General features: G+C 68.4%; 59 protein-coding genes, 8 tRNA genes and 1 riboswitch (2 of these 68 running past the window's edge). Of the genes, 18 read left to right on the top strand and 49 right to left on the bottom strand.

Going from position 1 to position 53494, the window contains the following annotated elements; all coding sequences use genetic code 11:
* From Q9R17_RS15960 to Q9R17_RS15945, 4 genes are all read right to left on the bottom strand, one after another.
* Window positions 1-229, bottom strand: partial view of a pyridoxamine 5'-phosphate oxidase family protein gene (locus Q9R17_RS15960; protein ID WP_308155568.1) — the start only. Its footprint begins 269 nt before the window's first position; 229 of the gene's 498 nt are visible here — the first part of the coding sequence; its start codon is at window positions 227-229; its stop codon lies off the left edge, out of view.
* Between the two features lie 69 nt (window positions 230-298).
* Window positions 299-1294 (bottom strand): LLM class flavin-dependent oxidoreductase, encoded by a 996-nt coding sequence (locus Q9R17_RS15955; protein WP_308155567.1) that lies wholly within the window; start codon window positions 1292-1294, stop codon window positions 299-301.
* 126 nt (window positions 1295-1420) lie between these two features.
* Window positions 1421-2188 (bottom strand): sulfurtransferase, encoded by a 768-nt coding sequence (locus tag Q9R17_RS15950; protein WP_308155566.1) that lies wholly within the window; start codon window positions 2186-2188, stop codon window positions 1421-1423.
* 44 nt (window positions 2189-2232) lie between these two features.
* A complete protein-coding gene (locus tag Q9R17_RS15945; RefSeq protein ID WP_308155565.1) occupies window positions 2233-2598 on the bottom strand; it encodes a DUF6164 family protein in 366 nt (121 codons plus the stop codon).
* 69 nt (window positions 2599-2667) lie between these two features.
* Between Q9R17_RS15945 and Q9R17_RS15940 the strand changes: the two genes are divergently transcribed.
* Window positions 2668-3102 carry an FKBP-type peptidyl-prolyl cis-trans isomerase gene (locus Q9R17_RS15940; protein WP_308155564.1) on the top strand — a complete coding sequence of 145 codons (435 nt, stop codon included), beginning with the start codon at window positions 2668-2670 and terminating at the stop codon, window positions 3100-3102.
* On the top strand, window positions 3089-4336 hold the full coding sequence (locus Q9R17_RS15935; protein WP_308155563.1) for a TIGR03862 family flavoprotein: 1248 nt from the start codon (window positions 3089-3091) through the stop codon (window positions 4334-4336). Before Q9R17_RS15940 ends, Q9R17_RS15935 begins: the two co-directional genes overlap by 14 nt.
* Before the next feature lie 6 nt (window positions 4337-4342).
* Here the strand turns inward: Q9R17_RS15935 and Q9R17_RS15930 are convergent, their stop codons facing one another.
* From Q9R17_RS15930 to Q9R17_RS15915, 4 genes are all read right to left on the bottom strand, one after another.
* Window positions 4343-4807 (bottom strand): GNAT family N-acetyltransferase, encoded by a 465-nt coding sequence (locus tag Q9R17_RS15930; protein ID WP_308155562.1) that lies wholly within the window; start codon window positions 4805-4807, stop codon window positions 4343-4345.
* 41 nt (window positions 4808-4848) lie between these two features.
* Window positions 4849-6471: an FMN-binding glutamate synthase family protein gene (locus tag Q9R17_RS15925; protein ID WP_308155561.1), complete on the bottom strand. Its 1623-nt coding sequence runs from the start codon at window positions 6469-6471 to the stop codon at window positions 4849-4851.
* Window positions 6472-6522: 51 nt separating this feature from the next.
* Window positions 6523-7809: a nucleotide sugar dehydrogenase gene (locus Q9R17_RS15920; RefSeq protein WP_308155560.1), complete on the bottom strand. Its 1287-nt coding sequence runs from the start codon at window positions 7807-7809 to the stop codon at window positions 6523-6525.
* A gap of 108 nt (window positions 7810-7917) precedes the next feature.
* Window positions 7918-8364: a BLUF domain-containing protein gene (locus Q9R17_RS15915; protein ID WP_308155559.1), complete on the bottom strand. Its 447-nt coding sequence runs from the start codon at window positions 8362-8364 to the stop codon at window positions 7918-7920.
* 144 nt (window positions 8365-8508) lie between these two features.
* Between Q9R17_RS15915 and Q9R17_RS15910 the strand changes: the two genes are divergently transcribed.
* Window positions 8509-8595 (top strand) — tRNA-Leu (locus tag Q9R17_RS15910).
* Between the two features lie 41 nt (window positions 8596-8636).
* On the opposite strand, the gene Q9R17_RS15905 is transcribed toward Q9R17_RS15910, so the two are convergent.
* Together Q9R17_RS15905 and Q9R17_RS15900 are read right to left on the bottom strand one after the other, a co-directional pair.
* Window positions 8637-9011, bottom strand: coding sequence for a VOC family protein (locus Q9R17_RS15905; RefSeq protein WP_308155558.1), 375 nt, complete (start codon window positions 9009-9011; stop codon window positions 8637-8639).
* A 33-nt stretch (window positions 9012-9044) separates the two neighbouring features.
* The gene (locus Q9R17_RS15900) at window positions 9045-9764 is read right to left on the bottom strand and encodes a YafY family protein (RefSeq protein ID WP_308155557.1); all 720 of its coding nucleotides are present in this window, start codon (window positions 9762-9764) and stop codon (window positions 9045-9047) included.
* 126 nt (window positions 9765-9890) lie between these two features.
* Between Q9R17_RS15900 and Q9R17_RS15895 the strand changes: the two genes are divergently transcribed.
* Complete coding sequence (locus tag Q9R17_RS15895; protein ID WP_308155556.1) at window positions 9891-10355, top strand: hypothetical protein; 465 nt, start codon at window positions 9891-9893, stop codon at window positions 10353-10355.
* 12 nt (window positions 10356-10367) lie between these two features.
* Here the strand turns inward: Q9R17_RS15895 and hemN are convergent, their stop codons facing one another.
* On the bottom strand, window positions 10368-11777 hold the full coding sequence (gene hemN, locus Q9R17_RS15890; protein WP_308155555.1) for an oxygen-independent coproporphyrinogen III oxidase: 1410 nt from the start codon (window positions 11775-11777) through the stop codon (window positions 10368-10370).
* A gap of 45 nt (window positions 11778-11822) precedes the next feature.
* On the bottom strand, window positions 11823-12263 hold the full coding sequence (locus Q9R17_RS15885; RefSeq protein ID WP_308155554.1) for a group III truncated hemoglobin: 441 nt from the start codon (window positions 12261-12263) through the stop codon (window positions 11823-11825).
* Window positions 12264-12445: 182 nt separating this feature from the next.
* On the opposite strand from Q9R17_RS15885, the gene Q9R17_RS15880 reads away from it, so the two are divergent.
* Together Q9R17_RS15880 and Q9R17_RS15875 are read left to right on the top strand one after the other, a co-directional pair.
* Complete coding sequence (locus Q9R17_RS15880; protein WP_308155553.1) at window positions 12446-12736, top strand: hypothetical protein; 291 nt, start codon at window positions 12446-12448, stop codon at window positions 12734-12736.
* A 32-nt stretch (window positions 12737-12768) separates the two neighbouring features.
* On the top strand, window positions 12769-13800 hold the full coding sequence (locus tag Q9R17_RS15875) for a 4Fe-4S dicluster domain-containing protein (protein ID WP_308155552.1): 1032 nt from the start codon (window positions 12769-12771) through the stop codon (window positions 13798-13800).
* Window position 13801: 1 nt separating this feature from the next.
* Here the strand turns inward: Q9R17_RS15875 and Q9R17_RS15870 are convergent, their stop codons facing one another.
* Both Q9R17_RS15870 and Q9R17_RS15865 read right to left on the bottom strand, forming a co-directional pair.
* The gene (locus Q9R17_RS15870) at window positions 13802-14041 is read right to left on the bottom strand and encodes a hypothetical protein (protein WP_308155551.1); all 240 of its coding nucleotides are present in this window, start codon (window positions 14039-14041) and stop codon (window positions 13802-13804) included.
* Window positions 14042-14426: 385 nt separating this feature from the next.
* Entirely contained in the window at window positions 14427-14693 is a 267-nt protein-coding gene (locus Q9R17_RS15865; RefSeq protein WP_308155550.1) for a Cro/CI family transcriptional regulator, read from the bottom strand.
* Window positions 14694-14806: 113 nt separating this feature from the next.
* Between Q9R17_RS15865 and Q9R17_RS15860 the strand changes: the two genes are divergently transcribed.
* Together Q9R17_RS15860 and crcB are read left to right on the top strand one after the other, a co-directional pair.
* Window positions 14807-15205 (top strand): transcriptional regulator, encoded by a 399-nt coding sequence (locus Q9R17_RS15860; protein ID WP_343238730.1) that lies wholly within the window; start codon window positions 14807-14809, stop codon window positions 15203-15205.
* 32 nt (window positions 15206-15237) lie between these two features.
* Window positions 15238-15298, top strand: a riboswitch (Fluoride riboswitch).
* Window positions 15299-15373: 75 nt separating this feature from the next.
* Window positions 15374-15757 carry a fluoride efflux transporter CrcB gene (gene crcB / locus Q9R17_RS15855; protein WP_308155548.1) on the top strand — a complete coding sequence of 128 codons (384 nt, stop codon included), beginning with the start codon at window positions 15374-15376 and terminating at the stop codon, window positions 15755-15757.
* Between the two features lie 3 nt (window positions 15758-15760).
* Here crcB and Q9R17_RS15850 read toward each other — a convergent pair whose 3' ends face one another.
* Window positions 15761-16591 (bottom strand): AraC family transcriptional regulator, encoded by an 831-nt coding sequence (locus Q9R17_RS15850; RefSeq protein WP_308155547.1) that lies wholly within the window; start codon window positions 16589-16591, stop codon window positions 15761-15763.
* Between the two features lie 363 nt (window positions 16592-16954).
* Here Q9R17_RS15850 and Q9R17_RS15845 point away from each other — a divergent pair, with 363 nt between their 5' ends.
* Window positions 16955-17734, top strand: coding sequence for an alpha/beta hydrolase (locus tag Q9R17_RS15845; protein WP_308155546.1), 780 nt, complete (start codon window positions 16955-16957; stop codon window positions 17732-17734).
* A gap of 56 nt (window positions 17735-17790) precedes the next feature.
* On the opposite strand, the gene Q9R17_RS15840 is transcribed toward Q9R17_RS15845, so the two are convergent.
* Both Q9R17_RS15840 and Q9R17_RS15835 read right to left on the bottom strand, forming a co-directional pair.
* Window positions 17791-19281 (bottom strand): porin, encoded by a 1491-nt coding sequence (locus Q9R17_RS15840; protein ID WP_308155545.1) that lies wholly within the window; start codon window positions 19279-19281, stop codon window positions 17791-17793.
* Window positions 19282-19315: 34 nt separating this feature from the next.
* Window positions 19316-20347, bottom strand: a complete 1032-nt coding sequence (locus Q9R17_RS15835) for an alpha/beta hydrolase (RefSeq protein ID WP_308155544.1) — start codon at window positions 20345-20347, stop codon at window positions 19316-19318.
* A gap of 330 nt (window positions 20348-20677) precedes the next feature.
* On the opposite strand from Q9R17_RS15835, the gene Q9R17_RS15830 reads away from it, so the two are divergent.
* On the top strand, window positions 20678-22063 hold the full coding sequence (locus Q9R17_RS15830) for a gluconate:H+ symporter (RefSeq protein ID WP_308155543.1): 1386 nt from the start codon (window positions 20678-20680) through the stop codon (window positions 22061-22063).
* A gap of 69 nt (window positions 22064-22132) precedes the next feature.
* Here the strand turns inward: Q9R17_RS15830 and Q9R17_RS15825 are convergent, their stop codons facing one another.
* From Q9R17_RS15825 to Q9R17_RS15815, 3 genes are all read right to left on the bottom strand, one after another.
* Window positions 22133-23077 carry a CsgG/HfaB family protein gene (locus Q9R17_RS15825; RefSeq protein ID WP_308158362.1) on the bottom strand — a complete coding sequence of 315 codons (945 nt, stop codon included), beginning with the start codon at window positions 23075-23077 and terminating at the stop codon, window positions 22133-22135.
* A gap of 199 nt (window positions 23078-23276) precedes the next feature.
* Window positions 23277-24056, bottom strand: coding sequence for an SDR family oxidoreductase (locus Q9R17_RS15820; RefSeq protein ID WP_308155542.1), 780 nt, complete (start codon window positions 24054-24056; stop codon window positions 23277-23279).
* Entirely contained in the window at window positions 24056-24382 is a 327-nt protein-coding gene (locus Q9R17_RS15815; RefSeq protein WP_308155541.1) for a nuclear transport factor 2 family protein, read from the bottom strand. Before Q9R17_RS15815 ends, Q9R17_RS15820 begins: the two co-directional genes overlap by 1 nt.
* Before the next feature lie 84 nt (window positions 24383-24466).
* On the opposite strand from Q9R17_RS15815, the gene Q9R17_RS15810 reads away from it, so the two are divergent.
* Complete coding sequence (locus Q9R17_RS15810; RefSeq protein ID WP_308155540.1) at window positions 24467-24805, top strand: winged helix-turn-helix transcriptional regulator; 339 nt, start codon at window positions 24467-24469, stop codon at window positions 24803-24805.
* An 84-nt stretch (window positions 24806-24889) separates the two neighbouring features.
* On the opposite strand, the gene Q9R17_RS15805 is transcribed toward Q9R17_RS15810, so the two are convergent.
* The 11 genes from Q9R17_RS15805 to Q9R17_RS15755 all read right to left on the bottom strand — a co-directional run bounded on the left by Q9R17_RS15805 (window position 24890) and on the right by Q9R17_RS15755 (window position 32712).
* A complete protein-coding gene (locus tag Q9R17_RS15805; RefSeq protein WP_308155539.1) occupies window positions 24890-25129 on the bottom strand; it encodes a hypothetical protein in 240 nt (79 codons plus the stop codon).
* A gap of 103 nt (window positions 25130-25232) precedes the next feature.
* A tRNA-Cys gene (locus Q9R17_RS15800) sits at window positions 25233-25306 on the bottom strand.
* A gap of 65 nt (window positions 25307-25371) precedes the next feature.
* Window positions 25372-25447: transfer RNA gene (locus tag Q9R17_RS15795), tRNA-Gly, on the bottom strand.
* 155 nt (window positions 25448-25602) lie between these two features.
* Window positions 25603-25678: transfer RNA gene (locus Q9R17_RS15790), tRNA-Gly, on the bottom strand.
* Between the two features lie 148 nt (window positions 25679-25826).
* Window positions 25827-26750, bottom strand: a complete 924-nt coding sequence (locus tag Q9R17_RS15785; protein WP_308155538.1) for an HlyD family efflux transporter periplasmic adaptor subunit — start codon at window positions 26748-26750, stop codon at window positions 25827-25829.
* Between the two features lie 19 nt (window positions 26751-26769).
* The gene (locus Q9R17_RS15780) at window positions 26770-27486 is read right to left on the bottom strand and encodes an ABC transporter ATP-binding protein (protein WP_308158361.1); all 717 of its coding nucleotides are present in this window, start codon (window positions 27484-27486) and stop codon (window positions 26770-26772) included.
* Between the two features lie 32 nt (window positions 27487-27518).
* Window positions 27519-28658 (bottom strand): ABC transporter permease, encoded by a 1140-nt coding sequence (locus Q9R17_RS15775; protein WP_308155537.1) that lies wholly within the window; start codon window positions 28656-28658, stop codon window positions 27519-27521.
* Window positions 28655-30019, bottom strand: coding sequence for a TolC family protein (locus tag Q9R17_RS15770; RefSeq protein WP_308158360.1), 1365 nt, complete (start codon window positions 30017-30019; stop codon window positions 28655-28657). Before Q9R17_RS15770 ends, Q9R17_RS15775 begins: the two co-directional genes overlap by 4 nt.
* 256 nt (window positions 30020-30275) lie before the next feature.
* Window positions 30276-30351: transfer RNA gene (locus Q9R17_RS15765), tRNA-Gly, on the bottom strand.
* A gap of 94 nt (window positions 30352-30445) precedes the next feature.
* Entirely contained in the window at window positions 30446-31477 is a 1032-nt protein-coding gene (locus Q9R17_RS15760) for a hypothetical protein (RefSeq protein WP_308155536.1), read from the bottom strand.
* Window positions 31478-31500: 23 nt separating this feature from the next.
* Complete coding sequence (locus tag Q9R17_RS15755) at window positions 31501-32712, bottom strand: NAD(P)/FAD-dependent oxidoreductase (protein WP_308155535.1); 1212 nt, start codon at window positions 32710-32712, stop codon at window positions 31501-31503.
* A 279-nt stretch (window positions 32713-32991) separates the two neighbouring features.
* Here Q9R17_RS15755 and Q9R17_RS15750 point away from each other — a divergent pair, with 279 nt between their 5' ends.
* Window positions 32992-33552 carry an Rrf2 family transcriptional regulator gene (locus Q9R17_RS15750; protein WP_308155534.1) on the top strand — a complete coding sequence of 187 codons (561 nt, stop codon included), beginning with the start codon at window positions 32992-32994 and terminating at the stop codon, window positions 33550-33552.
* Window positions 33553-33612: 60 nt separating this feature from the next.
* On the opposite strand, the gene Q9R17_RS15745 is transcribed toward Q9R17_RS15750, so the two are convergent.
* The 13 genes from Q9R17_RS15745 to Q9R17_RS15685 all read right to left on the bottom strand — a co-directional run bounded on the left by Q9R17_RS15745 (window position 33613) and on the right by Q9R17_RS15685 (window position 47363).
* Window positions 33613-33688, bottom strand: a tRNA-Gly gene (locus Q9R17_RS15745).
* Window positions 33689-33787: 99 nt separating this feature from the next.
* Entirely contained in the window at window positions 33788-34417 is a 630-nt protein-coding gene (gene pgsA, locus Q9R17_RS15740; protein WP_308155533.1) for a CDP-diacylglycerol--glycerol-3-phosphate 3-phosphatidyltransferase, read from the bottom strand.
* Window positions 34418-34435: 18 nt separating this feature from the next.
* Window positions 34436-36280, bottom strand: a complete 1845-nt coding sequence (gene uvrC / locus Q9R17_RS15735) for an excinuclease ABC subunit UvrC (RefSeq protein WP_308155532.1) — start codon at window positions 36278-36280, stop codon at window positions 34436-34438.
* Window positions 36277-37689, bottom strand: coding sequence for a hypothetical protein (locus Q9R17_RS15730; RefSeq protein WP_308155531.1), 1413 nt, complete (start codon window positions 37687-37689; stop codon window positions 36277-36279). Before Q9R17_RS15730 ends, uvrC begins: the two co-directional genes overlap by 4 nt.
* Window positions 37686-38174, bottom strand: coding sequence for a low molecular weight protein-tyrosine-phosphatase (locus Q9R17_RS15725; RefSeq protein WP_308155530.1), 489 nt, complete (start codon window positions 38172-38174; stop codon window positions 37686-37688). Before Q9R17_RS15725 ends, Q9R17_RS15730 begins: the two co-directional genes overlap by 4 nt.
* Window positions 38171-38944: a 3-deoxy-manno-octulosonate cytidylyltransferase gene (kdsB, locus tag Q9R17_RS15720; RefSeq protein ID WP_308155529.1), complete on the bottom strand. Its 774-nt coding sequence runs from the start codon at window positions 38942-38944 to the stop codon at window positions 38171-38173. The genes Q9R17_RS15725 and kdsB overlap by 4 nt, the downstream gene beginning before the upstream one ends.
* 72 nt (window positions 38945-39016) lie before the next feature.
* Window positions 39017-40036, bottom strand: a complete 1020-nt coding sequence (gene lpxK / locus Q9R17_RS15715) for a tetraacyldisaccharide 4'-kinase (RefSeq protein ID WP_308155528.1) — start codon at window positions 40034-40036, stop codon at window positions 39017-39019.
* A complete protein-coding gene (gene msbA, locus Q9R17_RS15710; RefSeq protein WP_308155527.1) occupies window positions 40036-41784 on the bottom strand; it encodes a lipid A export permease/ATP-binding protein MsbA in 1749 nt (582 codons plus the stop codon). The genes lpxK and msbA overlap by 1 nt, the downstream gene beginning before the upstream one ends.
* Entirely contained in the window at window positions 41781-42203 is a 423-nt protein-coding gene (locus Q9R17_RS15705; RefSeq protein WP_308155526.1) for a biopolymer transporter ExbD, read from the bottom strand. Before Q9R17_RS15705 ends, msbA begins: the two co-directional genes overlap by 4 nt.
* A 3-nt stretch (window positions 42204-42206) precedes the next feature.
* A complete protein-coding gene (locus tag Q9R17_RS15700) occupies window positions 42207-42866 on the bottom strand; it encodes a MotA/TolQ/ExbB proton channel family protein (protein ID WP_308155525.1) in 660 nt (219 codons plus the stop codon).
* A gap of 3 nt (window positions 42867-42869) precedes the next feature.
* On the bottom strand, window positions 42870-45278 hold the full coding sequence (locus tag Q9R17_RS15695) for a DNA internalization-related competence protein ComEC/Rec2 (RefSeq protein ID WP_308155524.1): 2409 nt from the start codon (window positions 45276-45278) through the stop codon (window positions 42870-42872).
* A 68-nt stretch (window positions 45279-45346) separates the two neighbouring features.
* Window positions 45347-46690, bottom strand: coding sequence for a HAMP domain-containing sensor histidine kinase (locus Q9R17_RS15690; protein ID WP_308155523.1), 1344 nt, complete (start codon window positions 46688-46690; stop codon window positions 45347-45349).
* Between the two features lies 1 nt (window position 46691).
* Window positions 46692-47363 (bottom strand): response regulator transcription factor, encoded by a 672-nt coding sequence (locus Q9R17_RS15685; RefSeq protein ID WP_308155522.1) that lies wholly within the window; start codon window positions 47361-47363, stop codon window positions 46692-46694.
* 120 nt (window positions 47364-47483) lie between these two features.
* On the opposite strand from Q9R17_RS15685, the gene Q9R17_RS15680 reads away from it, so the two are divergent.
* Both Q9R17_RS15680 and Q9R17_RS15675 read left to right on the top strand, forming a co-directional pair.
* Window positions 47484-48263: a MipA/OmpV family protein gene (locus tag Q9R17_RS15680; RefSeq protein ID WP_308155521.1), complete on the top strand. Its 780-nt coding sequence runs from the start codon at window positions 47484-47486 to the stop codon at window positions 48261-48263.
* Window positions 48264-48291: 28 nt separating this feature from the next.
* On the top strand, window positions 48292-48579 hold the full coding sequence (locus Q9R17_RS15675) for a hypothetical protein (protein ID WP_308155520.1): 288 nt from the start codon (window positions 48292-48294) through the stop codon (window positions 48577-48579).
* A gap of 9 nt (window positions 48580-48588) precedes the next feature.
* Here Q9R17_RS15675 and Q9R17_RS15670 read toward each other — a convergent pair whose 3' ends face one another.
* Window positions 48589-49035, bottom strand: coding sequence for a GNAT family N-acetyltransferase (locus Q9R17_RS15670; protein WP_308155519.1), 447 nt, complete (start codon window positions 49033-49035; stop codon window positions 48589-48591).
* Entirely contained in the window at window positions 49002-49142 is a 141-nt protein-coding gene (locus tag Q9R17_RS15665; protein WP_308155518.1) for a hypothetical protein, read from the bottom strand. The genes Q9R17_RS15670 and Q9R17_RS15665 overlap by 34 nt, the downstream gene beginning before the upstream one ends.
* A gap of 189 nt (window positions 49143-49331) precedes the next feature.
* On the opposite strand from Q9R17_RS15665, the gene Q9R17_RS15660 reads away from it, so the two are divergent.
* The 4 genes from Q9R17_RS15660 (at window position 49332) to Q9R17_RS15645 (ending at window position 51413) form a co-directional block, all read left to right on the top strand.
* Window positions 49332-49901, top strand: a complete 570-nt coding sequence (locus Q9R17_RS15660; RefSeq protein ID WP_308155517.1) for a TlpA disulfide reductase family protein — start codon at window positions 49332-49334, stop codon at window positions 49899-49901.
* 286 nt (window positions 49902-50187) lie between these two features.
* The gene (locus Q9R17_RS15655; protein WP_308155516.1) at window positions 50188-50382 is read left to right on the top strand and encodes a hypothetical protein; all 195 of its coding nucleotides are present in this window, start codon (window positions 50188-50190) and stop codon (window positions 50380-50382) included.
* A gap of 286 nt (window positions 50383-50668) precedes the next feature.
* Window positions 50669-51154 (top strand): nuclear transport factor 2 family protein, encoded by a 486-nt coding sequence (locus tag Q9R17_RS15650; protein ID WP_308155515.1) that lies wholly within the window; start codon window positions 50669-50671, stop codon window positions 51152-51154.
* Between the two features lie 67 nt (window positions 51155-51221).
* On the top strand, window positions 51222-51413 hold the full coding sequence (locus Q9R17_RS15645; RefSeq protein ID WP_308155514.1) for a hypothetical protein: 192 nt from the start codon (window positions 51222-51224) through the stop codon (window positions 51411-51413).
* Window positions 51414-51520: 107 nt separating this feature from the next.
* Here Q9R17_RS15645 and Q9R17_RS15640 read toward each other — a convergent pair.
* From Q9R17_RS15640 to uvrB, 3 genes are all read right to left on the bottom strand, one after another.
* Window positions 51521-51595, bottom strand: a tRNA-Val gene (locus tag Q9R17_RS15640).
* An 83-nt stretch (window positions 51596-51678) separates the two neighbouring features.
* A tRNA-Val gene (locus Q9R17_RS15635) sits at window positions 51679-51753 on the bottom strand.
* Between the two features lie 103 nt (window positions 51754-51856).
* Window positions 51857-53494, bottom strand: the 3' portion of a protein-coding gene (gene uvrB / locus Q9R17_RS15630; protein WP_308155513.1) for an excinuclease ABC subunit UvrB. Its footprint extends 387 nt past the window's final position; 1638 of the gene's 2025 nt are visible here — the last part of the coding sequence; its start codon lies off the right edge, out of view; the stop codon is at window positions 51857-51859.

The raw sequence follows: 53494 nt of genomic DNA, 5'->3' as shown, positions 1-53494 counted from the left end.
AGGACGAGGCATAGGCCACGTTCACCCGTGGGTTGAGCGCGATCTCGGCCACCTTCGGGCTGTCGGCAGCGGTGGCGAACCACAGATCACCCTCGAAGGCGACCTGCTGGGTGCCCAACGGCCGGCTGTACAGGCGTCCATCAACGCCGACGGTGGTGAACATCGCCACCTCCACGTCCTTGATCAGTTCGGCCAGCTGGGCAATGTGTTCTGCACGGGTGTCGGCCATGGTGGGGGCTCCTGGTGATTGAGCCCCCATCAGACCCGGCGCCGCTGCAATGCGCCGTGATGCGGATGTTCAGCCCGCGTGGCGGGCGTGCCAGGCCTGCATGGCCAGTTCGAACGAGCGCAGGCGCGCGCGATGGTCGTACAGGTTGGCAGTAAGCATCAGCTCGTCGGGCTTGTGGCGTTCAACAAAAGCGGCAATGCCTGCGGCCACCTGCTGCGGATCGCCCAGCACGGTGCAGGCCAGCGCGCGCTCCACGCCCAGTTTTTCATGGGGTTCCCAGAAGCCCTCGATGTCCTCGATCGGCGCCGGAATCTTGCCGGGACGGCCACGGCGCAGGTTGACGAAGCTCTGCTGCTGGCTGGTGAACAGGCGGCGCGATTCGGCCTCACTGTCACTGGCCACCACGTTCAGCGCCAGCATCGCGTGCGGCTGCTTCAGGGTGGCAGACGGGCGGAACTCCCGGCGGTACACGGCCAGCGCTTCGTCCATGGCATCAGGCGCGAAGTGCGAAGCGAACGCATACGGCAGGCCCATCGATGCGGCCATCCGCGCCCCGAACAGGCTGGACCCCAGGATCCAGGTCGGCACGCGCAGGCCACCGCCGGGGACCGCCTGCACGGCCTGCCCGGGCTGGACCGGTTCGAAATAGTGCAGCAACTCGCGCACGTCCTGCGGGAACTGGTCGGCGCTGTCGAAATAGCGGCGCAGTGCGCGCGCGGTCGGCTGATCGGTGCCCGGGGCACGCCCCAGGCCCAGGTCGATGCGGTCCGGGTACAGCGAGGCCAGCGTGCCGAACTGTTCGGCCACCTGCAGCGGTGCGTGGTTGGGCAGCATGATGCCGCCGGCACCGACGCGGATGCGTTTCGTGCCACCGGCCACGTGGCCGATCAGCACCGCGGTGGCGGCGCTGGCAATGCCGGGCATGTTGTGGTGTTCGGCCAGCCAGTAGCGGCGGTAGCCCAGTGCATCGGCATGCTGGGCCAGTTCCAGCATGTTGGCGAAGGCGGCAGTGGTATCGCTGCCCTCGCAGACCGGGGCCAGGTCGAGGATCGACAACGGGATCATCAGGGAGTTTCCATCACAGGATCGGCTCTGGATGGGGGCACCCCCGGTCGCGGGCCAGTGCCGGCAGCGGGACGCTGATTCCTGCGACGCGGGTTCAGCCGGCGGCGGCGAAAACCGACGCCACCGTCAGAACGCGCTGGGCTGCGGCTCGGGCAGGGCTTCATCCACCAGCGGCGCGAGCTGCGCATCCAGCGCCACCCGCTCGTCGAACACGAAGCAGCGGCCCTCATAGCCTTCGCCACCGACCGCCTCGAAGTATCCCAGGATGCCGCCATCAAGCTGCAGCACGTTGTCCATGCCGTCGTTGGCCATCCACAGCGCGGCCTTCTCGCAGCGGATGCCACCGGTGCAGAAGCTGACCACGGTGCTGTCCTTGAGCGCCTGCCGGTGCGGCGCCAATGCGTCGGGCAGGTCGGTGAACTTGTGGATCGGCAGCACCAGCGCGTCCTTGAAGGTACCGTACGCCACTTCCTGCAGGTTGCGCGTATCGAGCATCACCACCGGCTTGCCGGCGTCGTCATGCCCCTGCCGCAGCCAGCGCTGCACGGTGGCCGGATCCACGGCGGGCGCACGCGGGTAGTCCAGCGGCTGGCCATCGTCACGGCGGAAGCTGATGATTTCCGGCTTCACCTTGGCCTTGAGCCGGGCGAAGGGCTGGTGTTCGCTGTAACTGGTCTTGACCCGCATGCCGGCGAAGCGTGCATCGGCCTGCAGCGCCGCGTAGAAGGCATCGATGCCCGCCGGCGCGCCGGCCAGGAACAGGTTGATGCCCTCGCCCGCCACCAGCACGGTGCCACGCAGCGCGGCCGCCTCCGCGCGCGCCTGCAGCTGGTCGCACAGGTCCTGGGGAGCGTCGATGACGGCGAAATGGTAGGCAGCGGTGTTGGCGATCATCCGCCCATTTTACCGCCACAGCGCCTGCGGATCAGGGGGGCCGTTCAGCCCCGCAGCAACATGAACGGCAGCAGCACCAGCGCGGCGGCCACGGCCATCCCCAGCAGCACGGCGAGCACATACAGCGGCCGCCGGCGGAACAGGCTGCCGAAGGTCTCGGCGGTGCCATCGCGCAGCGCCTGCTCGCGCTCGGCCCGGATACGCGGGGCGCGCTCGGCCTGGTACTGCGCCATCAGTGCCTTGGCGCGCGGCTGGTCGGCATCCTCGCGCAGCCACAGGCCGCCGTTGGAAATGCCCCAGGGGCTGGGTTCGGTGCGGTACCAGGCGATGCCATGCTGGTCCAGCAGGGTGCAGACATCGGCATATTCATCGTCGCCGACGTGGCGCAGGTTGAGCAGGAGTTTGGCCATGCGCCCATGATACCCGGCGGCGATGCGCTACCCTTGCCGCCCTCGACACTGACCTCCCGGAGACGCCCGATGCGCCGCCTGCTGCTTCCCCTGCTGCTGTCCCTCGTTGCCGCCGGTTGTTCGTCCGAACCGGCCGGCCCGCCGCCGGGCGGCACCATCACCACCTTCGAGCGCATCGATACCCAGGTCGGCAACGGTGCCGAAGCCACCCCGGGCAGCACGGTGACCGTGCACTACACCGGCTGGATCTACGACGAGCGCACCGAGAGCAAGCACGGCAAGACCTTCGACAGCTCGGTCAGCCGTGGCGAGCCGTTCTCCTTCGATCTGGGGGCCGGCCAGGTGATCCGTGGCTGGGATGAAGGCGTGGCCGGCATGAAGGTCGGCGGCAAGCGCACGCTGATGATCCCGCCGCCGTACGGCTACGGCGACCGTCGTGTCGGCCCGATCCCGGCGGGATCTTCGCTGGTGTTCGATGTCGAGCTGCTCGATGTCAAGCACTGAAGCTGCATCGCCGCGCCGCGTCGCCGTCATCGGTGGCGGCCCGGCCGGCCTGTTCGCCGCCGAGCGCCTGCGCGCGGCGGGGCTGGACGTGGACCTGTACGAGGCCAAGGGCTCGCCCGGCCGCAAGTTCCTGATCGCCGGCAAGGGCGGCCTGAACCTGACCCATTCCGATCCGCGCCCGCTGTTCGACAGCCGTTACCGCGAGCAGGCAGGCACGGTCGGCCGCTGGCTCGATGGCTTCGATGCCCAGGCGCTGCGCGACTGGGCGGCCGGCTTCGGCGTGGAGACCTATGTCGGCAGCTCCGGCCGGGTGTTCCCGGTGGACCGCAAGGCCGCCCCGCTGCTGCGCGGCTGGGTGCGCCGGCTGAAGGAACAGGGCGTGCGCCTGCACGTGAACCACCGGTGGCTGGGCTGGGACGAGGCGGGTGCACTGCGCTTTGCCACCGAAACCGGCGACACCACTTCCCATGCCGATGCCACCGTGCTGGCCCTCGGCGGTGGCAGCTGGCCGCAGCTGGGCAGCGATGGCGTCTGGGTGGCGCCGCTGCAGGCCCGTGGCGTGGACATCGCCCCGCTGCAGTCGGCCAACTGCGGCTTCGATGTGGACTGGACACCGTTCTTCGCCGAGCGCCACGCCGGTGCCCCGCTGAAGCCGGTCGTCGCGCACTGGCAGGGCCTGGATGGCCAGCCGCGCGAGCTGCAGGGCGAATGCGTGGTCAGCGCCTACGGCATCGAAGGCAGCCTGGTCTATGCACTGGCAGCGGACCTGCGCGAGACCCTCAACCGCCAGGGCCACGCCACGCTGTGGCTGGATCTGGTGCCCGGCCGTGACGAAGCACGCCTGCTGGCCGACCTGTCGCGCCCGCGCAAGGGCCGCAGCTTCGGCGAGCACCTGCGCCGACAGGCCGGGCTGGATGCGGTGAAGGCCGCGCTGGTGTTCGAAGTGCTGGGCAAGGACGCCGGCAACGATCCGGCCACCGTGGCAGCCACGCTCAAGCGCCTGCCGGTGCCCCTGCTGCGCCCGCGCCCGATGGCCGAGGTGATCAGCACCGCCGGCGGCGTGCGCCTGGACGCGATGGACGATGGGCTGATGCTGCGTGCGCTGCCCGGCGTGTTCTGTGCCGGCGAGATGCTGGACTGGGAAGCGCCGACCGGTGGCTACCTGTTGACCGCCTGCTACGCCAGCGGGCAGCGCGCGGCAGAAGGCGTGATCGCGTGGCTGGGCCGGCGCTGATGCCGCTTACGGCCAGGCCCGGCGCATGCGCACCGAGGCCAGCGACATGCCGCTGGGGTGCGGATAGGCTTCCTCGCGTACGGCAATGAAGCCCTGCCGCTGGTAGAACGGCACCGCATTGAGCGACGCCGACAGCACCACCTCCCGCGCCGGATCGGCCATGGCCAGCAGGCGCGACATCACCGCCTGGCCGATGCCCTGCCCGCCGTGCCCCGGATCAACGAACAGCGCATCGATCTCGTTGCCGTCCCTGTCCAGTACGCCGAACCCCAGCAGCGTCCCCTGCCCGTCTTCGACCACCACGCAGCCGCCCTGCGCCAGCAGGCGCGGGTACTGTGCCGGCGGCGGCGACGCCGACCACGGCGCGATCACCTCCGGCGGGTAGTGGCTGCAGCACAGTTCACGCACGCAACGCGTCCGCAGGGCCCACAGGGCGGCCACATCATCGTGGGTACCGCTACGAAAGTGCATGTCGCCTCCAGGCAGGGCAGACCGTTTCCAGGCCCTGCAGCCTAGCGTGATTTGCTGGCACGCAACGCCTGGATGCGTGCCGGCGGCTGGAACGAATCACTGCGGGCATCGGCCCAGAAGTCATGAAACACCGCGTGGTCGGGCACGCGGCTGAGCAGTTCACCCGGGGCGAGGTACCGGTACAACGATGCCAGCGAACGGATCTCGACAGGCGAAACACGACGCAGGATGTGCTCAGGCCCCAGTTCAGCCGGGTCGTTCAGCCCGGCCGCGCACAGCAGTTCCATCAGGGCATGCAGGGTGTGCTCGTGGTAGCTGTGCACGCGGCTGGCCTTGTCCGGCGCATCCAGGTGCTTCCAGCGTTTCGGGTCCTGGGTGGCGATGCCGGTGGGGCATTTGTCCGAATGGCAGCTCAGCGACTGGATGCAGCCCAGCGCGAACATGAAGCCCCGCCCGGCGTTGCACCAGTCCGCGCCCAGCGCGATGGTGCGGGCGATATCGAAGGCGCTGGTGATCTTGCCGGCCGCGCCGATGCGGATGCGCTCGCGCAGGTCCAGCCCCACCAGCGTGTTGTGCACCAGCAGCAGGGCCTCGTGCATGGGGATACCGACGTGGTCGACGAACTCCGCCGGTGCCGCACCGGTTCCCCCTTCGGCACCATCGACCACGATGAAATCCGGCAGCAGCCCGGTCTCGCTCATCGCCTTGGCAATGCCGAACCATTCCCAGGGATGGCCGATGGCCAGCTTGAAGCCGACCGGCTTGCCGCCGGACAGTTCGCGCAGGCGCGCCACGAACTGCAGCAGTTCCACCGGCGTGGAGAATGCCGAGTGCCGTGATGGCGACACGCAGTCCACGCCCATCGGCACGCCGCGGGTGGCAGAGATCTCGGCGGTCACCTTCGGCGCCGGCAGCACCCCGCCATGGCCGGGCTTGGCGCCCTGCGACAGCTTAATCTCGATCATCTTCACCTGGTCATGCGTTGCATTGGCGATGAAGCGTTCTTCACTGAAGGCGCCCTTGTCATCGCGGCAACCGAAGTAGCCCGAGCCGATTTCCCAGACCAGATCGCCGCCCATCTCGCGGTGGTACGGCGAGATCGAGCCTTCGCCGGTGTCGTGGTAGAAGCCGCCACGGCGCGCGCCTTCGTTGAGCGCGCGGATCGCGTTGGCCGACAGCGAACCGAAACTCATCGCCGAGATGTTGAACACGCTGGCCGAATAGGGCTTGGCGCAGTTGGGCCCGATCAGCACGCGGAAATCATGGTGGCCGATGGTGGTCGGCGCCAGCGAGTGGTTGATCCACTCGTAATCCACCGCGTAGGTGCTGCGCAGGGTGCCGAACGGCACGGTGTCCATCTCGTTCTTGCTGCGCTGGTAGATCAGCGCGCGCTGCTGGCGCGAGAACGGCACGTCCTCCAGGTCGCTCTGCACGAAATACTGGCGGATTTCCGGGCCGATCGATTCCAGGCCATAGCGGAAGTGCGCCAGCACCGGATAGTTGCGCCGCAGCGTGCTGCGCTTCTGCAGCAGGTCCCAGGTGCCCAGCAGCACCATCGCCGCGGTCAGGCCCACGCCCCAGTACCAGGCCGGCCAGATCAGGGCCAACCACAGGCACAGCGGAAACAGCAGGATGGCGAGCAGGTAGGCAAGATACCGGTGCATGGCGTTCCTCGGTTGCAGCTGCCCCGAGTCTACCCGACACGCGATAAACGGCTACAGACGCTCGTCCACCACCGTGCGTGGCCACACCGATTTGACGTCGTAGACCACGCCGCCCGGCGCCAGCAGCGCCTGGATCTGCTCCGTGGTCATGGCCTTGAAGCGCGCATGCGCCACCGCCAGCACCACGGCATCGTAGCCATGGGCGAGCGGTGCCGGGATCCAGTCCACGCCCTGTCCTTCCAGTGCCGCCGGCCCTACCCAGGGATCGACCACCTGCACCTGCGCACCACCGGCACCCAGCTGCACGGCCAGGTCCAGCGCACGGCTGTTGCGCAGGTCCGGGCAGTCCTCCTTGAAGGTGACACCCAGCACCAGCACGCGCGCGGGAACCGGCGCACTGCCACGGGCCCGGAGCAGTGCCAGCACGCGTTCGGCCACATGGTCGCCCACGCGGTTGTTGACCTGGCGCGCGGTGTGGATCAGGTCGGGGTGGTAACCCACGCTCTCCGATTTGTGCAGCAGGTAGTAAGGGTCCACGCCGATGCAGTGCCCACCGACCAGGCCCGGGCGGAACGGCAGGAAGTTCCACTTGCTGCCGGCGGCGTCCAGCACATCCTGGGTATCGATGCCGAGCCGGTTGAAGATCAGCGCCAGTTCGTTGACCAGGGCGATGTTCACATCACGCTGGATGTTCTCCACCACCTTGGCGGCTTCAGCCACGCGGATGGAGGTGACCGGGAACGTGCCGGCATGGATGATGCGGGCATACAGCCCATCGATCACCGCAGCGACCTGTGGCGTGGACCCGGAGGTGATCTTGCGGATGTCGGCCAGCCGCCGGTTGCGGTCACCGGGGCTGACCCGCTCGGGGCTGTAGCCGCAGTAGAACCCCTGGTTGAAGCGCAGGCCGGAACCGGCCTCCAGCAAGGGCACGCAGACCTCTTCGGTGGTACCCGGGTAGACGGTGGATTCGTAGATGACCAGATCGCCGGCGCGCAGGTGCCGCGCGATCAGACGGGTCGCCGAGCGCAGCGGCTCCAGGTCCGGCTGTTCGTAGGCATCGATGGGCGTGGGCACGGTGACGATGTAGACGTTGCAGGCCTCCAGCACGGCCTCATCGCTGCCAAAGCGCAGATGTACCGCTGCGGCAAGCTCGTCGGGCTCCATTTCCAGCGTATGGTCCTGGCCAGCCTGCAGTTCGGCGATGCGGCCGGCATCGATGTCAAAGCCCAGCGTCGGCTGCAGGCGCCCGAAGGCCACCGCCAGCGGCAGGCCGACATAGCCCAGCCCGACGACCGCGATGCGCGGTTCGGCCTGCGCGCCGATCGATGCGCTCATCGGCGCACCTGGCAACGTCGTGGCGACGGGATCATGGCAATACCGCAGGCATCAGCAACAGGGCCGGACAGCGTACCGGCGCCGGCCAGTGCCGCCAAGGGCAAAAGGTCAGGAGCCCAGCGCGACGGCCGGCGGCTCCAGTTCGCCATCGGCCCCGGTCCAGGCCTGCAGCAGGCGCATGAATCCATCGCTGGCCGGTGCCGGTGGCCCGGCAAACCCCGACCAGGGGCTGTCGATGATCTGCGAGAGCACCTCGGCATCGATCTGCCGCGTGCCCATGGTCCAGCGCGGGAACGCCCGGCGCGCGATGGTGCCTTCGCACAGCAGGTGCAGGCCACTGTGGCTGCGTGCGTTGGCGATGCGCGGGTAGACGGAGGCAATGCCATCGTCCGGGCCTTCCAGGAACTGCAGGAAGCGGCGGCCATCGAACATCAGCACGCCGGTGACCCCGGCCACGCGGTTGAAGGCGGTGGCATCGGCCAGCAACCGGTCCAGATCGGCCGGCCGCAGCAGGTCCCGCGCATCACTGACATAGACGATCGCATGCAGTGACATGGTGGGCTCCTGCCAATGGAGCCCTGACTATGACATGAATAGGCGAATCGGGATAGTCGGTCACAGATCGAAACCGTGACGCCGTGGCTGGCGCGCGATCCGCCCAACGTGCTCGCATCGGCTACAATCGCCGCCGCGCTGCACGCCCGGATGGCGAAACTGGTAGACGCATCGGACTTAAAATCCGCCGGGGGCAACCCCATGCCGGTTCGATCCCGGCTCCGGGCACCAGAGCGCTGTAGACGGCGATGCGCTGACGATTACCACGCGCCTCACCCCAGCGGCCGCGAGAACACGTTCACCAGGCTGCCATCGGGATCACGCAGCAGCAGCGAACGGTTGCCCCAGGGCATCACCGTGACCGGCATGACCATCTCCACGCCCTGCAGCTGCATGCGCTGGGCCACCGCATCCACATCGTCCACTTCGAACTCCAGGATGGCCGAACGGTTGGCCGCCGCGATCGCGGCCCCGGCATTGAAGCGCTGCACCAGCTGTGCCGAACTGATGGCCAGGACCGCACCGGGCAGGCGCAGCTCGGCGAAACCTTCGGCAAGGTGCATCGGTTCCACGCCGGAAAGCAGGTGGTAGAACGTGACCAGCGGATCGAATGCCTCGGTGACCAGGCGGACGGACGCGAATTTCATGGAAGACTCCTGTTGAAGGGAGCCCGCACCGTATCAGCCGCTACTGTCAGTTTCTGGCAGCAGTGACTGGCCATGGTCCGGCCGGCGGCGGCGCCATTCCCGCAGCAGCTGCTGCCGTGTGCCGGGGTAGACCCCGTCCATCGGCGCCGCCTGGCGGATGCGATCGGTGCGGAAGTTGCGGAAGTCGTTGCGCCCTTCACACCAGCACATCAACACGCGCGACTGGTCGAAGTACACCAGGGCGAACGGCCAGACCACGCGCCGGGAGACCCCGCCTGCGGCATCCTCGTAGGTGATCTGCAGCCTGCGCCGTTCACGGATGGCAGGGCGCAGCAGGTCCAGGGCCGGGCCGGGCGGCGCCCTGCCTGGCCCCGTTCCCACCAGCAGGGCCGATTCGTGCAGGTCACGCCGCAGGTCCGGCGGCAGCACCGCGCCCACCTTGGCCAGGACGGCGCTGGCCCCCCGCGCCAACGCCGCATCGCCACGGTCGGCGACCCAGCGCATGCCCAGGACCAGCGCATCCAGTTCTTCGGCACTGAACATCAACGGCGGCAGCAGGAACCCCGGCCTCATCTGGTAGCCGACACCGCGCTCCCCCTCGATGTCCGCCCCCTGCGCCTGCAGGCTGGCGATATCGCGATAAAGCGTGCGCAGGCTGACGCCGGTCTGCGCGGCCAGCACCTGCCCGCTGACCGGGCGGCGATGGCTGCGCAGCACCTGCAGCAGGGCAAGGAGGCGTTCTGATCGGGACACCCGGGCATCGTATGCCGCCCCCGGCACGGGCGCCATCGCCCGGGCCCGGACACACGCCTCCGGCGCGATGGCACAATGGTGCGGACGGGAATGCCATCCCTGCCTGATGCCCCCTGGAGCCGACGCATGAAGCCCGCCCTGCTGCTTTCCTTCCTGCTCGCGCTGGCCAGCACACCGGCGCTGGCACAGTCCTATGCCACCGGCGACCGGCAGTCCGACGGCAGCGTCCGCACCCGCTACAGCGATGGTTCCTATGGCAGCAGCCAGCGCGATGCCAATGGCACGGTGCGCAGCCGCTTCAGTGACGGCCGCTCTTCGACATCGCGCACGGACAGCAACGGGCACACGCGCACCACCTACAGCGACGGCAGCTACTCCGCTTCGCGGACCGATTCGAACGGCCAGACCCGCACCACCTACAGTGATGGCAGCTATTCGACGTCGCGCACGGACAGCAACGGTGAAACACGCACCACCTACAGCGATGGCAGTTACTCGATCTCGCGCACCGATTCCAATGGCCAGACCCGCACCCGCTCCAGCGGTGGCATGTCCAGCCGGCATGCCGACCGTGGCGTGGGCAGCCGCTGAACCTGCCGGGCGTCAGATCGCCTGCGAGTAACGCGGCGCGGCCTGTGCCTGGCGCAGGTACGGATCGAAGCACATCGCCAGCAGGCGCAGCAGTGGCCGGCCCGGTTCACTGGCACGCACCACGCCCTGCTCGATCCGCGCCAGCCCGTCCTGCTGCAGCTGCGCCACAGCCTGCAGGTCATCGGCGAAGTAGCTGTCGAAGTCCACACCATGGCGCATGGCCAGCGCACGCCCGTCCACTTCGCCCTGGCACATCAGCTGCTGGATCAGTTCCGCGCGCAGGCGATCATCGGCACTGAGCGCCACGCCACGCCAGACCGGCAGGTGCCCACCGTCGACCAACGCTTCCCACGCCGGCAGATCCCGCGGGTTCTGGCTGTAGGTGCTGCCGATGTGGCTGATCGCGCTCACGCCCAGCCCCACCAGGTCGGTGTCGGCATGGGTGGTGTACCCCATGAAATTGCGGTGCAGCTGGCCAGCGCGCTGTGCGCGGGAAAGATCCTCTTCGGGAAGGGCGAAGTGGTCCATGCCGATGTACTGGTAACCGGCAGCCGACAGGCGTTCGACCGCCAGGCCCAGCAGCGCCAGCTTCTGCTCCGGTGCCGGCAGGCGTGCTTCGTCGATCTGGCGCTGCGCGCGGAACAGGTGCGGCAGGTGCGCATAGCCATACACGGCCAGGCGGTCCGGGCGCAGGGCAAGCACCTGCTCCAGGGTGCGTCCGAAGCCCTGCAGCGTCTGGCCGGGCAACCCGTAGATCAGGTCAACGTTGACCGAACGCATGCCCTGGTCACGACAGGCGCGCAGGATGGCCAGCGTCTGCCGTACACCCTGCACGCGGTTGATCGATGCCTGCACCTGAGGGTCGAAATCCTGGATGCCCAGGCTGGCACGGTTGAACCCCAGCCGGGCCAGCAGGGCCACATCCCCGGCGTCGATGAAGCGGGGATCCAGTTCGATGGAAAAATCGCGCTGGGCGGCGCTGCTGAAATCAAAACGGCGGCGCAGGCCTTCCACCAGGGCCGACATCGCCGCGGCATCGAGGAAGTTCGGTGTACCGCCGCCCAAGTGCAGCTGGATCACCTCGCGCCCATCGGCGAACTGCGGCGCCAGCAGATCGGCCTCGGCCAGCACGCGCGCCACGTAGCCGTGGCCACGGCTGCGATCGCGGGTGATGACCCGGTTGCAGCCACAGTAGAAGCAGGGGCTGGTGCAGAACGGCACGTGCACGTAGAGCGACAATGCCCGCGCGGCCTGGTTGCTGCCGGCGATGGCCTCGCGCAGGGCCGGTTCGCCAAAGCCATCATGGAAATGCGGGGCCGTGGGATAGGAGGTATAGCGCGGGCCGGGGCGATCGTGCCGGCGCAGCAGGTCCGGATCGAAGGTCCAGGCCAGGCCACCGGCGGCAGGCGGGAAGGTATCCATGGCCCGCAGCATCGCGCCGGGGGCCGCCGCACGCCTTGACCGAAATCAATCGCGGCCGGGCATGCCCACGATCGGCAGTGCTACCTGCGGCCAGCGCAGCATCTGGTAGCGCTTCCAGAAGGTATCGCCGATGCGCGCGGCGACCTCGTCGGCCAGCTGCTGCATGCCGGGGTTGCCGCACTCGGCCGTGGTCTGCCGGAACAACGCCAGCCAGCGGTCGAACAGATCGCGGTCCAGGTCGATGGCCATGTGCTTGGACATCGGCGCGCCCTTGAAACGGCGCGTGCCGCGCAGCATCGCCGACCAGAAATCCACCAGCTGTGCCAGGTGCGCGGGCCAGTCATGCACATGGGCATCGAACACCGGGCCCAGGCGTTCCTCCAGGCGCACGCGCGCATAGAAGTCATGCACCAGGCGGGTCACTTCCGCCTCGCTGCACAGATCGGGCGACGCAGTCGTGGCAAGGGGTTGGGAAGCAAGGCTCATCGCAGGTACCGGTGGATCGCAGGCAGTGTGCCGCGCGTGGGCGGCGGCGCCGTTGATCTGGATCAATGTCGGCGCAGGTTCCGGCACCTAGGCTGACCCCGCCTGCAACAGGCGTCGCTGCCATGTCCGTGCCGGACGCTGCGCAGTATACGCCCCTCCCTTTCCTGCCCACCCGCGAGCCCATGAACACACCGTCCTTCGGCCATCGCCTGCCACGGCTCCAGCACTGGGGGTCCATCCTGTGGCCCAGCTTCATCGCCGCCGGCCTGGCCTGCCTGGTGTTTTTCGCCTGCGTGGACCCGCTGCAGCTGCGCGCCATCAGCTTCCCTTCCCACGCCATCAGCCGTGAAGCGGGCTATACGATCGGCTTCTTCATGTTCTGGGGAATCACCGCGCTGTCCAGCGCGATCACCGGTTACCTGCTGCGCCCTCCGCCGCGTCCGGCGGAGGATGACCAGTGCCCGCTGGGCTGACCATGCCCCGCCCCGCACCCCGCCCCCTCCGCATGCGCCGCCGCTGGCACTGGCGCCCGGCACTGAACACCGCCCTGCTGCTGGCGTTCTACCTGCTGCCCTGGCTGCGCTGGGACGGTCGCCAGGCCGTGCTGTTCGATCTGGCTGCACGCCGCTTCGATCTGTTCGGGCTGACCTTGTGGCCGGGCGATGTCGGGGTGCTGGTGGGGCTGATGGCCGTACTGGCCACGACCCTGGCCCTGCTGACCCATCTGGCCGGCCGGATCTGGTGCGGGCATGCCTGCCCGCAGACGGTGTGGAGCGGTGCCTTCACCTGGATCGAACGTGGCATCGGCCGCTGCGTGCGCCAGCCACGCTGGGCACGCGCGCTGACCCTGCTGGCCTGGGCTCTGCTGGCCCTGTGGACGGGCATCACCTTCGTCGGGCTGTTCAGCCCGGTCCAGGCCCTGCTGGCCGGCGTTCCCATGCTGCGCTGGCGTGGCTGGGAGATCTTCTGGGTGCTGTTCTATGCGGCTGCCACCTGGGGCAATGCCGGGTTCCTGCGCGAGCAGGTCTGCCGCACGCTGTGCCCCTTCGCCCGCATGCAGCCACTGCTGGCCGACCCATGGACGCCACGCATGCTGTACGACCCGCGCCGCGGTGAACCGCGCGGGCAGCGCCCTGCCGGCCTGGGCGGCGTGATGGGCCGTGGACGCGGCCTGCTGGACCCCACGACCGCGCAGGACTATGCCTTCCGCGCCGCACACCCGCAGCTGGCGGGCCCGATGCCCCGGTTTCCCGCCGATCGCCTGGGCGATTGCCTGGCCTGTGATGCCTGCGTAGCGGCCTGCCCGGTGCAGCTGGACATCCGCCAGGGGCCGCAGGCCGACTGCCTGGCCTGCGGCGCCTGCCAGGACGCCTGCGATGATGTCCAGCGCAGCGCCGGCTTCGGCCGCTCCCTGGTGCGCTACCGCAGCCCGGCCACGATGGCCGGCCAGCGCGGGCACTTCATGCGCCCGCGCACCCTGGCATTGCTGGGTCTGCTGCTGGCCCTGCTGGCCTGCGGCGCCTGGCGGCTGGGCTGAATCAGCGCAGTTCGCCCCCCGCATGCGGCGGCACCAGCTGGGCGCGCCGCACGATGCCCAGCTGCTCGATGATCAGCGCCATTTCATTGGTGACATCCGTCCGGGTCGTACCCTGGGGCACAAGCCGGTCGAGCACCTCCTGGTAGGTGTTCCAGAACTCTGGACCGCATCCGTGCTTCTGGTAACTGGATTCAAGCTCGCGACGTACCCGTTCAGCCAAGCCATGCATGCCGTATTGCATACGACCTCCCTTGGACTTGTATCTGATGCATTGACGTTCAACCAGCCCGGTTCTCCCCCGTCAGGTTACTGAACTTTCACCTGCGCTTGATTCAAATTAGTCACAGTTTTCACGTCAGGTCAATGACATACCCCTACTTTCTTGATCGAAAATATTAATCGTTCACGAAAATCGACGCCGTGCAGCGTTCCTCGGGACCGACCCCATCACGACACCCCCCTCCCTGGATCGATCCCTCGCTCGCCAAGGCAGGCAGCAGATCGCGGAACGATGCCATCCCCTCATACCGCGCAATGAACCCGCCGTCGGTCACAGATTGACACCACAAGCGCCGGCACATTCGCCCTTTTGTTAAGCATGCTTTATTTTTCGTCCCCGCAGGAAACTAGCTGCTGACGCTTCCTGATTCCTCTGCCGTGCCGCTGCCCGCCGCGTCGCGCGTGGCCACATCGCTGGCGCATCCTTCGCCTCCTGACGGGAACAGCACTGGATACTTCTGTTGCAGCATGTAGCGTCGCAACTGTGGAATCGCCTTGTTTTTAGGCCATTGCGACACAGCCGATCGCGACACTCCAAACAATTTCGCCAGGTCCGAATCGGTTCGCAGGCCGAGCCTGTCACGCACGTAGTACTTGCTCCACACGACAAACATCGCCGGCATCCATGGGCTAGGAACCTTTATTTTCCCGGCAAGGTTTCTTGCGAATCCAACTGTTAAGCTCGCTTGCATAGATGAAGACTCTCGGCCAACGACTCAGACATGCGATGAAGGACGCCGGGCTGCCACGCCCGGTGGATCTCGCCAACGCCTCGCACTCCACCACGGCAACCGTCAGCAACTGGCTCAAGGACCGGGTGAAGGCGGACCACGTAAAAGCGGAACAGCTGTTCCGCATCGCCGATGCCGTGAAAATGGACGCGCGCGAACTGCTGTTCGGCCCGCGCGGCCGCAGCATCGGCGAGGACGGCCCCGGCTACGCCTACAACGCCATCGAAAAATCCCACTGGGTGAACAGCTTCGCCCTGGTCTCGGAGATGCTGCAGCAGCCCGAACCGGCCATCGGCCTGGAACGGCAGGCGGTGCTGACCCTGATGGCCTACGACCTGCTGGTTGAGGGCGTGAGCCGCGGCAGGATCGTGCGCGTGCTGGACACCTCGCTGTAGCGCTGCGCGCCCTGCCCGGCCCTGCTACGATGGCGCCCGATGGGAATGGGGCTTCCCGATAACCGCCTTGTGGCTGATGGCTCCTGCTGTGACGAACCCGGTGTTCGTCGATGGCAGGGTGTGCCCGTCGTCGCGAACACCATCGAACCTGCCGATGGAGGCGAGTGGATGAACAACTATGTGCTGGTGTTCCTGGGCGGTGGCGCGGGCGCGTGCCTGCGCCATTTCTGCAACCTGATCGGGTCGCGCGTGGTGGTCGGCAGCAGCTGGCCGTGGGCCACCTTCCTGGTCAACATCAGCGGCGCCATCCTGATGGGCGTGGTGGTGGAAGCCTTCGCACTGCGCAACGGGGCTTCGCCGCAGCTGCGCCTGCTGCTGACCACCGGCATCCTCGGCGGCTACACCACGTTCTCGACGTTCTCGCTGGAAATCGGCCTGCTGCTGCAGCGTGGCCAGCACGGCCTGGCCGCGTTGTATGCCGGTGGTTCGGTCCTGCTGGGCGTGGCCGGCCTGTTCGCCGGCATGAAGCTGGCCCGCCTGGTGATGGGGTAAGACTCAGGCCGCCTCGGGCAGGTGCCCGCGCCATTGCCGCGGCGACTGCCCGGTGTGCGCCTTGAACGCCCGTGACAGGGCCGCCTCGCTGCCATAGCCGACCTCATCTGCAATGCGCTTGAGCGGCTGGCCCTGGCGCAGCGCCTGCTGGGCCAGGCCCACCCGCCAGCCTTGCAGGTACTGGCCCGGCGTGGTGCCCAGCGCCTGGCGGAAGGCTTCGGCAAACACCGTGCGCGACATGCCGGCCACATCGGCCAGGCTGGCCAGGGTCCAGGGGTGTGCCGGCTGTTCGTGCACGGCCACCAGCGCCAGCCGCAGGCGCGGATGCCCCAGCCCGGCCAGCAGTCCTCCGCGCACCTGGCCACTTTCCATCAGGTAGCGCAGCACCTGGATCATCACCACTTCGAACAGGCGGTTGACCATCGCGGTGCGGCCGCAGCGCTGGGTGAACGCCTCGTCGAACAGCAACGCCAGCGTGCCCTCGGCGCCCTCCAGCGCGCGCAGCGGCAGGCAGATCACATCCGGCAGCGCCGCACTGATCGGATTGAAGCGGCCGCCTTCAAAGCGCAGGTTGGCGCAGGCCATGTCCGCGCCGTGTTCCGGGTCGCTGATGAAGCGATGCGCCAGTGGCCGGGGGTACAGCAGCAGGCTCGGTTCATCGATTTGCAGGGTCTTCTGCTGGTGCACCACCTGCAGGGGGCCACGCCGCACCAGGTGCAGCTGACCCTCTTCGCCCTGCCCGTCCAGCACGTTGATGCCGCACAGTGCTCCGGCGTTGAACATCGATGCGGAGACCGAGAAACGCTCCAGCAATACCGCGAGACGATCGACCATGGCCGGACTCCAGATCAAAACACATTGATTCGATATGACGGATCGTAGCGCAGCCCACCCGGAGCGGAAACTGCGCAATCACGGCATGCCCGCGGCCCACCGGACACGCAGGATGCCGCCGTGCCCTGCGGGAAGACCGGTTATCACGGAAATTTGAACTTCCCCGCGCCGTCGGTGATCCGCCGGAATTTCATTGTTTATCAATGTGTTGAATCACCGAGGTGGCCGTTGCCAGCGTCGTGTGGATGGCCGGTCAAGTCCGCCGGACGGTCGGTCAACTCTGCCTGCGGGGCGGCGCCCTACCGTGCGTCACCGGCCCGGCACCCGCCGCCGGCCCACCCTGACCACACGGAGATCCTGCCCATGAAGCCCCTCGTTCCCTCGCTGCTGGCCGCCGCACTGGCCCTGACCGCCGGTACCACCGCCATGGCCGCCGACACCCCGGCCACAGACGCCGCCACACCGACTATCGTGCTGGTGCACGGTGCCTTCGCCGATGGCTCGTCGTGGAGCAAGGTGATTCCACTGCTGCAGGCCAAGGGCCTGCGCACGGTCGCCGTACAGAATCCGTTGACTTCGCTGGAGGATGACGTGGCAGCCGTGCAGCGCGCGGTGCGTGCGCAACCCGGCCCGGTCATCCTGGTCGGCCACTCCTGGGCCGGCAGCGTGATCACCCAGGCCGGCAATGACGCGAAGGTCGCATCGCTGGTCTACGTGGCCTCGTTCGCACCGTCGGCCGGTGAAAGCTCGATCGATGGCCTCAAGGCGTTCCCCGCGCCGGAAGGCCAGAAACACCTCGATGCGGATGCCGACGGCTTCCTGACCATGTCGCCGGCCGCCATTGCCCGTTACTTCGCGCAGGATGTCAGTGCCGCCGAAGCCCGCCTGATCGCTGCCACGCAGGGACCGGTGAAGGGCGCCGCGTTCGAGCAGACCCTCACCACCGCCGCCTGGACGCAGAAGCCATCGTGGTACATCGTGGCCGGCAAGGACCAGATGATCGCGCCGGCCGGGCAGCGCGCGCTGGCGAAGAAGATCGGTGCGCACACGGTGGAACTGCCGACCAGCCATGTGCCGATGCTGTCCAGCCCCCAGGCCGTGGCCCGTGTGATCGAAGAGGCCGCACACGCCGCACCGCATTGATCGTACCCGGAGGACGGGGCCCGGCATCGCCGCCGGGCCCCGCCGTCAGCACAGGATCAGAACGATACCTGCGCGCGTACGCCGACGGTGTTGCCCGAATCCGGGCCCTGGAAGCTGCCCACCTTGTTGTCGGTCTTCCAGTGCACGTAGTTGAGCATCAGCCGCGACCAGTTGTTGAGGTACCAGTTCAGGCCCACCGTCCAGGCGGTGCCTTCGCCACCACGTGCGGCATCGAGGTAGTCGTAGCGGTCGTAGCGCGCCGCCAGTTCGAAGGCACCGATGCCGCCCTCCTGCACCGGACGCAGCACCCGGGTGGTGCCCCAGACGCCCGAGCGGCTGCTGAAGCCCGGGCGCTCGCCCGTGATGAGCCAGCCGGCGTAGATCGAGGTGGCCTTCTGGTCCACCGCATCGACCGTGCGCGATTCGATGGTGCGCACGGTGTGTTCGCCGAATGCCCACAGGCTGCGGTACACACCGCCGAATTCCAGGCCCCAGGCACGGTTGTCGGTGACATTGGCAATCGAGCTGGCCGACACCCGCACATTGCCGTTCCATCCCAGCGCCACCGGCGAGGTCTTGTTGATGCTGGTGACATCGTTGCCGAGGTCTTCGTACCAGTACCAGCCCCCCAGGTGCATGAAGCCCTGCTGCCCGCGCAGCGGGTTCCAGTGCGCGCGCAGCAGGTAGGCGATGGTATCGCTGGCGGTGCTGGCGTTGCCGATGTCATCACCGGTCACGGCCAGGCTGGCGTGCCAGCCATCCCCGATGACCTTGGTGGTGATGCCCAGCCCGTAGTAGCCGCTCTGCTGCGCACCCACCGAGGCCACCGCGTTGCGTGACATGAACGGTGTATTGGTGCCGCTGGTGCCGCCATCCAGGCTGCGGTCCTTCAGCTTGTTGCCGATGTAGACCTCGGTGGGCAGGTTGCCCAGGCGCGTGTCCCAGGACAGGTAGGTATCCTTCAACGACACCGTGTTGCCGGCGAAATCGGCGTCGATCTTGTAGCCGAGCGCGCCCATCTGCCCTTCGGCCCCCAAGCGGCCGCTGGCCAGGTCGGTACCGGTGATGTTGCGCGTGGGGAAACCCGAGCCGTGCGTGCTGCTGAAATCGACCAGCACGCGGCCACGCGGGTGGAAGGTGAACTGGCCATCGCTGCTGCGGAACTCGGGCCCACCTTTGCGCCAGCGCACGTTGCCGCCCCCGCCGGTGGCCGCCAGCTGTGCGACCTGGGCCTGCAGGATGGCCATGTCGTCCTGGCGGGTATCGGCGATGACGGCAGCGACCTGCGCCTGTACCGGATCGGCGGCGCGTGGGGCCGATGGGGTGGCCGGGGCTTCACCTGCGGGAGCCGCATGCTCCAGCGCGGCCAGTCGTGCGTTGAGCGCCTCCAGCAGTGCCGCCTGCTGGCGCAGCTGTTCGGCCTGCTGCTGGACCTGCGCGCGCAGCTCGGTTTCGGTGGAAGCAGGGGCGGCCAGCGCCGGCGACGCGGCCAGTGACAGGCAGGCGCCTGCGGCCGCTGCAACAGCGGCACGGTGCAGAAGATTCATCAATGTCTCCCGGATGAGATGGAAGGCGTGCGGCTCAGTCGCCGCTGCCGTCGTCGTCGTGCGAGGGCGCCGTGGCCGTCGATGGGGCCGCCGGCGGGCCACCCAGCGGTGCCAGTTGCCTGGGCGCAGCGCCCAGGTAGCCGTGGCTGCGCGCCCAGGTCGCGAACAGGCGCGGCCATTGGCCGACCAGCGAACCGGGTACGCCCAGGCCCCAGCTGTGTCCGCCCTTTTCGAACAGGTGCAGTTCGGCGGGAATGCCGGCGCCATGCAGCGCCTGGTACATCGCCACGCTGTGGCCGACGTCCACCGTGCGGTCATCCACGGCCTGGGCCAGGAACACCGGCGGCATGTCCGCGCGCACATGCGCTTCCACCGAATAGGCCTGCTCCGCGTCGGGCTGGGTGCCCAGTTCACGACGCGAGCGGGTCTTGTCCAGCGGCGCGCGCATCGACACCACCGGGTAGATCATGCCCACGAAATCCGGGCGCGCCGACAGCTGGTCGGCGGCATCCACCGGCGCGTAGAACGGCGCGTCGAACCGCGTGGCGACGATGCCGGCCAGGTTGCCACCGGCAGAGAATCCGATCGCACCGATCCGCTGCGGGTCAACGCCCAGCTCGCCCGCACGGGCACGCAGCAGGCGCATCGCACGCTGCCCATCCTGGAACGGCGACACCGGCGCCCAGCCATCGGCCGGCAGCCGGTAATACACCACCGCGGCGGTGACGCCGAGCGACTGCAGCCACTGCGCGGTGGGCCGGGCCGCCCCGCCGATCTGGATGCGGAAGTAGCCGCCACCGCCGAAGATCACCACGGCCGTGCCATTGGGCTGCGCGGGGCGATAGATGTCCATGCGGGCATCACTGACACCGGAGACCGCGCCCTTGGCACTGCCCTCGGCCCCCACTTTTTCCGGGCCACGCGCACGCTGCTGCCAATGGCCCTCGGGCCACAGGTGAACGACCTCGGGCGCAGCACCCGGTGCAATCGCCGGTTGTGCCTGGCTGGCGCCGGCGACCAGCAGGCCCAGCAGCAGGCCCGCAGCAAGCCGGTGGCCTGCCTTCATGATGTGTTTCATCGTCCCCCCTCCCAAGGATTCGACTGATGGATGACCGCGCACGCAACGCCGCAGCGGTGAACCATTGTTGAACGTTGCTGTCCGCTTCAGCGATAACCCATTGGGACTAGTGCCGGTGCAGGGGCATGGCGCAGCGCACACTGGCGGCACGGCGCTGCCGATGGCATCGGCGGCGCGACTTGGCCTGATCGGGCGGCATCTGCCGATGACAGGCCAACGACAGGTAGCCACCGGCGCCACACGCTACAGTCCGCCACGGACTGGCGGGCCGCACCGGCCGCCGGCCCACCGTCCCCCTGTGGCCTGCACGCACCGACAATGACACCCCACGATACGTTCCTGCTGGTCACCGCACTGGCCAGCGTGCTGTTCCTGGTCTTCCTGATCGTCTCGCGCCTGCACGTGCACCCGCTGCTGGCGCTGCTGGTCACCTCGATCGGGGTCGGCCTGGTCACCGGCATGCCCGGTGCCGCGCTGCTGGGTTCGATTACGGCCGGCGCGGGCAAGACCCTGGGCGCCATCGGCCTGGTGGTCGCGCTGGGCGCGATGCTTGGCAAGATCCTCGCCAGCACCGGGGTGACCGAAGGCGTGGCGGACATCGTGCTGCGCCGGACCTCCGAACGCGCGCTGCCGTGGGCAATGGCCGGCCTGGCCTTCGTCATCGGCATTCCGATGTTCTTCGAAGTCGGCATGGTGGTGCTGCTGCCGCTGATCTTCGCCGTGGCCAAGCGCCTGCAGCAGACGTCTACCCGGCCCGGCTCGGCCTATGTCTATGCCGGCGTGCCGGTGATCGCCGCACTGGCGGCGATGCACGGCATGGTGCCGCCGCATCCGGGCCCGTTGACCGCGATCGCCACGCTGCAGACCAGCGTCGGCCCGACGCTGGTCTATGGCTTCATCGCTGCCGTGCCGGCCATCGTGCTGGCCGGGCCGGTGTATGCCAGCTTCATCGCGCGGCGCCTGCAGGTACGGCCGGACGCAGCCCTGATCGAGCAGTTCACCCCGACGCGCCACGCGGACGATGCGCCCGCGGCGCGTCCCGGCCTGGCGCTGGGCATCTTCGCCTCGCTGCTGCCGGCGCTGTTGATGCTGTCGCATGCGCTGGGCGAGCTGGTGGTACCGGCCAGCTCAGCGCTTGCACCGCTGCTGGCGTTCTTTGGCCATCCCATCATGGCGATGCTGGTCGGCGTGCTGTTCGCCATGGCCACGCTGGCCCGGCACCGCGACCGTGCGCACCTGCGCGATGAACTCAGTGCCAGCCTGAAGCCGATCGCCGGCGTGCTGCTGATCATCGCCGGCGGCGGCGCTTTCCAGCAGGTACTGACCGACGCGAAGGTCGGTGATGCCATCGTCAGCCTCAGCCACCAGTTCGCGCTGTCGCCGCTGCTGCTGGGCTGGGTGATCTCGATGCTGCTCTCGGTATCGACCGGGTCGGCCACGGTCGGCATCGTCGGCGCCGCCGGCCTGCTGGCGCCGCTGGCCGCCAGGGGTGCCGACATCAATGCGCCACTGCTGGCGCTGTCGATCGGCTGCGGCTCGCTGTTCTTCAACTATGCCAACCACGCCGGCTTCTGGCTGGTGAAGGAATCCTTCGGCATGTCGATGTCCGAAGCCACCTGGACCAATGCGATCACCCAGTCGATCGTGTCGCTGGTGGGGCTGGGCATGGTGCTGCTGATGAACCTGTTCCCGGCGCTGGGCTGAGCGCCGCACAGCCCGATACGCCCCTGGAACGGCGTGGGCCGTCCCAGGGGCTGCAGCCGGTGCTGCGACTTACTTGGCCAGCTCGGTGTTGGTCGAATTGACCCAGCCCTTGTTGCCCAGCTCGTCTTCCACTTCCCACATCATCCCTTCCTTGCTGCCGGTCGGGTACAGCAGCATGCCCGGGTCGAGGCTGCGCACGGCCGCACCGGTGCCCTTGGCGTTGCCCAGCAGGCGCGCCGGCTTGGTCACGCGCAGCGCCTGGCTGACGTTGGCCGCCGACGCATCGGCCGGCAGTGCGCCCAGCTGGGCAATGATGTTGCTGTACGCCTGCAGGTAGGCCAGGGTGATGACCTGGCCGATTTCGGTGTTGGCATAGCCACTGGCACCGGCACCGCCCCAGTTGCTGCCGGTGAACAGGCTGCCGCTGGCGCCCCAGCCCAGGTCGGTCTTCTTGGCGTTGCCTTCGGCCATGGCGACCTGCTCGGACGAGCGCACATCGGTGACGGTCAGCACCACGTCGGCGGTCTTCTTCTTGAAGTTCAGGCCACCGACCAGACGGCCGGCATCGCCCCCCATCAGGCCACCGATCAGGCCGCTGATGGCATTGCCACCGGCATTGTTGTTGGCACCGATCAGATCGGGAACCATCACGTAGTCGGCCGCCTTGATCTGGCCCTTGCCGATGTTCGCGCCACGGCGCAGTTCGCCGTCGGCGGCCAGATCGCGTTCGCCACGCGCGGCCGCCATGCCCACGCCACGGTCGACCAGCGTGAAGCAGCGCGATTTGTTGATGAACACCTTGATCAGCTTGGACGGTGCCGGCAGCTGCTGGCCGGTCCACCAGTTGGTGCCGTCCTCCGGCTCGATCACCGAGATGGTGCCCAGCGGCTTGGCGCAGGTTGGAATTTCCGCCACCTGCTGCTTGCGTATTTCCTGTGCGCTCTGCCGCTGCGCCATTGCCGGCGGGACAGCCATCATCGCCACGATCGCCGTTGCCAGCGCCGCGCCCCCCATGTTCCCCTTACGCATGATCCAATCGCTCCGTGATTCGGGTGTGCTGATGCGGGTGCCAGGTGGCAGCCCGTAGCCACGCAAGTCACCCTGGACCCTCACGCTGGCGTCGCAATGGTAAATCGGTTACATGACGTTCATCCAGCGGATATGTCGCTGAATAGGCACTTTCCGGCTTTGCCGATCGTGGCCAACGATGGGATCAGGCCACCGGAAGGGTTCCACCGTCCACCACATACTCGACACCGGTGATCGAGGCCGCCAACGGCGAGGCCAGGAAGCCGATCAGGTTGGCCACTTCCTGCGGTTTCGCCGGGCGCCCCAGGGGAATGCCGCCCAGCGCCTGCATGATCAGCCGCTTGCCGCCTTCGTAATCGGTGCCGGCCTCGCTGGCCAGGCGCTCGGCCAGGGCCACGGCCGCTTCGGTTTCAATCCAGCCCGGGGCGACCCGCACCACCCGGATGCCCTTGGGCGAGACTTCCTTGGACAGGCTCTTGCTGTAGGTGGACAACGCCGCCTTGGCCGCCGCATAGGCGGTGGTCGATGCCGGCAACGGCAGGCTGCGCTGGATGGAGGTGACGTGGATGATGACGCCCTGCCCCTGCGCGAGCATCGCCGGCAGCAACGCGCGGTCCAGGCGCACCGCAGGCAGCAGGTTCAGATCCAGCTCGCGCTGCCAGGCCGCCTCGTCCAGTGCCGCGAAGCCACCGGCCGGTGCCGAAGAGCCGCCGGCCACATGCACCAGCACATCCACACCGCCCAGCCGCTGCGTCACTTCGCTGGCCACGTCCGCGCAGCCCTGCGCGGTGGTGAGGTCGGCGGCAAAGAACAGCGATGGCGGCAGGTCATCCGGCCGGTTCCGCGCGACGGTCATCACCTGTGCGCCCTGCGCGCGGAACAGGGCGACGGTGGCCTTGCCCAGGCCCTTGGTGCCGGCGGTGACCAGCACGCGCTTGCCCTGCAGTTGCATGCCCTGGTCCATCAGACGATCTCCAGTGCGACGATGCGGTCATCGGCCAGCACGAAGGCGTGGGTGAGCACGACCGGGCTGCCGGGGAAGTTGCCGCGTACCCGTGAGGTGACGACATGACGGCCATCCTTCACGTCCACCGACAGCGGCTGGACCTGGTGCTGGTAGGCAGCGCGGGCCTTGGCGATCCAGGTGCTGATCGCTGCGGTGCTCTGATGGTCCTGGCGCTCGTCATGGACGATCGCATCAGCCGTGAAGCAGTCGTCGGCGCGGACACCGGGATCACCGTTGGCAAGCGCAAAATAGCGGGACAGCGCCGGGGGAAGGTCAAGGGACATCGCGATCACTCCAGGGGGATGGCGGTATTCTCGAAGTGCCTCCCGGCGCCCACAAGAACGCACGGAAAAGTAAGCCCCGCACCGATGAGAAAGGCCTATACCCCTGATACCGCCGCCACCGATGTGGCCGCTGCCCTGGCCCACCTGGAGGGACGCTGGAAACTGCGCATCCTGTTCCATCTGTTCGATGGCAAGGTGCAGCGCTATTCCGACCTGGAACGGCTGATTCCGGACATTTCGCAGAAAATGCTTGCCCAGCAGCTGCGCCGGCTGGAATCGGACGGGATCGTGCAGCGCACCGTCTACCCTGAAGTACCGCCACGGGTGGATTACCGGCTGACCGCGTGGGGCCAGGCGCTGTGCCCGGCACTGGATGCGCTGCTGCTCTGGCGGGAGCAGCGGCCGGGGGCGCAGACGCCCTGACCGGGGCACACCCGGCCCGTCGGTGCGGCACCAGTGAAAAGGCCCGCACACGGCGGGCCCGGACATCAGTTCAACACCGCGCGCTCATGCACGGCGGCACAGGGCACGCAGGCTGAGCACGATATCGGCCAGGCCATACAGCACCGGCGCCGCCAGCAGGGCCGACACCGACGCGGTGAACATCCAGGGCGCCACGTCGGTCAGTGCAACAAGCAGGCCGACCACCCCCACCAGCAGGGCCAGGTGCGCGGCCGTCTTGATCATCTCCGGCAGCAGCGTGCTGCTGGCGCGGTCCTGGTCCGTGTTCTGCTGTACAGATTCCATGCTTGCCTCCCTGACAATCAAAAAAAAGATTCTGCCGGATGTGGCCCGCGTTGTCGCCATCGCGCAAAACAAAAAGCCCTGACCGGAGTCAGGGCTTTTCATATGGAGGCCTGGGTCGGAATCGAACCGGCGTACGCGGATTTGCAATCCGCTGCATAACCACTCTGCTACCAGGCCGGTAAATCACCGGGGATGCAACCCCGTCAGCACAAGACCCCGCAAAACGGGGCCTTGGCAGAAACTGGAGCGGGAAACGAGACTCGAACTCGCGACCTCAACCTTGGCAAGGTTGCGCTCTACCAACTGAGCTATTCCCGCGTAAGCCCGACATATTACCGGAAATCCGATGCACATGCCAGCCATTTGATACCACACTTCACTTTTCCGTCTGCGCGCCTGGCCCTGCTGGCCAACGTGCCCCGCGCTGCCGGCGCGGGAGAAAAACAAGGCCCCTTCCGGGGCCCTGTCGAAACTGGAGCGGGAAACGAGACTCGAACTCGCGACCTCAACCTTGGCAAGGTTGCGCTCTACCAACTGAGCTATTCCCGCAGACTTTCGTTTGCCTTCGCAGGCAGGAGCCGGAAGCCCCTGATGTTCCGGCGCCTTGCGGCGGCCTTTCCATCGCGCCTCCGACCTGTGTCGAAGGAGCGCCATTGTGTCGTTTTTCCTTCACGCCGTCAACAGCGGATGAAGCTGTTCAGCGATGGAATTCCACGCGGACGTGCTGCCCGAAGCGCACCGGCGCCTCCCCTTCGAACTGCAGGATGCAGTCCACCACACGCGGCGCGCCGCGGCCGGCATCGGCAGGCAGGCGGCCCTGTGCGTAGACCGGGCTGATGCGTACGACCTTCGCCCTGGGCATCGGCCCATCACTGTCCGGACCGTCACGATCAGGAATCACCACCGCCGACATGCCCGGCTTCACCGCATCGACATAGGCCGCACTGAGCTCGGCCCGTACCTGCAGTGGGCGCGCCGGCAGCAGTGACAGCACCGGCTTGCCGGCCTGACCGTAGCTTCCCGCCGCCGGCACCTGGCCGACAACGGTGCCCGCCTCGGGGGCCACCAGTGACAACTGGCGCAGGCGCAGGCGCGCGGTATCCAGCTTGTGCCGGGCCATGTCCCGCTGCGCTTCGGCGATACCGGCCTCGGCCTGTTTGTCGGCCAGCTGCAGCGTGGCCGCTTCAGCCTGCTGGCGGGACGACACCCCTTCGCTTGCCCCCGTGGCCAGCCGCGCGGCGTTGCGCTGCAGGTCCTGCAGTTGTGCGCGGGCAGCCTTGAGGCGTTCATCGGCCACCTGCACATCGGCAGTGGCCACGGCGATCTCCTGCTGCACCAATGCATCGTCCTGCGCCAGCAGCACCTGGCCCTTGCGCACCTTGTCGCCGTCCTTCACCGGTGCGCTGGCGATGACCCCATCCAGCGGCAACGCCATGGCGATCAGGCCACCATCCACATCGACGATGCCCCGCGCAACGGCGACCCGGCCGGTGGCCTCCTTCTGCTCGGCCGGCGCGCGCACCGGCGTGTCATCCGAACAGGCCGCCAGCAGCAGTGCTGCCGACAGCCCGAGGCCGAGAAGACGAAGTCCGCGCTGCATCCGGGCAGGCTGTTGCTGCATGTTGATCATGGTCCTGGCTCTACGGTTCATTCTGGCGGCGGTCGTCACGGATCGCCCCGTCTTCCATCGCGATCACGCGATCGGCATGCTGGATCAACCGGGGGTCATGGCTGACACACAGCACGGTGGTGTTGTGTTCGCGGGCATGGCGGTGAAGGATGTCGATCACGCGCTGGCCGTTGTGTGCATCCAGTGCACTGGTGGGCTCATCGGCGAAGATCAGCGTGGGCGATTTGGCGAAGGCCCGTGCCACGGCCACGCGCTGCTTCTCGCCGCCGGACAGCTGTGCCGGGCGCATGTCGCTGCGCTGTGACAGGCCCACTTCCTCCAGTGCACGGTGGGCCATAGCCGCGCTTTCGCGCTTGCCGATGCCCAGGTAGCCCAGTGGCAGCTGCACCTGCTCCAGCGCTGTCAGCGCCGGGAACAGGTTGAAGCCCTGGAACACGAAGCCTACGTGCTGCAGGCGGAAACGTTCGGCCTGCGCGCGCGTCATGGTGCCCAGGTCTTCCCCGAGCGCACTGACGCGGCCTGCATCGGGCGTGGACAGGCCAGACAACAACGACAACAGCGTGCTTTTGCCACACCCCGAGGGCCCGGCCACGAGGGTCAGTTCACCGGGCAGCACATCCAGGGACAGGCCGCGCAGCACCTGCACCGGCAACGTGCCGGCCATGAACGACTTCTCCAGCGCGACGGCCTGCAGGCTCGGCGCCCGCGCCGCCGCCCTGCCCTGCATCGGTTGTTCGACAGGCATCATCGGCATGCACCTCAACGCAGCAGCAGGGAAGGATCGGAGCGCACCACGCTGCGCACGGCCATGATGCTCGACAGCAGCGCCATCAGCACCACCAGGCCGATACAGCCGAGCACCACGCCCGGCGTGAGCTGGACCGGCACCCGCTGCCACGCCGCCAGGGCCAGCACACCGGCGCTGAGGACCGCCGCCAGCAGCGTGCCGACACCGCCGATCAGCAGGGCCTGCTCCACCACCACGCGTGCCAGGGCGTAACGGCCCGCGCCCAAGGCATTGAGCGTTGCATATTCGCGCACCGAGCCGGCCACCACCGAGGCGAAGGACTGGTTGGTGATCACCGCGCCGACGAAGCAGACGATGATCGCCATGAACAGCACCGCGATGCCCGCGCCGGTATCGAGCAGCCAGTAGCGCTGGGAGCGGCTGGCGAATGCATCGGCGGTCCATATCTGCACCGGCGTGGCGCGGCCGGTGCCGGCCGCCAGGCGCGCACGTACCACGTCGGCGCGTGCCGGATCACGCAGCCCGGCCACGAAATAGGTGCTGCCCTCGGCCGGATCGGTGCCGGCCACGCCGCGCGCGGTATCCAGCGAGGCCAGCACGTTCACGCCCCCCAGCCCGCGCAGGCCCGGCAATGCGGCGACCACATGCACGGGCCGGTTGTTGATCCAGGCGCGGCCATCGCGCAGGTCCACGCCCAGGGTATCCAGGTCGGCACTGTCCACGATCACCGCCCCCGGCTCACGCAGCGCCGCGCGCAGGTCTGCCGGCAGCACGCGGGCGAACATCATCGCGTCGTCGTGGGTGGAGATGCCGGACAGGTAGACCGACACCGTGCCGGTACCGCCCGCGGTGGAGGTCCATTCGCCATCGACCCATTCGTAGGGCTCAACGCGGGTGACGTCCGGGTCCATGCGCAGGTGGTTTTCCACATCCGCACCGATCACGTGCCCGTAGTTCACGCTCTGCGTGCCGGGAAAGCCCGCCCAGATGTCGGCCGTGGACGCCTTCACGTAGATCGCCGCCGTGCCGAAGATGCCCAGCACCAGCGCCGCCTGCACGATCAGCAGCACGCCGGCGAAGCACATCGCCAGCACCACCGGCAGGAAACGCCGCCATTCGTAGACCAACGTCTTGCGCGCCAGGGCGATCATTCGACCGGCTCCATCGGCGGCGGCGAAGCACCGCCCAGCGCGCGGTACAGGGCAACGAAAGCGAGCAGGCGCATGCCCTGCGCACCGACCAGGTCGGCCCGCGTGGCCAGCGCGCTGCGCTGCAGGTCCAGGCCGTCAAAATCGCTCGACAACCCCAGCGCTACGCGGCGCGACTGCTGTTTCACCTGCATGTCCGCCGCTTCGGTGGCTGCGTGCAGGGCCGTGATGCTGGCCTGCTGCCGATCCAGCCCGGCCAGCGCGCCCTCCACTTCGGCGATGCTTTCCAGCACGGCCTTGCGGTAGCCCAGCAGTGCAGCCTCCAGTTCCTTCTGGCCGGCCTGCTCGCGCATGCGCCGTTGCCCCCAGTCCAGCAGGGGGATGTCGATGTAGGGGCCGAAGGACGGGCTGGAATCGGTATGCACCCGGGCGTTCTGGGTGATGTTGTACGAATAGACGATCGAACCGCCCCAGCGCAGGCGTGGGTACAGCGCCGCACGTGCCTGGCCATGCTCGCCCGCCGCGCGCAGCACGTCGGCCTCGGCCAGGGCGACTTCCGGGCGGTGGCGCAGCAGGTCGGCCGGCACCTGCTGTACACCGAAGGCCCCCAGTTGCGGCAGCGTGCGGATGCCCTGCCAGGCCGGGTCCGGCGCATCCCGGCCCAGCAGCAGGGCCAGGGTCCGGGCAGCGCTGCCAGCGGCCTCCGTCATCTGCGCCACGCCCGCCCGGGAGGCCGCGTGGCGCGCGCGTACCCGCTCCTGTTCACCCGGTTCGGCCAGGTGCAGGCGCAGGCGGGTAGCCACCATCCGTTCGGCACCGGCATCCAGCCCTTCTTCCTGCGTGCGCAGGTCCAGCTGGGCCTGGGCCACGGCCAGGTCCAGGTAGCTGCGGACCACGCCGGCCACCACCGCCACCTGGGCCGCGTTGCGCAGCGATTCGGCATTGCCCGCACTGGCCAGAGCCAGGATGCGGGCGCTGTCGGCACTGCCGAACAGTCCCGGCTCCCAAGCCGCCTCGATGCCGGTCTGGTAGTACGAATCGCGGGCTGATGCATCCTGGGTCGGGCGGGCCGTGGCATCGATGGTGGGCAGGAAGCCCGACCGCCAGGTACCGGCGACCATGCGGGCTGCCTGCAGCCGCAGCGTGGCCTGGCGCAGGTCCAGGTTGCTGTTCACGGCTTCGGCGACGAGCGCATCCAGGGTTGGATCGCCCAGCGCCTTCCACCATTGCTGCAGATCCACCGGAGTACCGGCCTCGGGCGGCGTGGATGTCCAGCGCGCCGGCGTATGGTCGGGCAGGTCCGGGATGGCCACGGGCATGCAACCGGCCAGCAGTACGCAGCCGGCCACGGCACAGGACGCCATCAGGCCTCGCAGGCCGGGGAAATGCCGCTGCTGGGACAGCGTGCTTGAGCCGAGGGTGTTGCCGCTAGCCACCAGTCCGCCATCGTGGAATCAACAACCTCGAGGGTAGCCCGCAAATGTTGAGGAAAGATGGAGAAACGGTAGTAGAAAGGTCAGAAATTGTATCCAGCTGCAAACAACGGGCACAAAAAAAGAGGCCACGGGGCCTCTTTTTCTGTTAAGCCACCGGTCAATGTGAAGACCGGGCGCCTGGATCTGGAGCGGGAAACGAGACTCGAACTCGCGACCTCAACCTTGGCAAGGTTGCGCTCTACCAACTGAGCTATTCCCGCTTGGGAGGCGGCATTCTACCGGGTTTGGAACGTGCGTCAAGCACCTCGGCGCCCCCGGATGGCCCGCCTGCCGGGCCGGGCCGCCCGGCCCGGATCAGAGCCGCGCCCCGCACATGCCGGCCATGATGGCCGTGGCGATGAGCGCACTGGCCACCATCCCCGCCCACCACAGCCGTTGCGTGGCCTGTCTGGCCACGCCATGGGCGTTGAGCACCACACGCAGCCCGGCCACCAGATGGCCCAGCACGAAAAACACACCCAACGCATAGTGCGGCAGCAGGCGGATGTTCCAGGGGTCGTGGATCAGCCCGGTCGGTGCGCCGGTGGCGAAATTCCAGTCGGTCGGAATGCCCAGGTACGTGCGCGCATAGATGAAGACGGAATTCATGTGCCCGAGCATGAACGCCGACAGGTACGCGCCGGAAGCGATCTGGAACGTGCGGAAGGCATCCTGCCGCGCCGCACTCCAGTACCACGCCAGGCGCAGCCCGCTGCCGATCTGGAACAGCACGGCCGCCACCAGCAGGGGTTCGATCCAGCCGGCGCGATACACCTGCCGGCCCGCCTCCATCACGGCCGCATAGCGCTGCGTACCCAGCAGGCCGGTCAGGTGGTTGCCCAGATGGAACAGCACATACAGGCACACCACGACGGCACTGATGCCATGGGCTACCCGCCAGCGCGCGATGACCGGCGGGGGAATCGCAGGCGCAGGCGCCGGATCGGCACGCACCGACCAGGCCATGGCGGCGAGCCAGAGGGCACACCATACCCAGGGATCAGCAACCGGGCTGCCCAGCAGGGCCTGCACGACCCCCAGGAACACATACAGCGTCGGTGCCAGCACGCTGGCATAGGCCAGCCGGCGCAGGCGGGTGGACAACGAGCGGTGGCCGGCCACCACGATGCCCAGCACCGGCGCAGCGAAAGCACAGGCCAGTACGAGCACCGCAAGTACCGCCCGCGCCGTGGTCACCGGGGTACCAGGTGGCCCCACCTGGGCATGGAACACCATCAGCAGGAACGGCAGGGCCAGGGCCGCCAGCGGTGGCGCAAGGGCACAGGACCAGAGGGTCGTGATCGCAGGGGGCGAACGCCCCTGCAGCGGCGTATCAAGAATCGGCATGGTGGGATCCTTGGGTGGCACGCTCAGGCCACGACGATGCGGCGCGGATCCGCCGAGGCCAGGATGTCGGCACGATCGCCGCTGGGCGGATAGATCCATTCGGTATTGATGCGCGTCTTCAGCGCCTTGGCCTCGGCACCGGACAGCATCACCTGGCGGTCCCAGCCTTCGGTGTAGACCGCCCCCCACGGCCCCAGGTCCAGGCAGGTCACGTACTTGGGCTGCTGGTAGGGAATCATCGCTTCGCCGATGAGTTCGGCAGCCGCGTTGTGGCCCGCCGAGCGCCCCAGATTCATCGCATGCTGGCAGGACATCATCGCCACGTTGCCCGCATCGTCGGTCGCTGCATGCGCACAGTCGCCCGTGGCGAAGACCGCCGCCACGCCTTGTGCCTTGAGGTGGCGGTCCACATGCAGGCGCCCCACCGCGTCGTGCCGGCCGGGAACCTGCGCGGTCAACGCACTGGCACGCGCACCGGCGGTCCACACCACGGTGGCTGCCTCGATGCGCTCACCGTTTTCCAGCGTCACACCGCTGCCATCGACCTGGGCCACGCCCGCCCCCAACCGCCATGACACGCCCAGTGCCGACAGGGCCTGCACGATGACCGGGCGCGGGCCTTCGCCCAGGTCCGGCCCCACGGCATCGGCACGCTCGACCAGGATGACGTTCACCGCAGCATCGGCACCGAGCACCTCACGCAGGCGGGCAGGCATTTCCGCCGCCGTTTCGATGCCGGTGAAACCAGCCCCGGCAATGACGACCGTGTTGCGTCCTGCCACATCGGGCCGGTCCGCCAACGCCTCGATGTGGGCCTGCAGGCGAACGGCATCGGCGATCTGGTCAACGTTGAACGCATGTGCCTGCAACCCCGGAATCGGCGGGCAGTGCAAGCGGCTGCCGGCCGCCAGCACCAGGCGGTCATAGCCCAGCACCTGTGCTGCCGTCTCCGCGCCGGCACCCACCACGTCGATCTGCTGCTTCACCACATCGATGCGTTCCACGCGCCCAGCGATGTAGCGCACCCCGACCGCATCGAAGATCGCCTGCAGCGGCGCCTTCATGCCCGCCGGATTCTGTTCGTACAGGCGCGGACGGACATGCAGTTCAGGCGACGGTGCGACGAGCACGATCTCGACATCAGTACATGCCGCCTGGTCGAGAAGACGAGCGGCAGCCAGCGCGCTCCACATGCCGGCAAAACCGGCGCCGATCACAACAATGCGTTTGGACACGAAGAGGTTCCTGTTGGGTGCAAGCGTTGATGCACAGGCCGGCAGCAGGCCTGTGCGCTCAGCCCTGCATCAGCGCAGGACATAACGCGGATCATATGAGTCCGCGTTATACACCGCAAGCACCTGCGGAACGTTCCGCGTGTGCGCCCACACCCGCCCCGGGCGCCACCGCCGGACCACAACCCCAATGGAATCAATACCGTGCGTGCCCGGTGGCGTGCTTGCAGCCGATAAATCAGCCCTCTATAGTCCGCGTTACATTTTTTCTGGTCCTGCCCCATGGCCCACATCGGAACCGGCGTCGAATACGCCCTGCACTGCCTGCTCTGGCTGGTCTCGCCCCTGGAGCAGCGCCCCAGCAGCCGCGACCTGGCCGAGCTGCAGGGCGTGCCCGCGGCCTTCGTGGCCAAGATCTTCTCGAAGCTGGAAAAGGCCGGCATCGTCGAATCCAGTGGCGGCATCCGTGGCGGCTACCAGTTGGCACGTGCGCCGGAGGACATCAGCGTGCTGGATGTGGTCGACGCGGTGGAAGGACCGAAGGCGCTGTTCGATTGCCAGGAGATCCGTGGGCGCTGCGCGCTGTTCGAGGAGCGTCCGCCGGCGTGGGCCAGCCGCGGTGTCTGCGGCATCCATGCGGTGATGATCAATGCGCAGAAGGCCATGCGCGAAGAACTGGCACGCTCGAACCTGGCTTCGATCGCCGAAGGCGTGCAAGCCAAGGGACGCCCGGCGAGCTTTGCCGGTGACGTGCAGGACTGGTTCGCCGATCGCCAGGTAGCGCGCGAGGAAGCCCGCATCACCGGCATGCGTTCGCGCGCGTCGGCACCGGACGAGGACTGAACCCGGCGCGAGGTACGCACAAACGAAAAACGCTCCCTTCCGGGAGCGTTTTTCTGTATCTGGAGCGGGAAACGAGACTCGAACTCGCGACCTCAACCTTGGCAAGGTTGCGCTCTACCAACTGAGCTATTCCCGCTTGGGAGGCGAAATTCTACCTGTTCTGGAAATGGCGTCAAGCGTTTTTTCAGAGGGGCTGCGAGGTGGCCGGTGACCCCCATCCACGCACCGCGTGCATCTACTCGTGGCCCAGCTTCTTCTGGCGCGAACGTTCGCGTGCGGCGCGCTCGTCTTCGCGCAGGCTGGGCCATGCAGCGTGCAGGTACTGCAGGCCCGACCACAAGGTCAGCACCGCCGCGATCGCCAGCGTCCAGTCACCGATGTGGAAGATCGGCGGGCCCATCCAGATGTCGGCCACCGGCACGTTCGGCGCCACCGAATACAGCAGGCACAGCAACGCCACCATCTGTGCGGTGGTCTTGACCTTACCGATCATCGCCACGCGCACCTTGGCGCGCTGTCCCAGCTCGGCCATCCACTCGCGCAGTGCCGACACCGCGATCTCACGGCCCACGATCACCGCTGCCCAGAAGGCCATCCACGGCGTGGGGTGGCCCTGCACGATCAGGAACAACGCCACGGCCACCATCAGCTTGTCGGCCACGGGGTCGAGGAAGGCGCCGAACGCCGATTCGAGCTGGTAGCGGCGGGCGATCCAGCCATCGAGCCAGTCGGTGATCGCGGCCAGGCCGAAGATCGCCGCGGAAGCGAAGTTGGTCCAGGTGTAGGGCAGGTAGAACACCAGCACCAGCACCGGGATCATCACGATCCGCAACAGCGTCAGCCAGGTGGGCAGGGTCAACTTCATGCGTACGTCGTTCTCTCGTTACTCGGCCGGGTCGGGCGTGGCCAGTCCGTGCAGGTTAGCGTAGATGCGTGCAGCGAGGGCGTCATTGATGCCTTCGACCTTGGCGATTTCCGCTTCACCGGCGGCCTTCAGGCCCACCAGCCCGCCGAAATGCTTGAGCAGGCTGGCCCGGCGCCGTGGGCCGATGCCGGGGATGTCTTCCAGCTTGCTGGTCATCCGTGCCTTCTGCCGGCGCCCGCGGTGGCCGGTGATGGCAAAACGGTGGGCCTCGTCGCGCACCTGCTGGATGAACTGCAGGGCCGGGTCGGCTGCGCCCGGACGCAGTTCACGGCCATCGGGCATCACCAGCGCCTCATGGCCGGCGCGGCGCTCCACGCCCTTGGCCACGCCCACCAGCAGCACGCCCTCCACGCCCAGATCGGCCAGCGCGGCCTGGGCCTGCGCCAGCTGGCCGGCACCGCCGTCGATCAACAGCACATCCGGCAGCACGCCCTGTTCTTCCACGGCGCGGCGGAAACGGCGGTCGATGGCCTGGCGCATGGCGGCATAGTCATCGCCCGGCTCGATGCCGCTGATGTTGAAACGGCGGTACTGCGCGCGCACCGGGCCGGCCGCGTCGAACACCACGCACGACGCCACGGTGGCCTCGCCCAGGGTGTGGCTGATGTCGAAGCATTCCACGCGCTTGACCGGCTCGGCCAGCCCGAGCATCCCACGCAGCGCTTCACTGCGCGCGTGCTGGGCGTTGCGGCTGTTCAATTCGGTGGCCAGGGTCAACTGCGCGTTGCGGCTGGCCAGTTCCACATAGCCGGCGCGCTCACCGCGCACGTTCCACTTCAGCTGCACCTTGCGCTCGGCAGCGGCGGACAGCGCCGCGTTGAGCAGGTCCGCATCGGGAATCTCGCGGTCCAGCAGGATTTCGCGCGGCGGCGCGAACTCGATGTAGTACTGGGACACGAACGCGGCCAGCACTTCTTCGGCACTTTCCTCGCCGTTGGTACGCGGATAGAACGGCCGGGTGCCCAGGTTGCGGCCATCACGGAAGGCCAGCAGCATCACGCACGCCTGCGAGCCCTGCATGGCCACGGCCAGCACGTCCAGGTCGGCGGCACGCCCATCCACGTACTGGCGGGTGTGCATGCTGCGCAGCGAGGTGATCAGGTCGCGCAGGCGGGCGGCCTGCTCGAATTCCAGCGCTTCGCTGGCGGCCTGCATCTGCTCGCCCAGCTCGCGGGTCAGCTCATCGCTCTTGCCTTCCAGGAACAACGCGGCGCGGCGCACCGATTCGGCGTAGTCGCGGGCCGCGACCAGCTCCACGCAGGGCGCGCTGCAACGGCCGATCTGGTACTGCAGGCAGGGGCGCGACCGGTTACGGAACACGCTGTCCTCGCAGCTGCGCAGCTTGAACAGCTTGTGCATCAGGTTCAGCGTTTCGCGTACCGCGGTCACCCCCGGGTACGGCCCGAAGTAGCGCCCGGGAATCGCGCGCGGCCCCCGGTGCAGGGCGATGCGTGGCCAGTCTTCACGGGTCAACAGCACGTGCGGATAGGTCTTGTCGTCACGCAGGGACACGTTGTAGCGCGGCGACAACGATTTGATCAGCTGGTTTTCCAGCAGCAGCGCTTCAGCTTCCGAGCGCGTGACCGTCACATCCATGCGCGCGATCTGCGACAGCATCGACATGATGCGCGCGTTCTTCGGGCTGCCGTTGAAGTAGCTGCCCACGCGGTTGCGCAGCGCGCGGGCCTTGCCCACGTACAGCAGCGTGTCGTCGGCCGCATACATGCGGTAGACGCCGGGCGCGGTGCTGAGCTGGGCCGCGAACGCCTTGCCGTCGAAGGCCGGAGCGGAAACGGAGGTCATTCGCTGATCGGCACGTCGCTGAGCACGCCACTGTCGGGGTCGTAGCGGAGCACGGCATGGGCATCGGTCTCGGCGATCCAGACCGCCCCGGCCCCGACCGCCAGGCCGGCAGGCCCATGCAACGGCCGCGGCAGGGCCACGGTACTCAGGTCACCGCCGCCCAGGCGCAGGGTGCGCAGGCGGCCGTTGCCACTGTCGGCAATCCACAGCAGCGGTGCTTCCGGGCTGAGCGCGATCGCCTGCGGGAACTGCAGGCTGGCGGTGGCGCGCGGGCCATCATCGGCGCCGAAGCGCCACACCCCCTGCCCTACCAGCGTCTGCACCAGGTCACCACGCAGCTGCAGCGCGCGCACCGATGACCCCAGTGCGTCGGCCACGTACAGCACCTGCTGCACCACCGCCAGCGCGGTCGGCTGCGCGAAGGCCGCCAGGTGTCCCCCACCATCACGTTCGTCGATGGCACCGCTGCCGGCACGCCAGCTCAGGCTGCGCTGCCCCAGGTGGTAGCTCCAGATGCGGTTGTCGCCGCCCATCGCGATATGCAGCTGGTTGTCGGCCACGGCCAGGCCCAGCGGGTGGTCAAGCGACGCCCGCCGCGGTTCCTGCACCAGCCCCTCGCTGGGCGCGCCCGGGCGGCCGTTACCACACAGCGTATCGACCTGGCCGGTCAGCAGGTTGATCCGGCGCACCGCGTGGTTTCCGGTATCGGCCACGTACAGCGATTCGCGTTCCAGCGCCAGCGCCTGCGGCCGGTGGAAGGCTGCCTCGGCCGGGCCGCCATCCATGAAATCGGCCGTGCCCAGCCCGAACTGGCGCAGCACCCGCCCACCATGGGTACATTCGAGGATGCGATGGTGCCCGGCATCGGCCACGTACAGCCGCTCGGTGTTCACCGCCAGCCCCATCGGGAACCGCAATGCGTGCCGCGGCTCGGGGTGCAGTTCGCGTGGTGGTGCCATCGGCACCGGGGCGGCATCGGCACAGGCGGCATTCAATGCCCGCTCCAGTTCGCCCGGTGCCCCCAGGCCGACCAGGCGCTGGCGTTCACGCCCCTTGTCATCCAGCAGCACGACCGTCGGCCATGCCGTGATACCGAAGCGGCGCCACCCGTCCCAGTCGGCATCGAGCAGGGCCGGGCCGGCCAGTCCCTGGCGACGTAGCAGCTTCAGGCTGGCGGCGGGGTCACGCTCGGCATCGAAACGGGGCACCTGCAGCACCAGCACGTGCGCGCGGCCGGGGTGGCGTGACTGCCATTGGCCGAGTTCGGCCAACCGCTGCGCGCACCAGGCAGACGCTGCATTGACGAATACCAGCGCGACCGGACGGCCACGCAGCTCGGTCAGGGTGGACGGGGTGGCATTGAGCCAGGTGGCGAACTCGGGCAGGTCCGGGACGGGCTGGACGTTCATGGCCCGATTATGCCGGAGTCGGCGTCATGCAACAGTCGTGCCACAACGCGCCCGGCGGCGGCATCGACCAGCGCCCACACATGCTCGAAGTCCGCCCGGCTGCCGGTATAAGGGTCGGGAATGGCCTGCCCGGCCGGGCCACCGGCCCAGGGCAGGTACAGGGCAAGACGCTCGCGGCGCGCGGCCGGTGCCCACCGTGCGGCATCACGCAGGTTGGCATCATCGGCACACAACACCCAGTCGAAACTGTCAAAATCCGCCCGCTGCAGCTGGCGTGCGCGCAGACCGGCGATGTCCACCCCGTGGCCAGCGGCACAGGCGATCGCGCGCGGGTCCGGCGGCTGCCCGACGTGCCAGTCGCCGGTACCGGCTGAATCGACCTGGACACGCCCGGCCAGCGGTGACGCCGCCAGGCGCGCGCGCAGCGCACCTTCGGCCATCGGTGAGCGGCAGATGTTGCCCAGGCAGACGACCAGCAGCTTCATGCCCGGCCCAGCGCCTGCAGGATCGCTTCGGCGCGCTCCAGGTCTTCCGGCGTATCGATGCCCGGCGGGAACGGCTGCGGCGACAGTGCGACCTGGATGGCGAACCCGGCCTCCAGCACCCGCAGCTGCTCCAGCGCCTCCATCTGCTCCAGCGTACCCGGCGGCATCGCCGCCACCTGCTGCAGGAAGCCGGCACGATAGCCGTAGATGCCGATGTGGCGCAGCCACTGGTGGCCGGCCGGCAATGCCTCGCGCGAGCGGGCGAAGCCATCGCGATGCCAGGCGATCGGTGCGCGGCTGAAATACAGGGCTTCGCCACGCACGTTGCGGACCAGCTTGACCACGTTGGGATCGAACAGGGTGGCGGCGTCCTCCACCGGCGTGGCCAGGGTGGACATCGGCGCGTGGCCTTCCACCAGGGCCTGGGCGACGGCACGAATGCCGGCGGCGGGCGCGAACGGTTCATCGCCCTGCAGGTTCACCACCACCGTGTCATCGGACCAGCCCGCGATGCGTGCACACTCGGCCAGGCGGTCGGTGCCGGAGGCGTGATCGGCCGCGGTCATCGCCACGTTGACCTCCGCCAGCCCGTCCAGCGCCTGCGCGATGCGGGCATCATCGGTGGCCACCCAGACCTGGCGGGCACCGGCCTGCAGCGCCCGCCGCGCCACGTGCAGCACCAGGGGTTCACCGCCCAGCAGGCGCAACGGCTTGCCCGGCAGCCGCGAAGCCGCGTAGCGGGCAGGAATGGCAACGACGAAATCGGTCATGCGGGCTTACTCGTCAGGCGATACCACAGGAATGCGGACGGCCCCGCCGGTTTGCAAGCACGTGGCCGCCGCTCAGTTCGGGCGCAGCTTGTCCAGGCGGTCGGTCAAGGCCACCCAGAACGCGGCCGGCAGTTCGGCACGCAATGGCACCGCGTACTGCCAGTCGTTGGCGAAGGCACGGCATTTCACCGCGTCCTTTTCGGTCATCAGCACCGGCAGCTGGCTGCCGAAGGCCAGATCCTCCGGCTGGTAGGCCTGGTGGTCGGCGAAGGCATGCGGCACCACGCCGATGCCGCGCGCACGCAGCATGTCGAAGAAGCGCTGCGGGTGGGCGATGCCCGCCACGGCATGCACGCGCTGGCCGGCAAAGCTGGCCAGCGCACGGGCGCGGCCACCGGCCAGCGGCTGCGCGCTGTCGATGTGCAACGACAGCGGCCACTGGCCGAAGCCGCAGGCGTTGACCGCCGCATCATCACTGGCCTGGCCCAGGTTGACCACGCGGAAATCGCATTCGGCAGCACGGCTGACGGGCTCACGCAGCGGCCCGGCCGGCAGCAGCCGCCCGTTGCCGTAGCGGCGCTGCGCGTCCACCACCTCGATCTCGATGTCGCGGGCCAGGCGATAGTGCTGCAGGCCGTCGTCGCAGATGATGACATCGCAGCCCGCGGCGGCCAGCGCCTTGCCGGCCGCCACGCGATCAGCATCCACGCGCACCGGCACGCCGGTCTTCCAGGCGATCAGCACCGGCTCGTCGCCGCCCAGTGCGGTCGGCGTGTCCGCCTCCACCCAGCGCGCGCTGCCGGCATCCTCGCGGCCGTAGCCACGGCTGGCCACGCCCGGCTTCCAGCCCGCCTCGCGCAGCCGGTTCACCAGCGCGATGGTCAGCGGTGTCTTGCCGGTGCCGCCGGCGGTGATGTTGCCGACCACGATGACCGGTACCGGCAGCACGTGCCGTTTGCGCCAGCCACGCTGGTACAGACGCCGGCGCAGGCCGGCCACCGCCGCGTACAGCGGCACCAGCAGGCGCATCGGCCACGGAACCGGGCTGCCGTCATACCAGTACGACGGAGTCTGCGTGCCCTTGCCTGCCATCAGCCCTGCCTTTCGCGGAACTGCATCTTGTGCAGGTGCTGGTACAGGCCGCCCAGCGCGAGCAGCTCTTCATGGGTTCCGCGCTCGACGATGCGGCCATGGTCCATCACCAGCACCTGGTCGGCATGCTCGATGGTGGACAGGCGATGGGCGATGACCAGCGTGGTGCGCTCGGGCATCAGCCGCTGCAGGGCATCCTGCACCAGGCGCTCGGATTCGTTGTCCAGCGCTGCAGTGGCCTCGTCCAGGATCAGGATCGGCGCGTCGCGCAGGATCGCGCGGGCGATCGCCAGGCGCTGGCGCTGGCCGCCGGACAGCAGTGCACCGTTCTCGCCCACCGGGGTCTGCAGCTGCTGCGGCATCCGCTCGATGAATTCCCAGGCGTTGGCCGCCTCGGCCGCCGCACGGATCTGTGCATCGGTCGCGTCCATGCCATAGGCGATGTTGGCGGCGATGGTGTCATCGAACAGCATGACCTTCTGCCCGACCATCGCCACCTGCCGCCGCAGGTCGGCCAGCGGGTAGTCGTCCAGGGCTACGCCATCGAGGGTGATGCGGCCACCACTGGGTTCATAGAAGCGCGGCACCAGCCGGATCAGGCTGGTCTTGCCACTGCCGGAGCGGCCGACGATGGCGGTCACCGTACCCGGCCGTGCGACGAAGCTGATGTCATCCAGCGCGATGCCGGTGTCTTCACGGTAGCGCAGCATCACGTGGTCGAAGGCCAGTTCGCCACGCACGCGCTGCACGCGCTGGGCGCCCTGGTCGCGCTCGACCGGCAGGTCCAGGATCGAGAACAGGCGCTCGGCCGCGGCAACGCCACGGGAAATGGAGGTCTGTACGCTGGTCAGGCGGCGCAGCGAGGGAATGATGGCCATCATCGAGGTCATCAGTGCCATGAACTGGCCGGCGTTGAGGCGGCCGGCCAGTGCTTCGCGGGTGGATACCCACACGATCACCGCCAGCGCCAGCGCGGCCAGGAACTGCACCACGCTGGAGGCGGCCGCACGCGTCACTTCGACCTTCATGTTCAGCCCGAGCATGCGGTTGGCCAGCCGTGCATAGCGGCCCATTTCCAGCTGCTGGGTACCGTGCACCTTCACTTCCTGCTGTGCCGAAAGCGACTGCTCGGCCGTGGCGGCCATGCTGCCCATGCCATCCTGGATGCCCCGGCTGATGCGGCGGTAGCGCTTGCCCACATACGACACGATGACGCCGATCAGCGGCACCACCACCAGCATCGCCACGGTCACCTTGACGCTCATCTGCAGCATCACGGCCAGCATGTAGATGATGGTGAGCGTATCGGCCACCACGGTCTTGAGCGCATCGGCGCTGGCCTGGGTGACCTGCTCGGTGTCGAAGTTGAGCCGGCTGACCATCACCGGCGTCGATTCGGTGTCGAAATGCGAGGACGGCAGGTGCAGGTACTTGTTGAGCACCTGCTCGCGCAGATCGCGCACCACGCTGCGGCCTGTACGGGCCATGGTGTAGTCACCGACGAAGGTGGCCGCGCTGCGCATCAGGAACAGGCCCAGGATGGTCAGTGGCAGCACCACGGCCATGCCCGGTTCGGGGTTGACGAAGCCGCGGTTGACCAGCGGGTCCATCAGCTTGGTGAAGAAGTAACCGGCCGTGGCCTCCACCACCATCGCCACCAGGGCGAAGGTCATGAAGACCCAATAGGCGCGGGTATAGCCGAGCAGGCGCTTGTAGATGGGCCAGACGGGGGCGTGGTTGGAACTCATGGACGCACCTCTGGCGCGGTAGCAATGGCGATACGGCGGAAACCGAGCTGGCCCAGCGCATCCTGCGCGGTCACCACGGCCTGGTAGGGCGTGCGCGCATCGGCGCGCAGCAGCACGGTCTGTTCACGGTCGTTGCCGGCGACGGCAGCGATGGTCTGCTTGACCGATTCGACGTCGCTGCGCAGCACTTCCTGGTCGTTGATGAAGTACCGCCCTTCGGCGTTGATCAGCACGCTCAGCGAACGCGGCGGCATGTTGCTGTCCTGCTGGCTGGCAGTGGGCAGCTGCACCTGGAGGGTGGAACGGGCGTCGAAGGTGGTGGTGACCACGAAGAAGATGATCAGCACCAAGATGACGTCGATCAGCGGCACCAGGTCGATATGCGGCTCATCCTGGGCACGGTCGTTGCCGATGCGCATCGCTCAGGCCTTGGCCGGAGCGGCGGCCGGGGCCGTACGGGCCACCGGGTTCATCACGCCGGGGCGCCCGTCCAGGGCATCCATCAGCGCCGTGGCCTCCTGCTCCATCTCGATCACGTAGCCCTGGATGCGGCCCTTGAAATAGCGATGGAACATCAGCGCGGGGATGGCCACGATCATGCCCGTGGCCGTGCACACCAGCGCCTTGCCGATGCCGCCGGCCAGCTGGTTCACGTCACCCACGCCATGGTCGAGGATGCCCAGGAACATCTGGATCATGCCGACCACCGTACCCAGCAGGCCCAGCAGCGGGCCCGCCGAGGCGATGGTGCCCAGCGCGTTGAGGAAGCGCTCCATGCGATGCACGAGGTGGCGGCCGGTGTCTTCGATGCGTTCACGGATCTGGTCACGCGGGCGGTTGCGTGCTTCCAGCGCCGCCGCCAGCAGGGCACCCAGCGGCGAATTCGCGCGCAGGCTCTGCAGGTGGGCCGGGTCAAGCTTGCCGCGCGCGGCCCAGTTGCGCACTTCCTGGCCCAGGCCAGGCGGCAGCACCTCGTTGCGGCGCAGTGACCAGAAACGCTCCAGGACGATCGCCAAAGCCAGTACGCCCAACAGCAGCAGCGGCACCATCGGCCAGCCACCGGCCTTGACCAGTTCCCACACGTTTCAACCCTCCGGCCCAGTGGCCGCATGTTCGTTCGCCGATAGGATAGCAGCCGCCCGCGCCCGCCCCACGGCATCCCACCAACGGGCGCTGTACACGCGCTGCTCACGCACCTGCAGCCCTTGCACGCCAAGCCAGACGTGAATCGCACCCGCATCGGCGGTGGACAGCACTTCCGCGCCGGCCGCCTGCCAGCGCTGCACCACCGGCAGGCGGGGGTGCCCGAAACGGTTGCCATGCCCGGCCGAGACCAGCGCCAGCTGCGGTGCGACCGCCTGTACGAATGCAGGGCTGGATGAACCGGCACTGCCGTGATGGGGGACCAGCACCACGCGCGCCGCCAGCGCATCGGGCATGGCCTGCAGCAGCCGGCGCTCGCTGGCATGACCGATGTCGCCGGCCAGCAGCACGCTGCCGTGGGCCGTCTGGATGCGCAGCACGCAGCTGCTTTCGTTGCCGGTATAGGGGCCGGCCGGCAGTGGGTGCAGTACCTGGAAGTCGACGCCATCCCAGCGCCAGCGCAGGCCCTGCTGACAGGCCTCCGCCCCCGGCACGCCCGCACCCGGCGGCGCCAGGACCGATGCCTGCGGCCATTGCTGCCGCGCACTCGGCAGTCCACCTGCATGGTCGGCATCGGCGTGGCTGAGCAGCAGCCGCTGCGGTGGCCCCTGCCCGAGCGCCTGCGCCACCGGCCGCAGCAGGCGCCCGGCCGGGTCCTCGCCCGGTGGGCCCAGGTCGTACCACAGCGCATGGCGTGCGGTGCGCACCAGCACCGCTGTCCCCTGCCCCGCATCGACCACCAGCAGCGCCAGTGCGCCAGGCGCGGGGCGATCACGGGGCGGCCACAGCAGCGGCAGGCACAGCAGCGGGGCGGCCAGCGCGCCACCCGCTCCGCGCGGCAGCAACGCCCAGAACACCCCGGCCAGTGCCAGCGGTACGGCCCAGCCGGGGGCCTGCGGCAGCCACCACACGCTGCCGCTGTGCCGGGCCAGCGGCAGCAGCGCCCGCCAGCTGGCATCGAAGGCCGTCGCAGCCAGCTGCAGCACGCCCTGGCCCAACCCCGGCCATACCGCCTCCAGGCCCGTCCCCAGCAGGGCCAGCGGCACCACCACCAGGCTCCACCAGGGGATCACCGGCAGGTTGACCAGCGGCCCCCACAGCGATGCCTGGCCGAACAGGGCGACCGTGAGCGGCAACAGGGCCAGGCTGGCCACACCCTGTGCCGCCAGGAAGCTGCGCAGCGTGGCCAGCAGGCCCCGGGCGCCGGGCCCGGACAGGCACCACAGCAGCCACAGCACACCGCCGAAGCTGAGCCAGAAGCCGGCCGCCAGCACCGACAGGGGGGCGGCCAGTACCATGCCGATGGCGGCCAGGGCCAACGCCTGCCCCACCGCCAGCGGCCGGCGCCCAGCGCGGGCCAGCGCCACCAGGGCGATCATCGCGGCGGTCCGCAGGGTCGGCAGTTCCGCCCCTGCCAGCAGCGCATACCCGGCGCCCCCCACCGCCGCCGCGACGGCCGCGACCTGCGGCCGTGGCCATCGGCGTGGCAATGCCGGCCACAGCCGCCATGGCAGCTGGACGAGCAACGCGGCGAACCCCGCCACCAGCCCGACATGGAAACCGGAAATGGCGATCAGATGGGTCAGGCCCAGCGCACGCAGGGCGTCCCAGTCCTGCGCCTGCAGGCCGCGGGTATCGCCCAGCGCCAGGGCCTGTACGAAACGCGCCTGGCCGGCAGGCACCTGCACGCCGATGCGCGCGGCCAGGCGCTGCCGCCAGGCGGACAGACCCTGCGCGGGCTGCTGTTGCCGGGCCAGGCCCTGGCGTACCTGTGCCGTGCCGGCAAGGCCGGCCAGCACGGCCTGCCGCTCGCCGTCGATGCCGCCGGGATTGATCCGCCCGCGGGGTGGCCGCACCCGCAGCGGCAGCTGCCAATGGGCGCCGGCATCCACCGTCCGCCGTGCCGCCGATGGATCACCAGCGCTGCCGCCCCTCGCCCCATGCGACAGATCGTGCCAGCTGACCTGCAGCCGCCGCCCCTGCAATGCGGGCAGCGCATCGCAGCGGATCACGCGCAGCAGGAAGCGGCTGTGCTGCGGCCCGTGCCGGGGCAGATCCATCACCTGCCCGATCACCTGCACATTGCGCGGTGGATCACCCGCCGGCAGCTGTGCCTGCAACGCCATGTGCGCATGCACCGTGGCCCACCCCAGGCCGAACAGGGCCGCGCCCAGCCAGCGGCCACGCCAGTGCAGGCACATGCCCGGCAGGCCGGCCAGCACCAGCCCTGCGCCCGCCGGCCAGGGCAGCAGCCAGGGAAGCTGCACGCAGAGCAGCGCACCGGCCACCAGCGCCGCCGCGCAGGCGCGGCCAGCGATGTTCACCTGGGGCAGAAAGGACCAGAACCGCATCGCCACAGCCTGTGGCCGCGGCACCGTCACGCACCATCGGGCCCCCGCCCGTCATCGTGTCGGCGGAATCAGCGGCGTACGCCCGGACGGTGGAAGCTGATGCGGAAGCTGGCCCCACCGCCGGCCGCTTCGCCAACGCTGACCGATCCCCCGTGGTGCTGGACGATCTCCTTCACCAGGTGCAGGCCCAGGCCACTGCCACTGCCGGCGGCACGCAGGCGATGGAAGGGCTCGAAAATGGCTTCGCGGTCACCGACCGGCACGCCGTCCCCCTGGTCGGACACTTCCAGTACCCCCTGGCCGTCCAGGGTGACGCGGATGATCCCGCGCCCGCCGCCGTGCACGATGGCGTTGTGTACCAGGTTGGCGATCACACGGCCCAACGCCAGTCCATCGCCGTGTATCCAGACCGGCTGCACGGGCGCATCCACTTCGAATCCATAGCCAGCCCCCACCACCAGTGGCGCCAGCTCGGCCGCCGCTTCGCGTGCCACCAGCGCCAGATCGACCCGCTGCAACGCACTGCCGCCACGATCCAGCCGCTGCAGGTCCAGCAGGTGTTCGGCCACGTTGGCCAGGCGTGCCACATCGGTGGCCAGCTGTGATTTCAGTTCGCCCTGCGGCAGCTGGACAAGGCGCGCCTGCACCACCGCGATCGGCACGCGCAGTTCATGCGCGGCATCGGCCAGGAACTTGTCGCGCGCCGCATAGCCCTGGCGGACCTTGACGATGGCATCGTTGAAGGCATCCACCAGCGGCGCCACTTCGCTGGATACCAGGCGGGTCTCCAGCTGCGCGCCGGGCTGGGCGATGTCCAGTTCCTTGGCCTGCTGTGCCAGCCGGCGCACGCCCCGCATCGCCCGGTGGATCACGGTCGGCATGACCAGCAGCGTCACGCCGATCAACGGCAGGAAGAACCACAGGCCGATCAGCCGCAGCACCATCAGCGCGCCATCGACCAGGCCGCCCCGCGGCGCGCCGCCGGCCATCACGGTGATGCGCCGCCCGCTGTCGCTGCGCACCACCACCCGCGCCACATCCAGGTAGGGCGGCGTCAGCGAGCCCAGCTCGCTGCCCCCCAGCAGCGGCAGGCGTGCCAGCAGCGGCGCATGCACCGCCGGGACATCGCCACGCTGCAACCACTGGCCCCGGTCATCGACCGCAACCAGCCACAGGTTGCCGCTGGCGCGTGCATCCAGCTTCGCCCAGCGGGCCTCGTCCAGGACCAGCCCGTTGCCACGCGCATGCACCAGCGCCGCCATGTCCTCGGCGATGAACATGTCCATGTTCAGCGAATCCTTGTCGCCCCAGTTGATGATCAGCGCCAGCACCGCGAACAGCACGGTAAACGCCTGTGCCAGGAACAGGCGCCAGGCCAGTCCCAGCGTGAGCGAACGGTTGGCGCGGCGCATCTCAGGCCTCCCCCAGCAGGTAGCCGACACCCCGGATCACATGGATCTCCACGCCGGCGCCGGCCTGCTGCAGTGCCTTGCGCAACTTGGAAATATGCGCATCCAGTGCGTTGGACTGGATGTCATCGTCATAGCCATACACCGCGGCCTCCAGGGCGCTGCGGGTCACCGTGCGCCCCTGGCGCAGCGCCAGGGCCTGCAGCACCAGCACCTGCCGCCGCGGCAACGGCAGCACCTGCCCGTCCACCTGTGCCTGCAACGACTGGAAATCGAACTCGAGCCTTCCCAGGCGCAGCAGTGGCGTGACCATTTCCGATGGCCGCCGCGACACCGCGCGGATCCGCGCCATCAATTCCTCCACCGCGACCGGCTTGACCAGATAGTCATCGGCACCGACATCCAGCCCCTCGACCTTGTCCGACAGCGTGCCCTTGGCGGTGAGCATGATCACCGCCAGGTTCGGCCGCAGCTGGCGCGCGGTGGCCACGAAACCGGCGCCATCCCCATCGGGCAGCTGCCGGTCCAGCAGCATCAGCTGGTGCACCGGCTCGCGCAGTGCCACGGCGGCCTCGGCCAGGCTGCCGACCACATCGGCGACCACGCCCTGGCGTTCCAGCCCGGACTGCAGGGCGCGGGCCAGATCAGGATCGTCTTCGACCAGGAGAATGCGCATGGACACGGCTCGGACAGCGGGAAACGCCGCCGATCATAGCCGCTGTGCCCGGCGCAATGTTCCGACAATGTTGCCCGGCCAAGCTGTACGCTCCCCCGCAGCAACGAGCACTACCGGAACATGCCGTCCCTGCCCAGCGCCCTGCGGCGCCCCCTGTTGTGCGCCGCCGTCCTGGCCAGCCCGCTGCCTGTTCTTGCCGCCGATGGCGATGCAGCTGCACGCCCCGGCCTGCAGCTGGGCCTGAGCGCGGGCACCACCTCCGGCGCCTACGCGCACTATGACGACAAGCTGCTGGTGGTGCCGGCCGTCTCCTACGAGGGCAAGCGCTTTTTCGCCAGCCCCGGTTCGCTGGGCATGTACCTGTACCAGGGCAACGGCCTGCGCCTGTCGGCGGCGTTGACGCCCTACACGCTGCGTTTCAAGACCGACGATGTGAACGATCCGCAGCTGCGCCGGCTGCACAGCCGCCAGCTGTCCGGCATGGCCGGCCTGAAAGCCAGCTACCAGGCCGACTGGGGCATCGTCGAAGCCGGCGTGCAACGCGAGGTCACCGGCCATGGCGGCGGCACCGAATCAAGCCTGAGCTACAGCTACCCGATCCAGGCCGGCCGCTTCACCTGGATGCCACGCATCGGCGTGGTGCACTCCAGCGCACGGCTGCTGGATTACTACTACGGCATTTCCAGCGAGGAAGCACTGCGTTCGGGCCTGCCGCAGTACTCCCCGGGCAGCACCACCTCGCCCAGCCTGCAGATCGTGGTCAGCACGCCGTTGGGCACGCGCTGGCGCGCGACCGGCGTGGTGGCCAACCAGTGGTTCGGCGATGCGGTGAAGGACAGCCCGATGAGCCGCGGCGGTTCGCAGACGTCGGCCTTTGTTTCCCTGGTGCGCGCATTCTGAGCGGGCACCGGCCAGTCGAGGATCGTCCATGGCCACTGCTTTCCCCACCGAAGACGCGCGCGCCATCCTGCAGGCACCGGACCTGGCCAGTGCCGAACGCGTGTACCTGGGGTTGATGCCGGACCTGGCCCATGTCAGCGACCTGGCGCGCCGCGCGGCCCGCCTGCCGCGCGTGGCCGATGCCGCGCTGGGCTATGCCCTGTCGATGACGCTGGTGGGCCTGCGCCTGCAGGAACTGGAAATGGGCGAAGCGCGGGCCGCCGAACAACGCCGCGATTCGCTGCGCAGCCTGCGCCAGGCATTCACCGCCGGCTGAGCACGGCGTTCAACCGGCATGCAATGCCTTGCCGAACCGCAGCTTGCCCGCCTCCTCGCCCAGCAGCCGGTAGCCATTGCGCGCCAGCAGCGCCAGCATGGCCGGGAACTGCGCACTGGACTTGACCTCGATGGTGCTGAACCCCTGTGCCAGTGCCCACTGCTGCTGCGCTTCCATCAGTGCCTGCGCGATGCCCTGGCCACGCGCCGACGGCACGACACCACCGATCCAGCTGTAGAAGATACCGGCCTGCAGCGCGTAGCCGGCCTTGAAGCCGACGGGACGATCGGCCTGGCGCGCTACCAGCAGCAGCGCGCGCCGCCCATCCAGCCGTTGCCGGTAATGCGCTGCTGGCCGGCCATGCGCCAGCTCGGGAACCTGCGCGAGCACGCCGAGCACCTCGGCCAGCGTGCCCTCGCCGATCACAGGTAGGTGGCGGCCGTCAGCACCGCGCACAGCACAGCCACCCACACCACCGCCTTGAACGTGCCCTGCAGCATGTTGCCGCCGAACAGCAGTTCGACCAGGGCGTTGGGCTTCTTGTCGGGGGTGTGTTCGCTCATGGCTGTGCTCCTGCAGGCGGGGACGTGTGGGAAAAGATGCCGGCCGCGTACCGGCGCAGCGCGCCATTGTAGGCGCCGTCCCCTTCCCGGGCCAGCCGGATGCATCGCCATGGCAGTACCAACACGGGCTTAACACCGGCGTCGTCCCTGCACGCTATGGTGGCCCCACGCGACGTTCAAGGATGATCGATGCTCAAGCGTGCCGTGCTTCCCCTCGTGCTGCTCCTGCTGTCCTTGCTGGTGGTGGTGCTGGCCTGGCAGAACCGGCAGCTCCGGCAGATCAACGCCAGCCTGGCCGATCAGATGCAACAGGCGCGCAGCGCCGCCCATGGCCCGGCACTGGGCAGCGTTCCGCTGCCGCAGGTGTTGCACTCCACCCGCCAGTCGCGCGTGGATATCGGTGGCCCCCGCGCCACTGCACAGGTGCTGTATTTCTTTTCCACCGCCTGCCGTTACTGCCTGGCCTCGATGCCGCAGCTGCAGCAGATCGCCAGCGCGCGCGGCCACAGCGAACTGGTCGGCGTCGGCCTGCCGCCTTACCAGGAACTGCCCGCCTATGCGGACACGCACGCGCTGCGGTTTCCGGTGGCCATCGATGGCAAGGGCGACGTGGCACGGCAGTACGGCATCCGCGTAACCCCCATGCTGATGGTCCTGGCCGCCGATGGCAGCGTGGCGTACAAGCACGCCGGGCAGCTGGATGCACAGACCGTGCAGGCCGTACTGGCGACATTGAATCCGGGAAGCACCACGCAGTAGTGCACAGGCTGAAAAGGAGATACCGATGATCGGAAGGAAGCGTCTGTTGCCGTCCCTTGCAAGCGTTGTTGTGGTCGCCGCCTTGTCATTCGGCGCAAGCCAGGCGTTTGCGACCTCGCCCAAGAAGCACCCGTTGCCCCCCATGTGCCAGGAACACCCGCAATGCCCCTATGGCATCCGTCCGGGTGAGCTCCTGCGCTGCTGCGACGCGATGTGATCCTGCCGGCACATCCGTGCCGGCCGTATTGGCGTACCACCGCACGACCACTTCAATGGAGAGCAATACATGACTGGAAAGAAGAAGGTGTTTTCCTCCGTCGCAGGCCTGGTTGCCGCCGCCGCCCTGTGCTTCGGCATCAGCCAGGCATTTGCCGCCCCTGCACCGTCCAGCTATGCACCGGGGTGCGAATTCACCCCCGGCTGCCCCTACGGTGGCTCCGGCCATTGGTCGGGCCCGCGCCTGTGCTGCGACCCGCTCTGATCGGTTTCCCGCTGTCCTGGTGACCTGACCGGGCCCTTCGCTTCCCGGCCTTCCCGGCAGGTGTCACCCCGCTCCTGCGGGCCAGCCCGCACTGGCCCGTGGTGCCGGGCCGCAGCAACCTGCGGCCCGGCCTTTCATCGCAACAGTGTCCAATCCGGCGCAGTGCCCCGGCATTCATCCAGCGGCGGGCGGGCTTGGCGCAGCCATTTCCCGTGTTCGTCGCATGCCGCTGTCACCGCCGGCGGTCCGCTGCCACGCTGGGCTCCCGTTTCCGGAGCACCGTGCCATGCCTCTGCTCGCCCTGCTGCTGTTCGTCTCGCGCCTGTTCGCGCCTGACATCGCCACGCCGGACTCCCTGCACGCGCAGATCCTGCAGGCCGACCGGCAGCTGTTCGCTGCAGCCTTCGATACCTGCGATGCGGCCAAGGCCGCTGCGCGGACCACCGATGATCTGGAATTCTTCCATGACAAGGGCGGCAAGGTGGCCAGCAACCGTTCTGATTTCCAGGCATCGATCGCCCAGCGCTGCGCAGCCCAGGCCGCGAGCGGCGGGCCGGTGCTGCAGCGTCGGCTGCTGGCCGGCAGCATGGAGGTGTTTCCCCTGCAGCAGGACCGTGCGCTGCAGTTCGGGCGCCATCGTTTCTACGAGGTACAGGCCGACGGCCATGCACGGCTGACCGGCGAGGCGCGCTTCGTGCATCTGTGGCGCCGCGTGAACGGGCAATGGCAGGTCGAGCGGGTCATCAGCTACGACCACCAGCCCGCCGGCTGAAGCTGCAACATGGCGTGCACGCGCCACGCGCTATCCTGGGTGGGTTTCCAGCCCGAGGACGCCTGCGATGCTGCTCCGCCATGCCCTGCCCCTGGGCCTTCTGCTGGCCGCTGCCAGCGGCTGCGCCTCCCGCGGCGAACAGGTTCCTGCCGGTGAAACGCCGGAGTGCGCGACCTACCGGAGCATGATGACCGCACCGATGGACCCCCATGCGATGAAACAGCTGCGCGACGCCTGCAACGCATCGAACCGTCGCTGACCCGCCCGCGCATCAGGCCCGGCCGCGGCAATGGCCGGAAACGAAAAAGCCGGCCCAGGGCCGGCTTTCCGTATTCCACGTGTCCTCTGGCAGGGCCAGGTACTGCGTGGTGGGCGGTACAGGGTTCGAACCTGTGACCCCTACCATGTCAAGGTAGTGCTCTACCGCTGAGCTAACCGCCCGGAAATCTGTTTCACTGACTGAAAAACCCGGCTTGCGGGCCGGGTTTGTTCTTCATCACGACAATCCCCTGCGAGGGACTTCGTGGTGGGCGGTACAGGGTTCGAACCTGTGACCCCTACCATGTCAAGGTAGTGCTCTACCGCTGAGCTAACCGCCCGATTTTCCTGCATTTCCGCGATTGCGTCGGTGCAGGCCGCGTATATTACGGATGCCGGCCTGCCAGCGCAACACTTTTGTGAAGAAAGGCCGCAACCGCCCGTTCAGCCGAGGCTGGCCTCCTTCAACTGGCGGATCTGGTCGCGCACGCGCGCGGCATCCTCGAACTCCAGATCCTTGGCGTGCTGGTACATCTGCTGTTCCAGCGCCTTGAGGCGGGCGGCCAGTTGTGCGGGGCTGAGCGCGCGGTAATCGGGCGTCTCCTCGGCCACGCCCTGGCGGCCCTTGCCCCTGCCCTTGCGGCTTTCCTTCTCGGCGGCATCCGAACGCGCGCCCTCCAGCACATCGGTGATCGGGCGCGCCACCGAACGCGGCACGATGCCGTGTTCCTCGTTGTACTCGACCTGCTTGGCACGGCGGCGGTCGGTCTCGTCGATGGCGGCCTGCATCGACCGGGTGATCTTGTCGGCATACAGGATGGCCTTGCCACGCACGTTGCGGGCGGCGCGGCCGATGGTCTGGATCAGCGAGCCGGTGGAGCGCAGGAACCCCTCCTTGTCGGCATCCAGGATCGCCACCAGCGAGACTTCCGGCATGTCCAGGCCTTCACGCAGCAGGTTGATGCCCACCAGCACGTCGAACTTGCCCAGGCGCAGGTCGCGGATGATCTCCACGCGCTCGACCGTGTCCACGTCCGAGTGCAGGTAGCGCACGCGGATACCGTGTTCGGTCAGGTATTCGGTCAGGTTCTCGGCCATGCGCTTGGTCAGCGTGGTGACCAGCACGCGGTCACCGGCCTTGATGCGCGCGTTGGCCTCGCTCATCAGGTCATCGACCTGGGTCCCCACCGGCCTGATCTCCACCACCGGGTCGATCAGGCCGGTCGGGCGCACCACCAGTTCGGTCACTTCATCGCCGGACTCGCGCATTTCATACGGGCCGGGCGTGGCCGACACGTAGATGCTGCGCGGCGAGCGCGCTTCCCATTCCTCGAAGCGCAACGGACGGTTGTCCAGCGCCGACGGCAGGCGGAAACCGAACTCGACCAGGGTTTCCTTGCGCGAGCGGTCGCCCTTGAACATGGCGCCGATCTGCGGAATGGTCACATGGGATTCGTCGATGACCAGCAGCGCATCGGCCGGCAGGTAGTCGAACAGGGTCGGCGGCGGTTCGCCCGGCCCCTTGCCGGTCAGGTGCCGCGAGTAGTTCTCGATGCCGTTGCAGAACCCCACTTCGGCCATCATCTCGATGTCGTACTGGGTGCGCTGGGCCAGGCGCTGCGCTTCCACCAGTTTGTTCTGGGCATACAGCTGCTCAAGGCGCTCCTTCAGCTCCACCTTGATGGTCTCCACCGCTGCCAGCACGCGTTCACGCGTGGTCGCATAGTGGGTCTTGGGGTACACGGTGAAGCGCATCAGGTTGCGCAGCGTCTCGCCGGTAAGCGGGTCGAACATCGTGATCTTCTCGACCTCGCCGTCGAACAGTTCGATGCGCAGCGCTTCGCTGTCCGACTCAGCGGGGAACACATCGATGACCTCGCCCCGCACGCGGAAGGTGCCGCGCTGCAGCTCGTATTCGTTGCGCGTGTACTGCAGCTGGGTCAGATGATTGATCAGGTCGCGCTGGTCGATGCGCTCGCCCTTGGACAGGATCAGCCGCAACGACAGGTAGTCCTCCGGCGCACCCAGGCCGTAGATGGCTGATACGGTGGCCACCACGATCGCATCCGGGCGCGACAGCAG

Origin of the sequence: Stenotrophomonas sp. 24(2023), assembly GCF_030913365.1 — a bacterium.
GTDB lineage: Bacteria > Pseudomonadota > Gammaproteobacteria > Xanthomonadales > Xanthomonadaceae > Stenotrophomonas.
This window is presented reverse-complemented; position numbering and strand designations above follow the sequence as displayed.

Coding starts and splice junctions, on each gene's coding strand:
- Q9R17_RS15805 (WP_308155539.1), bottom strand. CDS start 25,129: ATGGAATCTGTACAGCAGAACACGGACCAGGACCGCGCCAGCAGCACG.
- Q9R17_RS15705 (WP_308155526.1), bottom strand. CDS start 42,203: ATGCGCATCGGCAACGACCGTGCCCAGGATGAGCCGCATATCGACCTG.
- Q9R17_RS15830 (WP_308155543.1), top strand. CDS start 20,678: ATGACACCCCACGATACGTTCCTGCTGGTCACCGCACTGGCCAGCGTG.
- Q9R17_RS15785 (WP_308155538.1), bottom strand. CDS start 26,750: ATGCAGCAACAGCCTGCCCGGATGCAGCGCGGACTTCGTCTTCTCGGC.
- Q9R17_RS15730 (WP_308155531.1), bottom strand. CDS start 37,689: ATGAACGTCCAGCCCGTCCCGGACCTGCCCGAGTTCGCCACCTGGCTC.
- Q9R17_RS15665 (WP_308155518.1), bottom strand. CDS start 49,142: ATGAGCGAACACACCCCCGACAAGAAGCCCAACGCCCTGGTCGAACTG.
- Q9R17_RS15835 (WP_308155544.1), bottom strand. CDS start 20,347: ATGAAGGCAGGCCACCGGCTTGCTGCGGGCCTGCTGCTGGGCCTGCTG.
- Q9R17_RS15945 (WP_308155565.1), bottom strand. CDS start 2,598: ATGGCCAAACTCCTGCTCAACCTGCGCCACGTCGGCGACGATGAATAT.
- lpxK (WP_308155528.1), bottom strand. CDS start 40,036: ATGGCAGGCAAGGGCACGCAGACTCCGTCGTACTGGTATGACGGCAGC.
- Q9R17_RS15750 (WP_308155534.1), top strand. CDS start 32,992: ATGGCCCACATCGGAACCGGCGTCGAATACGCCCTGCACTGCCTGCTC.
- Q9R17_RS15775 (WP_308155537.1), bottom strand. CDS start 28,658: ATGATCGCCCTGGCGCGCAAGACGTTGGTCTACGAATGGCGGCGTTTC.
- Q9R17_RS15675 (WP_308155520.1), top strand. CDS start 48,292: ATGGCCACTGCTTTCCCCACCGAAGACGCGCGCGCCATCCTGCAGGCA.
- crcB (WP_308155548.1), top strand. CDS start 15,374: ATGAACAACTATGTGCTGGTGTTCCTGGGCGGTGGCGCGGGCGCGTGC.
- Q9R17_RS15870 (WP_308155551.1), bottom strand. CDS start 14,041: ATGCAATACGGCATGCATGGCTTGGCTGAACGGGTACGTCGCGAGCTT.
- Q9R17_RS15810 (WP_308155540.1), top strand. CDS start 24,467: ATGAGAAAGGCCTATACCCCTGATACCGCCGCCACCGATGTGGCCGCT.
- Q9R17_RS15915 (WP_308155559.1), bottom strand. CDS start 8,364: ATGTCACTGCATGCGATCGTCTATGTCAGTGATGCGCGGGACCTGCTG.
- Q9R17_RS15680 (WP_308155521.1), top strand. CDS start 47,484: ATGCCGTCCCTGCCCAGCGCCCTGCGGCGCCCCCTGTTGTGCGCCGCC.
- Q9R17_RS15815 (WP_308155541.1), bottom strand. CDS start 24,382: ATGTCCCTTGACCTTCCCCCGGCGCTGTCCCGCTATTTTGCGCTTGCC.
- Q9R17_RS15760 (WP_308155536.1), bottom strand. CDS start 31,477: ATGCCGATTCTTGATACGCCGCTGCAGGGGCGTTCGCCCCCTGCGATC.
- Q9R17_RS15655 (WP_308155516.1), top strand. CDS start 50,188: ATGACTGGAAAGAAGAAGGTGTTTTCCTCCGTCGCAGGCCTGGTTGCC.
- Q9R17_RS15645 (WP_308155514.1), top strand. CDS start 51,222: ATGCTGCTCCGCCATGCCCTGCCCCTGGGCCTTCTGCTGGCCGCTGCC.
- Q9R17_RS15875 (WP_308155552.1), top strand. CDS start 12,769: ATGCGCCGCCGCTGGCACTGGCGCCCGGCACTGAACACCGCCCTGCTG.
- Q9R17_RS15845 (WP_308155546.1), top strand. CDS start 16,955: ATGAAGCCCCTCGTTCCCTCGCTGCTGGCCGCCGCACTGGCCCTGACC.
- Q9R17_RS15780 (WP_308158361.1), bottom strand. CDS start 27,486: ATGCAGGGCAGGGCGGCGGCGCGGGCGCCGAGCCTGCAGGCCGTCGCG.
- Q9R17_RS15820 (WP_308155542.1), bottom strand. CDS start 24,056: ATGGACCAGGGCATGCAACTGCAGGGCAAGCGCGTGCTGGTCACCGCC.
- Q9R17_RS15905 (WP_308155558.1), bottom strand. CDS start 9,011: ATGAAATTCGCGTCCGTCCGCCTGGTCACCGAGGCATTCGATCCGCTG.
- Q9R17_RS15650 (WP_308155515.1), top strand. CDS start 50,669: ATGCCTCTGCTCGCCCTGCTGCTGTTCGTCTCGCGCCTGTTCGCGCCT.
- Q9R17_RS15865 (WP_308155550.1), bottom strand. CDS start 14,693: ATGTTTGTCGTGTGGAGCAAGTACTACGTGCGTGACAGGCTCGGCCTG.
- Q9R17_RS15955 (WP_308155567.1), bottom strand. CDS start 1,294: ATGATCCCGTTGTCGATCCTCGACCTGGCCCCGGTCTGCGAGGGCAGC.
- Q9R17_RS15895 (WP_308155556.1), top strand. CDS start 9,891: ATGAAGCCCGCCCTGCTGCTTTCCTTCCTGCTCGCGCTGGCCAGCACA.
- Q9R17_RS15725 (WP_308155530.1), bottom strand. CDS start 38,174: ATGAAGCTGCTGGTCGTCTGCCTGGGCAACATCTGCCGCTCACCGATG.
- Q9R17_RS15950 (WP_308155566.1), bottom strand. CDS start 2,188: ATGATCGCCAACACCGCTGCCTACCATTTCGCCGTCATCGACGCTCCC.
- kdsB (WP_308155529.1), bottom strand. CDS start 38,944: ATGACCGATTTCGTCGTTGCCATTCCTGCCCGCTACGCGGCTTCGCGG.
- Q9R17_RS15940 (WP_308155564.1), top strand. CDS start 2,668: ATGCGCCGCCTGCTGCTTCCCCTGCTGCTGTCCCTCGTTGCCGCCGGT.
- Q9R17_RS15840 (WP_308155545.1), bottom strand. CDS start 19,281: ATGAATCTTCTGCACCGTGCCGCTGTTGCAGCGGCCGCAGGCGCCTGC.
- Q9R17_RS15880 (WP_308155553.1), top strand. CDS start 12,446: ATGAACACACCGTCCTTCGGCCATCGCCTGCCACGGCTCCAGCACTGG.
- Q9R17_RS15770 (WP_308158360.1), bottom strand. CDS start 30,019: ATGGCGTCCTGTGCCGTGGCCGGCTGCGTACTGCTGGCCGGTTGCATG.
- hemN (WP_308155555.1), bottom strand. CDS start 11,777: ATGGATACCTTCCCGCCTGCCGCCGGTGGCCTGGCCTGGACCTTCGAT.
- Q9R17_RS15660 (WP_308155517.1), top strand. CDS start 49,332: ATGCTCAAGCGTGCCGTGCTTCCCCTCGTGCTGCTCCTGCTGTCCTTG.
- Q9R17_RS15850 (WP_308155547.1), bottom strand. CDS start 16,591: ATGGTCGATCGTCTCGCGGTATTGCTGGAGCGTTTCTCGGTCTCCGCA.
- Q9R17_RS15925 (WP_308155561.1), bottom strand. CDS start 6,471: ATGCACCGGTATCTTGCCTACCTGCTCGCCATCCTGCTGTTTCCGCTG.
- uvrC (WP_308155532.1), bottom strand. CDS start 36,280: ATGACCTCCGTTTCCGCTCCGGCCTTCGACGGCAAGGCGTTCGCGGCC.
- msbA (WP_308155527.1), bottom strand. CDS start 41,784: ATGAGTTCCAACCACGCCCCCGTCTGGCCCATCTACAAGCGCCTGCTC.
- Q9R17_RS15825 (WP_308158362.1), bottom strand. CDS start 23,077: ATGGGGGGCGCGGCGCTGGCAACGGCGATCGTGGCGATGATGGCTGTC.
- Q9R17_RS15685 (WP_308155522.1), bottom strand. CDS start 47,363: ATGCGCATTCTCCTGGTCGAAGACGATCCTGATCTGGCCCGCGCCCTG.
- Q9R17_RS15930 (WP_308155562.1), bottom strand. CDS start 4,807: ATGCACTTTCGTAGCGGTACCCACGATGATGTGGCCGCCCTGTGGGCC.
- Q9R17_RS15885 (WP_308155554.1), bottom strand. CDS start 12,263: ATGAGCCTTGCTTCCCAACCCCTTGCCACGACTGCGTCGCCCGATCTG.
- Q9R17_RS15935 (WP_308155563.1), top strand. CDS start 3,089: ATGTCAAGCACTGAAGCTGCATCGCCGCGCCGCGTCGCCGTCATCGGT.
- pgsA (WP_308155533.1), bottom strand. CDS start 34,417: ATGAAGTTGACCCTGCCCACCTGGCTGACGCTGTTGCGGATCGTGATG.
- Q9R17_RS15695 (WP_308155524.1), bottom strand. CDS start 45,278: ATGCGGTTCTGGTCCTTTCTGCCCCAGGTGAACATCGCTGGCCGCGCC.
- Q9R17_RS15860 (WP_343238730.1), top strand. CDS start 14,807: ATGAAGGACGCCGGGCTGCCACGCCCGGTGGATCTCGCCAACGCCTCG.
- Q9R17_RS15690 (WP_308155523.1), bottom strand. CDS start 46,690: ATGCGCCGCGCCAACCGTTCGCTCACGCTGGGACTGGCCTGGCGCCTG.
- Q9R17_RS15920 (WP_308155560.1), bottom strand. CDS start 7,809: ATGAGCGCATCGATCGGCGCGCAGGCCGAACCGCGCATCGCGGTCGTC.